The sequence below is a fragment of the Pseudomonas sp. FW305-3-2-15-C-LB1 genome, assembly GCF_058787615.1.
On record NZ_JBYSZX010000020.1, the window covers coordinates 1 to 57,671 of the forward strand.

45 protein-coding genes are annotated in these 57,671 nt (G+C 61.3%); 16 read left to right on the top strand and 29 right to left on the bottom strand.

What is annotated here, in order from left to right; genetic code table 11:
- Nucleotides 1-117: 117 nt before the first annotated feature.
- The 11 genes from AC3WP7_RS26510 to AC3WP7_RS26560 form a co-directional block, all read right to left on the bottom strand.
- The gene (locus tag AC3WP7_RS26510; protein WP_071487964.1) at nt 118-1,821 is read right to left on the bottom strand and encodes an AMP-binding protein; all 1,704 of its coding nucleotides are present in this window, start codon (nt 1,819-1,821) and stop codon (nt 118-120) included.
- 31 nt (nt 1,822-1,852) lie between these two features.
- The gene (locus AC3WP7_RS26515) at nt 1,853-3,151 is read right to left on the bottom strand and encodes an acetyl-CoA C-acetyltransferase (RefSeq protein WP_102592781.1); all 1,299 of its coding nucleotides are present in this window, start codon (nt 3,149-3,151) and stop codon (nt 1,853-1,855) included.
- Nucleotides 3,148-4,038, bottom strand: coding sequence for a MaoC/PaaZ C-terminal domain-containing protein (locus AC3WP7_RS26520; RefSeq protein WP_102592780.1), 891 nt, complete (start codon nt 4,036-4,038; stop codon nt 3,148-3,150). The genes AC3WP7_RS26515 and AC3WP7_RS26520 overlap by 4 nt, the downstream gene beginning before the upstream one ends.
- Before the next feature lie 3 nt (nt 4,039-4,041).
- Nucleotides 4,042-5,385 carry a 3-oxoacyl-ACP reductase gene (locus AC3WP7_RS26525; protein ID WP_102592779.1) on the bottom strand — a complete coding sequence of 448 codons (1,344 nt, stop codon included), beginning with the start codon at nt 5,383-5,385 and terminating at the stop codon, nt 4,042-4,044.
- A gap of 90 nt (nt 5,386-5,475) precedes the next feature.
- Nucleotides 5,476-8,001: an acyl-CoA dehydrogenase gene (locus tag AC3WP7_RS26530; RefSeq protein WP_102592778.1), complete on the bottom strand. Its 2,526-nt coding sequence runs from the start codon at nt 7,999-8,001 to the stop codon at nt 5,476-5,478.
- Nucleotides 8,002-8,264: 263 nt separating this feature from the next.
- On the bottom strand, nt 8,265-9,722 hold the full coding sequence (locus AC3WP7_RS26535) for an outer membrane protein transport protein (RefSeq protein WP_093513384.1): 1,458 nt from the start codon (nt 9,720-9,722) through the stop codon (nt 8,265-8,267).
- 86 nt (nt 9,723-9,808) lie between these two features.
- Entirely contained in the window at nt 9,809-10,324 is a 516-nt protein-coding gene (gene praB / locus AC3WP7_RS26540) for an alkane oxidation protein activator PraB (RefSeq protein WP_092244253.1), read from the bottom strand.
- A gap of 397 nt (nt 10,325-10,721) precedes the next feature.
- Entirely contained in the window at nt 10,722-11,216 is a 495-nt protein-coding gene (gene praB, locus AC3WP7_RS26545) for an alkane oxidation protein activator PraB (protein ID WP_071487970.1), read from the bottom strand.
- Nucleotides 11,217-11,348: 132 nt separating this feature from the next.
- Nucleotides 11,349-11,843, bottom strand: a complete 495-nt coding sequence (praA, locus tag AC3WP7_RS26550; protein WP_102592777.1) for an alkane oxidation protein activator PraA — start codon at nt 11,841-11,843, stop codon at nt 11,349-11,351.
- Between the two features lie 133 nt (nt 11,844-11,976).
- The gene (locus AC3WP7_RS26555) at nt 11,977-13,257 is read right to left on the bottom strand and encodes an alkane 1-monooxygenase (RefSeq protein ID WP_102592776.1); all 1,281 of its coding nucleotides are present in this window, start codon (nt 13,255-13,257) and stop codon (nt 11,977-11,979) included.
- 294 nt (nt 13,258-13,551) lie between these two features.
- Entirely contained in the window at nt 13,552-14,550 is a 999-nt protein-coding gene (locus tag AC3WP7_RS26560; RefSeq protein ID WP_170856066.1) for an alpha/beta fold hydrolase, read from the bottom strand.
- Between the two features lie 266 nt (nt 14,551-14,816).
- Here AC3WP7_RS26560 and AC3WP7_RS26565 point away from each other — a divergent pair, with 266 nt between their 5' ends.
- Genes AC3WP7_RS26565 through AC3WP7_RS26575 form a run of 3 tightly spaced genes read left to right on the top strand, consistent with a single transcriptional unit; the run spans nt 14,817 to nt 18,091 of the window.
- Entirely contained in the window at nt 14,817-16,355 is a 1,539-nt protein-coding gene (locus tag AC3WP7_RS26565; RefSeq protein ID WP_092244262.1) for a flavin-containing monooxygenase, read from the top strand.
- Entirely contained in the window at nt 16,352-17,242 is an 891-nt protein-coding gene (locus AC3WP7_RS26570; RefSeq protein ID WP_071487974.1) for an SDR family NAD(P)-dependent oxidoreductase, read from the top strand. Before AC3WP7_RS26565 ends, AC3WP7_RS26570 begins: the two co-directional genes overlap by 4 nt.
- Nucleotides 17,243-17,257: 15 nt before the next feature.
- Complete coding sequence (locus AC3WP7_RS26575) at nt 17,258-18,091, top strand: metal-dependent hydrolase (protein ID WP_092244265.1); 834 nt, start codon at nt 17,258-17,260, stop codon at nt 18,089-18,091.
- Here the strand turns inward: AC3WP7_RS26575 and AC3WP7_RS26580 are convergent.
- Nucleotides 18,088-20,163: an EAL domain-containing protein gene (locus AC3WP7_RS26580; protein WP_093513389.1), complete on the bottom strand. Its 2,076-nt coding sequence runs from the start codon at nt 20,161-20,163 to the stop codon at nt 18,088-18,090. The two genes, AC3WP7_RS26575 and AC3WP7_RS26580, sit on opposite strands and share 4 nt — an antisense overlap.
- Before the next feature lie 245 nt (nt 20,164-20,408).
- Here AC3WP7_RS26580 and AC3WP7_RS26585 point away from each other — a divergent pair, with 245 nt between their 5' ends.
- Nucleotides 20,409-20,738, top strand: a complete 330-nt coding sequence (locus tag AC3WP7_RS26585) for a DUF6388 family protein (RefSeq protein ID WP_071487977.1) — start codon at nt 20,409-20,411, stop codon at nt 20,736-20,738.
- A gap of 4 nt (nt 20,739-20,742) precedes the next feature.
- On the opposite strand, the gene AC3WP7_RS26590 is transcribed toward AC3WP7_RS26585, so the two are convergent.
- From AC3WP7_RS26590 to tssA, 16 genes are read right to left on the bottom strand one after another with little or no spacing between them, the layout of a single operon-like run.
- Nucleotides 20,743-21,588, bottom strand: a complete 846-nt coding sequence (locus AC3WP7_RS26590) for a serine/threonine-protein kinase (RefSeq protein WP_092244271.1) — start codon at nt 21,586-21,588, stop codon at nt 20,743-20,745.
- Nucleotides 21,585-22,298, bottom strand: coding sequence for a PP2C family protein-serine/threonine phosphatase (locus AC3WP7_RS26595; protein WP_102592775.1), 714 nt, complete (start codon nt 22,296-22,298; stop codon nt 21,585-21,587). The genes AC3WP7_RS26590 and AC3WP7_RS26595 overlap by 4 nt, the downstream gene beginning before the upstream one ends.
- Nucleotides 22,295-25,669, bottom strand: coding sequence for a type VI secretion system membrane subunit TssM (gene tssM / locus AC3WP7_RS26600; protein ID WP_102592774.1), 3,375 nt, complete (start codon nt 25,667-25,669; stop codon nt 22,295-22,297). The genes AC3WP7_RS26595 and tssM overlap by 4 nt, the downstream gene beginning before the upstream one ends.
- A 15-nt stretch (nt 25,670-25,684) precedes the next feature.
- A complete protein-coding gene (gene icmH, locus AC3WP7_RS26605; protein ID WP_102592773.1) occupies nt 25,685-26,548 on the bottom strand; it encodes a type IVB secretion system protein IcmH/DotU in 864 nt (287 codons plus the stop codon).
- 4 nt (nt 26,549-26,552) lie between these two features.
- Nucleotides 26,553-27,881 carry a type VI secretion system baseplate subunit TssK gene (tssK, locus tag AC3WP7_RS26610; protein WP_102592772.1) on the bottom strand — a complete coding sequence of 443 codons (1,329 nt, stop codon included), beginning with the start codon at nt 27,879-27,881 and terminating at the stop codon, nt 26,553-26,555.
- Between the two features lies 1 nt (nt 27,882).
- Nucleotides 27,883-28,377: a type VI secretion system lipoprotein TssJ gene (tssJ, locus tag AC3WP7_RS26615; protein WP_092244286.1), complete on the bottom strand. Its 495-nt coding sequence runs from the start codon at nt 28,375-28,377 to the stop codon at nt 27,883-27,885.
- Nucleotides 28,374-29,546, bottom strand: a complete 1,173-nt coding sequence (gene tagH / locus AC3WP7_RS26620; protein ID WP_102592771.1) for a type VI secretion system-associated FHA domain protein TagH — start codon at nt 29,544-29,546, stop codon at nt 28,374-28,376. Before tagH ends, tssJ begins: the two co-directional genes overlap by 4 nt.
- A 16-nt stretch (nt 29,547-29,562) precedes the next feature.
- Complete coding sequence (locus AC3WP7_RS26625; protein ID WP_081049244.1) at nt 29,563-29,694, bottom strand: type VI secretion protein; 132 nt, start codon at nt 29,692-29,694, stop codon at nt 29,563-29,565.
- A 42-nt stretch (nt 29,695-29,736) separates the two neighbouring features.
- On the bottom strand, nt 29,737-31,272 hold the full coding sequence (locus AC3WP7_RS26630; protein ID WP_093121230.1) for a sigma-54 interaction domain-containing protein: 1,536 nt from the start codon (nt 31,270-31,272) through the stop codon (nt 29,737-29,739).
- Entirely contained in the window at nt 31,269-33,701 is a 2,433-nt protein-coding gene (locus AC3WP7_RS26635) for an AAA family ATPase (RefSeq protein WP_102592770.1), read from the bottom strand. Before AC3WP7_RS26635 ends, AC3WP7_RS26630 begins: the two co-directional genes overlap by 4 nt.
- Nucleotides 33,702-33,713: 12 nt before the next feature.
- Nucleotides 33,714-34,721 carry a type VI secretion system baseplate subunit TssG gene (gene tssG / locus AC3WP7_RS26640; protein ID WP_102592769.1) on the bottom strand — a complete coding sequence of 336 codons (1,008 nt, stop codon included), beginning with the start codon at nt 34,719-34,721 and terminating at the stop codon, nt 33,714-33,716.
- Entirely contained in the window at nt 34,685-36,472 is a 1,788-nt protein-coding gene (tssF, locus tag AC3WP7_RS26645) for a type VI secretion system baseplate subunit TssF (protein WP_102592768.1), read from the bottom strand. The genes tssG and tssF overlap by 37 nt, the downstream gene beginning before the upstream one ends.
- Nucleotides 36,462-36,890 carry a type VI secretion system baseplate subunit TssE gene (tssE, locus tag AC3WP7_RS26650; protein WP_219731823.1) on the bottom strand — a complete coding sequence of 143 codons (429 nt, stop codon included), beginning with the start codon at nt 36,888-36,890 and terminating at the stop codon, nt 36,462-36,464. The genes tssF and tssE overlap by 11 nt, the downstream gene beginning before the upstream one ends.
- Entirely contained in the window at nt 36,887-38,362 is a 1,476-nt protein-coding gene (tssC, locus tag AC3WP7_RS26655) for a type VI secretion system contractile sheath large subunit (RefSeq protein WP_092244303.1), read from the bottom strand. The genes tssE and tssC overlap by 4 nt, the downstream gene beginning before the upstream one ends.
- A 28-nt stretch (nt 38,363-38,390) precedes the next feature.
- The gene (tssB, locus tag AC3WP7_RS26660; protein WP_092244306.1) at nt 38,391-38,888 is read right to left on the bottom strand and encodes a type VI secretion system contractile sheath small subunit; all 498 of its coding nucleotides are present in this window, start codon (nt 38,886-38,888) and stop codon (nt 38,391-38,393) included.
- Between the two features lie 32 nt (nt 38,889-38,920).
- Entirely contained in the window at nt 38,921-40,474 is a 1,554-nt protein-coding gene (gene tssA / locus AC3WP7_RS26665) for a type VI secretion system protein TssA (protein WP_102592767.1), read from the bottom strand.
- A gap of 476 nt (nt 40,475-40,950) precedes the next feature.
- On the opposite strand from tssA, the gene AC3WP7_RS26670 reads away from it, so the two are divergent.
- On the top strand, nt 40,951-41,466 hold the full coding sequence (locus AC3WP7_RS26670) for an Hcp family type VI secretion system effector (protein ID WP_025858362.1): 516 nt from the start codon (nt 40,951-40,953) through the stop codon (nt 41,464-41,466).
- 52 nt (nt 41,467-41,518) lie between these two features.
- Here the strand turns inward: AC3WP7_RS26670 and AC3WP7_RS26675 are convergent, their stop codons facing one another.
- Nucleotides 41,519-42,340: an aldo/keto reductase gene (locus AC3WP7_RS26675; protein WP_102592766.1), complete on the bottom strand. Its 822-nt coding sequence runs from the start codon at nt 42,338-42,340 to the stop codon at nt 41,519-41,521.
- A 106-nt stretch (nt 42,341-42,446) separates the two neighbouring features.
- Between AC3WP7_RS26675 and AC3WP7_RS26680 the strand changes: the two genes are divergently transcribed.
- The 11 genes from AC3WP7_RS26680 to AC3WP7_RS26730 all read left to right on the top strand — a co-directional run bounded on the left by AC3WP7_RS26680 (nt 42,447) and on the right by AC3WP7_RS26730 (nt 57,647).
- Complete coding sequence (locus AC3WP7_RS26680; RefSeq protein WP_071487993.1) at nt 42,447-42,941, top strand: DUF1543 domain-containing protein; 495 nt, start codon at nt 42,447-42,449, stop codon at nt 42,939-42,941.
- Between the two features lie 157 nt (nt 42,942-43,098).
- Nucleotides 43,099-43,380, top strand: coding sequence for a peptidylprolyl isomerase (locus tag AC3WP7_RS26685; protein WP_003174386.1), 282 nt, complete (start codon nt 43,099-43,101; stop codon nt 43,378-43,380).
- A 130-nt stretch (nt 43,381-43,510) separates the two neighbouring features.
- Nucleotides 43,511-45,370, top strand: a complete 1,860-nt coding sequence (locus tag AC3WP7_RS26690; RefSeq protein ID WP_102592765.1) for an extracellular solute-binding protein — start codon at nt 43,511-43,513, stop codon at nt 45,368-45,370.
- Nucleotides 45,370-46,431: a microcin C ABC transporter permease YejB gene (locus AC3WP7_RS26695; RefSeq protein ID WP_102592764.1), complete on the top strand. Its 1,062-nt coding sequence runs from the start codon at nt 45,370-45,372 to the stop codon at nt 46,429-46,431. The genes AC3WP7_RS26690 and AC3WP7_RS26695 overlap by 1 nt, the downstream gene beginning before the upstream one ends.
- The gene (locus AC3WP7_RS26700) at nt 46,431-47,453 is read left to right on the top strand and encodes an ABC transporter permease (protein ID WP_071487996.1); all 1,023 of its coding nucleotides are present in this window, start codon (nt 46,431-46,433) and stop codon (nt 47,451-47,453) included. Before AC3WP7_RS26695 ends, AC3WP7_RS26700 begins: the two co-directional genes overlap by 1 nt.
- 10 nt (nt 47,454-47,463) lie before the next feature.
- Nucleotides 47,464-49,038 (top strand): ABC transporter ATP-binding protein, encoded by a 1,575-nt coding sequence (locus AC3WP7_RS26705; RefSeq protein ID WP_092244322.1) that lies wholly within the window; start codon nt 47,464-47,466, stop codon nt 49,036-49,038.
- The gene (locus AC3WP7_RS26710; RefSeq protein WP_071487998.1) at nt 49,035-50,429 is read left to right on the top strand and encodes a sigma-54 interaction domain-containing protein; all 1,395 of its coding nucleotides are present in this window, start codon (nt 49,035-49,037) and stop codon (nt 50,427-50,429) included. The genes AC3WP7_RS26705 and AC3WP7_RS26710 overlap by 4 nt, the downstream gene beginning before the upstream one ends.
- 295 nt (nt 50,430-50,724) lie before the next feature.
- Nucleotides 50,725-52,116, top strand: a complete 1,392-nt coding sequence (locus tag AC3WP7_RS26715; RefSeq protein WP_092244328.1) for a GntP family permease — start codon at nt 50,725-50,727, stop codon at nt 52,114-52,116.
- Between the two features lie 7 nt (nt 52,117-52,123).
- Entirely contained in the window at nt 52,124-52,897 is a 774-nt protein-coding gene (locus AC3WP7_RS26720) for a 3-hydroxybutyrate dehydrogenase (protein WP_093530028.1), read from the top strand.
- A 160-nt stretch (nt 52,898-53,057) separates the two neighbouring features.
- Nucleotides 53,058-55,016, top strand: a complete 1,959-nt coding sequence (locus AC3WP7_RS26725; protein ID WP_102592763.1) for an acetoacetate--CoA ligase — start codon at nt 53,058-53,060, stop codon at nt 55,014-55,016.
- Nucleotides 55,017-55,151: 135 nt separating this feature from the next.
- Nucleotides 55,152-57,647 carry a PAS domain-containing protein gene (locus AC3WP7_RS26730; protein ID WP_071488002.1) on the top strand — a complete coding sequence of 832 codons (2,496 nt, stop codon included), beginning with the start codon at nt 55,152-55,154 and terminating at the stop codon, nt 57,645-57,647.
- Nucleotides 57,648-57,671 lie beyond the last annotated feature (24 nt).

Consider the following 57,671-nt stretch of genomic DNA (forward strand, 5'->3'; position numbering starts at 1 on the left):
CGCATATCCAAACACCTCAGATTTGGGCGCCATCATAGCGCCCGATTGAAGTGTCCAAAATCATTAGGCCAGTTCAGTTTGCCCCCCTCCCACATTCGGATCATAGACAATTCGAGGTCAGCGCAAGGCCCGGCGCAGTACTTTGCCGACGGTGGTCTTGGGCAGTTCAGTGCTACGGAACTCCACGAACTTGGGCACCTTGTACCCTGTCAGGTACTCCCGGCAATGCGCCAGAATCTGCTCCTGCGTGAGGTTCGGGTCCTTGCGCACCACGATGATTTTCACCCTCTCCCCCGTCACGCCATCTTCCACCCCAATCGCCGCCACTTCGCCCACGCCTGGATGCAGCGCCACCACATCCTCGATTTCATTGGGGTACACGTTGAAGCCCGAGACCAGGATCATGTCCTTCTTGCGGTCCACCAGGCGGATATAGCCGCGCTCGTCCATTACGCCGATATCGCCGGTCGACAGCCAGCCGTCGGCGTCCAGCACCTCGGCGGTCGCCTCAGGGCGTTTCCAATAGCCCTGCATCACCTGCGGCCCGCGCACTTGCAGTTCGCCCTGCTCGCCGATGTCGGCCAGTTCGCCGTCTTCGCGCATGAAGCGCACCCAGGTCGACGGCAAGGGCACGCCGATGCTGCCGGTGAACTCCATCTCACGCATGCGCGCAATGTTGATCGGGCTGATGCTCACCACCGGCGAACACTCGGTCAGGCCGTAGCCTTCGATGATCGGCAGCCCGGTGACTTCTTTCCAGCGCTTGGCCACCGCCGTGTGGGTGGCCATGCCGCCGGCGATCACCATGCGCAGGTCGGAAAAGTCCCGCGCACAGAACTCCTTGTTCTCCAACAAGCCGTTGAACAATGTGTTGACCCCGGCAATGCCGTTGAAACGCTCCTTGCGCAGGATCATCTGCACCCGTTTCACGTCCCGTGGGTTGGCGATCAGGATGTTGCGCCCGCCCAGGCACATGAACATCAGGCAATTCACCGTCAGGGAAAAGATGTGGTACAGCGGCAACAAGGTGACGTTGGTTTCCTGCTTGTCCTGGTCCAGTTGGTCCCCCACCCACGCCTTGGCCTGCAGCAGGTTGGCGATGATATTGCGGTGGCTGAGCATCACGCCCTTGGCGTCGCCGGTGGTGCCGCCGGTGTATTGCAGAAACGCCAGGTCGTCCAGATGCATCCCCACTGGAAAATGGTTGAGTGCCCGCCCCTGTTTCAGCACTTGGTTGAAGCGCACCGAACCGCGCAGGTTGAACGCCGGCACCTGTTTTTGCACACGGCGCAGGATGAAATTCATCGCTGCGCCCTTGAAGGTGCCGAGCAGGTCACCGATGGCCGCGATCACCACGCGCTTGACGCTGCTGCCGGTGATGACTTTTTCCAGGGTGTGGGCGAAGTTCTCGAAGATCACCACGGTTTCTGCGCCGCTGTCCTTGAGCAGATGCTTGAGCTCATGGGCGGTGTACAACGGGTTGACATTGACCACTACCGCACCGGCCAGGATCGTGCCCAACAGGCAGATCGGGTACTGCAAGCAGTTGGGCATCATCAGCGCCACGCGGTCGCCCTGTTTGACCCCCTGCCCCTGCAGCCAGGCCGCAAAAGCGTAGCCTTGCACCTGCCAGTCGGCATAGGTCATTTCGGTGCCGATGCTGACGTACGCGACCCGCTCGCGAAACTTATCCAGATGCTCCAGGAACACCTCGCGCAACGACGGATAGTCCTCGATACCGGCATCGATATCCGCCGGGACGCCAGGCAGGTAAGCGTTCAACCAGACCCGTTCGGTGTGTTCCAGGCTTACAGCGTTCATGGCAGTCTCCTTGTTGTTGTTTTTGATAGAGCTACTTTTCGACGATGGCGGTAATGCCCAGCCCGCCCGCCGCGCAGATGGAAATCAGGCCGCGCCCACCCCCGTTCTCGTGAATGAGCTTGGCCAGCGCCGCCAGTTGGCGGCCACCGGTGGCCGCAAACGGGTGGCCGCAACCGAGTGAGCCACCGTTGACGTTCATTTTTGCGCGGTCAATGGCCCCCAGCGGTGCCTCCAGGCCTAGGCGCTCGCGGCAATAATCGGCGTCTTCCCAGGCCTTGAGCGTGCACAGCACCTGAGCGGCAAAGGCTTCGTGGATCTCGAAGAAATCAAAGTCGTTGAAGCTCAAACCTTCACGCTGGAGCATGCGCGGCACTGCGTAGGCCGGGGCCATCAACAGGCCTTCGGTGCCGTCGACGAAGTTCACCGCGGCGGTTTCGCCGGTACGCAGGTAGGCCAGCACCGGCCAGCCGTGTTCGGCGGCCCACGCCTCGCTGGCCAATAACACCACCGAAGCGCCATCGGTCAGCGGCGTGGAATTGCCCGCCGTGAGCGTGCCGTCCTGGCGGTCGTAGGCCGGGGCCAGGCCGGCGAGTTTCTCCAGGCTGGCGTCGGCGCGCAGGTTGTTGTCCTTTGCCAGCCCGCGATGGGGGCTGATCAGATCGTCGAAGAAGCCGCGCTTGTAGGCCGCTTCCAGGCGCTGATGGCTGGTGAGGGTCAACTCATCCTGGGCCAGTCGCTTGATCTGCCAGCGCTTGGCCATTGCTTCGCAGTGCTCGCCCATGGACAAGCCAGTGCGTGGCTCGCCATTGCGCGGCAGCAATGGTTTGAAGAACATCGACGGCCGAACCTTGAGCAACGTCTTCAACTTGGCGCCCATGCCCTTGGCGCGGTTGGCAGCGAGCAAGGTGTGGCGCAGGGATTCGTTGATGCCGATCGGTGCGTCGGAGGTGGTATCGGAACCGCCAGCAACGCCCACCTCGATCTGGCCCAGGGCGATCTTGTTCGCCACCAGCAAGGCCGCTTCCAGGCCGGTGCCGCAGGCTTGCTGCACGTCGTAGGCCGGCGTGTCCGGGGACAAGGTGGTAGAGAGCAACGACTCACGTGCCAGGTTGAAATCCCGTGAGTGCTTGATCACCGCCCCGGCGGCAAACTCACCGAGGCGCTGGCCGTGCAGGTTGTAACGGTCGACCAGGCCCTGCAAGGCGGCCACCATCAGGTCCTGGTTGCTGTCGTGGGCGTACACCGTGTTGGAGCGGGCAAACGGGATGCGGTTGCCGCCGATAATCGCCACGCGGCGAGCCGGCGGCGGGTTGAAGCTGTAGTCACTCATCGAACGCTCTCATTCCAAATGAATAGGCCACGCATATGGGGCTTGTCGCCAGCGAAGTTGCGCACTTCGAATTCACGGCGCGGGCCGGTCACGGGGCGATTCCACAGCGCTACCTGGCCGGGCAGGAAGACCGGCAGCTTGAAGTCGCAATGAGCCTCGGCCTGGTCCAGCCCGCCGGGCGGTTGCTGGGCGGCGAGCGCCCGGCCCAGGGTCCACATGCCATGGGCGATGGCGCGGCGGAAACCGAAGAGTTTCGCGCCGATCAGCGAGGTGTGAATCGGGTTGAAATCCCCCGACACCCTGGCAAAACGCCGGCCCAGGTCGGCGGGCAACACCCAGCGTTGGGTGCGCAACAGACCCTCCTCCTGCAACGGCAACACGTCGTCCCACGGCTGGCCGACCGGGTCCTTGACGTCCCGGCGCAGGTACAGGCTGTCGCTCTCCCAGACCAGGGTGTCGGCGCCGTAGGCACGGGTGGCGATGCTCAGCGCCTGGCCTTTGGGATGGGCGACCCAGCGCTCGGCGTACACCTCCAGGCGCAACGCCTGGCCCGGGTGCAGGCGCTGGTGCTGGCGAATGCGATTGGCCAGGTGCACCATGCCACTGGCCGGGTACGGGAAGCTTGGGCGCGTGAGCAGCATCAGGTGCAGCGGGAACGCCAGCACATGGGGATAGGACAACGGCACACCCTGCTCGCGACGAAAACCGCAGGCGCGGCCATAGGCCTCAATGCCGGCGCCGGACAACTCTGCGGCCACGCGCACCAGGCGCTCCCTGGGCAGCACCGGCGCGCCGTCGAGTTTGGGTTTGCGCAAGGCGCGCACGCCATCCAGCAGCAAGCGGGTGCGCGATGGCGGCGGGTCGATAATCTGCGTCACATAATCCATGGCTCAGGCCCCCAGCAGGCTTTGCCCGCACACGCGTACAACCTGGCCATTGACCCCGCCGGAAGCCGGGTGTGCCAGCCAGGCGATGGTCTCGGCCACATCAATCGGCTGACCGCCCTGGGACATCGAGTTCATGCGCCGCCCCGCTTCACGGATCATCAGCGGGATTTTTGCGGTCATCTGGGTCTCGATGAACCCGGGCGCCACCGCATTCACCGTGACCTGCTGCGCCGCTGCATGGGGTGCCAGGCCTTGCACCAGGCCAATCACACCGGCCTTGGAGGTGGCGTAATTGCTCTGGCCGAGGTTGCCGGCGATGCCGGAGATCGACGACACGCACACGATGCGCCCGCCGGGATTGAGCCCCTGGTTGTCCAGCAACGCCTGGCTCAGTTGCAACGGTGCGTCGAGGTTGACGGCCAATACGCTGCGCCACGCCGCCTCGGGCATTTTGGCGATGGTTTTATCACGGGTGATCCCGGCGTTGTGCACCACCACATCAAACCCGCCGTATTGGCTGGTGTGGGCCTGCAACAAGCCGGCAGCATCCGGGGCAGTGATGTCCAGCGGCAACGCGGAGCCGCCAACGCTGGTGGCGGCTTGCTGCAATGCGTCTTGCGCCTGGGGCACGTCCACGCACACCACATGCGCGCCCTCCCGGGCTAACACCTGGGCAATCGCCAGGCCGATGCCACGCGAAGCGCCGGTGACCAGGGCGCGGCGGCCGGCGAAGGGTTTGTCCCAGTTGACCGTGACCTGGCCATCTACCGGTTGTTCCAGGCGCACCACTTGCCCGGACACATAGGCCGAGCGGCGCGACAGGAAGAAACGCAGGCTGCTGTCCAGCGCGCCTGCGGCACCAGGCGCCACGTAGATCAACTGCACGGTGATCGCCCGGCGCAGCTCCTTGGCCAGCGAACGCACCAGTCCCTCGAGGGCGCGTTGGGCGATGGCCTGGGGCAAGTCCTGGCAATGTTCCGGCGCAGTGCCGAGCACCACCACACGGCCATGGTGGCCGATGCGTTTGGCGTTGGCGTGGAAGAATTCATACAGCTCGTCCAGCTGCTGCAGACTGGCCACGGCGCTGGCGTCAAACACTGCGCCCTGCACCTTGACCGTGGACGGTGCCTTGGGCGTGGCCGGGGTGGCGGTGACCGTGTCGGTGGCCGCGAACACACGCTGCACTTCAGCGGCCAGGCGCCCTGCCCCAGCGACGATCACCGGGTTGACCAGGCCGTGCTGGCCGCTGCGATGGCGTTGCAGCGGCAGCGGTTGCGGTAAACCCACGGCCTGGGCCAGGCGACGGCCCCAGGGGGAATTGACGAACGAGAGGTAGCTGTCACTCATAGATAGATTCACTCACCACACATACATGCCGTGTAAACCCGGTCTGTGTGGGAGGGGATTGCCCTCCTCCCACACAGATTGGTTTTTTTCCTAATTGACCGAGGCGTTTTCGCTTTGGCTGGCGCGACGTTTCGTCGTCGGCTCCAGCGCTTGCTTGCGCTGTTGCAACGCCTCCAGCAAGCCGAAGTCCTGCGGGAAGTCGTCCACCTGAATGCCGTGGTCGGCGTATTCCACATAACGCCCGAGCAAGGTGTCTTCATCGTCGCTGATCAGGTCCAGTGCCCGCGCCTTGACGCGCCAGGTCGTGAACGCCGTGGCGGAGATCGGCATCGGCTCGATCAGGCCCTGCTTGACGGCGGATTTGAGCCGGGCCTCGATCAGCTCCACTTGCGGCAACAGGCGAAAGCCCAATTCGCCATAGGCCAGCTTGTCGATTTCCGGACGCGGAATGTAGGAATTGGCCAGCAGGCGATCGCGGGTTTCCCCCGGCGTCTGCACCACATCGGCCACCTGGGCCAGCAGGCGGTCCGACGGTTTGCGCAGCGGGATGCCGAAGGGAAACGTCAAGGCCTTCAGCACGGAGGCGGCGGCTTTCGACGGGTAATTGTCGAGCACTTCGGCCAGTGCTTCATGGGCGCGCAGCAAGGCGTCCTGGGCCGCCCAGTGCACCAGCGGCAAATCCGCCTGGGGCCGGCCGTCATCCTCGAAGCGCTTGAGCACGCAGGACAGGATGTACAGCTGCGACAGAATATCCCCCAGGCGCCCGGTGATACTTTCCTTGCGCTTGAGGGCTCCGCCCAGCACGCCCATGGAAATGTCCGAGACCAATGCCAGCACCACCGACAGGCGATTGGCCTGGCGGTAGTAGGACGCCAGCGCGGGGTCGGTCTTGGCGGGAGCAGAAATCAGCCGGCCGCCTGTAAGGGAATGCACCACCGCACGCACGGTGTTGGCCAGCACAAAACTCACATGGCCGAACATGGCATTGTCGAATGCTTCCAGCGCCTTGCGCCGATCAGGGTTGCGCGCCGCTTCCATCTCGCGGAACACATAGGGATGGCAACGGATCAGGCCCTGGCCAAAGATGATCAGGCAGCGCGTCATGATGTTCGCGCCTTCCACCGTAATGGCGATGGGGCTTTGCTGATAGGCGCGGGCCAGGAAGTTATTCGGGCCCATGCAGATGCCTTTGCCGGCGACGATGTCCATGCCGTCATTGACGATGATCCGCGCCCGTTCGGTAACGTGGTACTTGGCAATGGCCGAGATCACCGAAGGTTTTTCACCGGCATCCAGGGATGCTACCGACACCTTACGCACCGCATCACAGGCATACAGGTGCCCGGCCATGCGCGCCAAGGGCGCCTGTACCCCCTCGAACTTGCCGATGGGCAGGCCGAACTGTTTACGCATCGCCGCATACGCGGTTGTGCCGCGTACCGCGACCTTGCCCAGGCCGACGTTGGCCGATGGCAGGGAAATCGCGCGCCCGGCGGCCAGGCATTCCATCAGCATGCGCCAGCCGTTGCCGACTTGTTCGCGCCCGCCGATCACCCATTCCAGCGGGATGAACACATCCTTGCCGGTGGTAGGACCGTTCTGGAACACGGCGTTGAGTGGCCAATGGCGGCGACCGCTGTTGACGCCTGGGTGAGACGTAGGAATCAACGCGCAGGTGATGCCCAGCGAACCCGGCGCCCCCAGCAGCCCGTCCGGGTCTTCTGCGCGAAACGCCAGGCCGAGTACCGTGGCGATCGGACCAAGGGTGATATAGCGCTTGTCCCAGGTCACCCGGAAGCCCAGCACTTCCTCGCCTTCATGCATCCCTTTGCAGACGATGCCCAGATCGGGAATCGCCCCGGCATCGGAGCCGGCATACGGGCTGGTCAGGGCAAAGCACGGGATGTCTTCACCCCGTGCCAGACGCGGCAGGTAGTAATTGCGCTGGGCGTCGGTGCCGTAGTGCAGCAGCAGTTCGGCCGGGCCGAGGGAATTGGGCACCATCACCGAAATCGCCGCCGCCGAGCAGCGCGTCGACAGCTTCATCACCACCTGCGAGTGCGCATAGTGGGAAAAGCCTTTGCCGCCGTACTGCTTGGGAATGATCATGCCGAGGAACCCGGCGTCCTTGGTGTATTGCCAGCCCTCGGGGGACATGTCCTGCCAGACCTGGGTGGTTTCCCAATCGTTGGCGATGTCGCACAGGGTTTCCACTTCATTGTCGAGGAAGGCCTGCTCTTCGGCGCTCAGGCTGGCGGGCGCGGCTTGCAACAGGCGCTGCCAGTGAGGCTTGCCGCTGAACAGCTCGGCGTCCCACCACACGGTGCCAGACTCGATGGCCGCGCGCTCGGTGTCGGACATGGCGGGCATGATTGTACGAAACAGCGCCAGAGCCTTGCTGGTGAGCAAGGTGCGGCGCAGGGGTTTGATGGTCATCAGCACTGCAGGCAGAAGCACCAGGAGCGCCGCGACGGTCATGCCGAAACCGGCGACCACGTTGAACAGATAACCGACTGCCAGCCAGATCAGGCCAGCGCCCAGCCAGTGAATGGCAGCGGCTTGTCGATACGCCAGGGCAATCGCAGCTGCGACACCCACCAATAACCAGATAACCATGGGGATACCTCTACTCGATCAGGGCGTGGCAAACACTATGCAGCTCGAAATGAGCGGCGGCGTAAAGCCACACTACAAACTCGGAAAAGCAAATTCAAATTTTATTTTGAAATTTTTATTTAATTCATTGGCGAAAAAATAGCGGCTGAACCCGTCAGCCTGCTCAAGTGATAGTGAAGAGCTCATCACCCCTGAATAGGAGGACGCTCACAGATAAGGGCAGCAAGATGCGCTTGATGCCCTTCTCCATCATCCTCTTAACGTCAGAACGCGTAGGTTGCCGAGAGACTGACCACATCGCCCGACGATTCTGCTTTACCGTCAAGGCTGGCGCCCCCCAGGCGATCGACGTTCTTGGTCTTCAGCTTGACCTCCTGTACGAACTGGTGGGAGTAGGCCACGTCAAAACTCAAGCCCTTGATCGCTTTCACATCGTACCCGGCTCCGAGTGAGAGGAAGGTGCGGTCGCCGTCCGGAATCCGTGGATCACGGGTCGAATTACGCGTTGGCGTCTGGTCAATAGCGACACCGGCACGCAGGGTCAACTCATCGGTAGCGCGGAAGTCGCCACCGACCGAATACATCCACGTATCTTTGTAGTTGTAAGGAATAGAGACGATATTGATATCGCCAGACTTCAGCGTGAGATCCTTGAACGATGACCATTGCGTCCACACCACACTCGCGCCCAAGGTGAAGCGGTCGTTGAATTGGTGCACCCAGTCAAAGCCAGCCGTGGCCGGAATATCGAGCTGGGTGCTGGCATGGGCACCATCGGGGAACAGTTTTAGGCCTGGGTAAGCCACTTCAACCAATGTTCCGTTGCCACCTATCGGGCTGGGTTGGGTCATCAAGGCATAGTTATACGCGTCCGCCCGAATATTGTACTTGCCCGTCATCTTGTTCTTGATCTTGGCATGATAGTTAAGGCCCAAGGTGTCTTGATCAGTTGGTTTCCAGGTCACACCGGTAAACCAGCCTGTCGAAATATTGTCGACCTTGACCCGCATCAGCGCGCCCCCCACGCCTGAGGGAAATTGGACACCACTCAGCTCAGGGCTGTTGGAAAGGGAAGCCGCGGAAAACAAATCGATGTTCTGGCTCACAAAACCTTTGCTGTGCTGAACAATCAAACCGCCACCAATGGAAAACTGATCATTGACCTTGAATGAAAGAGAGCCTGTCAACCCAACGGTTTCGATCTTTGTATCTACGGCAAAATCACGGAATTTGGAGTCCTCATTCCATGTCGAACGCATGCCTTGGGGCACCACCTGGCTCAAACCGAAAGCGAAGCGGTCGCCAAGTGGCATTACCATGAACCCTGTCGGCAACCACGCCGTAAACCCGCCTTGTCCCCCATCGTTGTTGTTCACCGCAGCCGCCGATATATCGGGAAAACCGTTGTCCCCAATTGGAATATTGGCAATAGGGTCGCCTTTGTAATCATTGGCGCTCCCCTTGTATTTGATCTTGATGCGCGCGTAATCGACCGTAAACTGCGCAACGTTATGTTCTACGAAAGCCATGGCTGCCGGGTTGTTGTACGCAGAACTCGGATCGTTCTTGAACAACGAACCGCCAGCAAATGCCCGACCCCAACCAGGTGCCCCATAAGTAGGCGTAGAGAAACCGCCGGCGTGTACAGGCGCGGCAGCCATCACCCCTCCCATTAATGCCAAGCCCAGCAGAACCTGTACCTGTTGTTTTTTATTATTCATACGGCACTCCTTATTGTTATCTCACTGAGTCGGCCCCAGCCGACTCGTGTTGCTACTTGGTTTTCCTGATTTGCTGTGCATCCCGCTCAGGGAAGCACGGTAATACCTGGGGCCACGGCGCCTAGGCTGACAATGGTGCAGCCACCTGTAAGTGGCTGGTTGCTCGCGCCCACACTCAAGCCGCCAGGTGTATTAGCCAGCGAGACAGAGACGGTGGATGGAGCACAATGAGTCGCAGGCCACGCGGGAGAGGTCGTCGCGTAGGTCAAGGCCATGCCGGTGATTTGACCAGTGGCGATGCTGGTAGGCGTCAACCGCCAGGGTAAATCAGTGGGCTGATACAGGGCACAGATCGCCCCTCCGGAAAGTGACACGGTGTTGATTTTCAGCCCTGCACCCTCTGGCTCCACCACGCCTGTAAATGCGAAGCTGCAGTTGACCGCAGCTCCAAATGTCGACGCGGATTTAATGGTTATAGTCCCGCCCGAACTGGTCGTTAAAATCGCGCCGGGTGGACTGAAAGACGCCGCATTGGCAACCGCTCCCAGGCCAAGACACAACACTATCGAGCCTGCCTTTACGAGTGCTATCAAACTCTTCATTACCTTTTCTTCCCTGTGTGACGGTTGATATGAGCGTGAACTGTTATTCAAGGAATAAAAATAGCGTTGGACACTTCGACACTCATCTATACCACCGTACCGCCGCCAGCCGGCATTTGATGGGTTGCTGAAACATCAAGACCATCGGGGCCATTGCCAATACTCACGTTAATAGGCGGCCATCGGCACTGCCACAGAACTAAATCAAGCAAACAAACACGTGCGATCACAGTCGTCTTTTGCACTTGACGTATTCCTCTCTGAACTAATGACAGCGTTCACTCGGTATAAATGGACACTCCACGTTCAAGGGAACACCTGGCGCCCCTCAACAAGCGCCTCAACAGAGACGCTTGTCTTCTTAAGGGGTGATCAGCCCTTTGTTCTCAAACAACCATCAAGGAACAATGGTCAACGTCGGCGATGGGGTGACGCTCAGGCTCACCACGGTGCAACTGCCACTCAGGGTCTGGTTGGCAGCGGTCAGCACACCACCGCTGTAGCCCACGGTAATAGTTGAAGGGCCGCAATTGGAGGCTGGGTACAGAATCGAGCTGGCGATGGTATAGCCGACGTTTGTCACCGAACCGGCGGCAGGGCCCGTGGCAGTCAGGGTCCAAGGCAAACCGGTGATCTTCGGCAGCGCGCACAGGCCGCCACCGGTGACCGCGACGCCAGTGATCTTGGCCACGCCTGTCGCATCGACATTCCCGGTAAACGTGGCACCACAGTTAACGGTGGCCTGGAAGGACGAAGGCGACTTCACCGAGATGGTGCCTGGCGCGGTGAAGCTCGTGTTTACAGGACTGATGCTGTACGCGTTCGCCATCGAAGCAGCACCCATGCAAACAGCCAAAGCAGACAACGATACGAGGGTTTTCAAGCTTTTCATTGTTTTTCCTCACATGTTATGGCGAAGTCATTTCGCCGGGGGTAATGGCCATGAACGAGAGGTCACGGTGAATCTGCAGAACTTCCCTTTCCAGCCAAATTTCAATTCAATTACCGCTGTAACATCCGACGGTTATTCAACAACTTTGAAGTTCGGCGGCATCTTGATCGACACCGTCTTGATCTTGCAGTCTTCGCCAATGGGTACATTGGCGGCTTCCAACTTGCCGGTGGCGTTATCCCAAGTGCCATCAGCCGTCGAAGGTCCGCACTTTCCGCCCAGACCGAATGCATGCACGTCGACGCTGATCTTCGACATGGAACCACTCTTGGTGTCTTTGGCGACTAACACCCACGGCAAGTTGATGGCTTCCACGCGGCTGCACTTGAGGCCGCCGTCGAATTCCACTTTGTCGACATTCACCGAAAAACCATCGGCCGCGACCTTGCCGGCCACCTTGATGGTGCAGTCGGCGCTGATCAGCGCACCCTTGGAGAAGCTGATGGGGCCTTGGGCGGTAAAGGCGCTGCCCGCCGGCTCGATGCGCGCAGCCTGGGCCTGGTGATAGGCAATCAGGCCCAGCGCGGCCAATACGATGTGAGTGGTGAACTTGGCAGGTGATTGCATGGTGTACGTCCTTCCCTTTAATTATTTTTGTTCGGGTCAAACCACTGTATTGCAACTCGTTTTGTAAACCTTGGGCAAAAGCAGCCTGCGCGGCACGCAGGCCCCGAGTACGCCAACAACCGGTTACTTGAACTTAGAACGGCTTGGCGCTGTTACTGTACTTCTCCAGGTACTTCAACCGCTGTGAGGGCTGAAGGTTGGTCAGGGTGATATCCCCGGCGTAATGATTGAGTACGCGATGATCCATGCGCCGCCGCCACAAGTACGGTACATAGGCCCAGACAATCATGCTCGCGTAGCCATAAGGGAGTTGAGGTGACTCATCAAAGTGGCGCAACGACTGATAACTACGGGTCGGGTTGGCATGGTGATCAGAGTGCCGTTGAAGTTGGAACAGAAAGATATTGGTGACAATACGGTTACTGTTCCATGAATGCCGTGGCGAGCAACGTTCATAACGACCATTGGGCAACTTCTGGCGCTTGAGGCCGTAGTGCTCCACATAATTCACTACTTCCAGCAGCGAGAAGCCGTAGATACCCTGGATGATCAGGAACGGAATCACCGCCGCGCCCAACCAGGCGATCATCGCGCCCCATAAGACCACGCTGTACATCCAGGCGCTGAGTACGCCGTTCTGCCAGTGCCAGGCCGGCAGACCAAGCTTGCGCAGGCGTTCGCGCTCCAGGTTCCACGCCGAGCGGGCGCTGAACCACACCGAGCGTGGCAGGAAGGCCCAGAAGCTCTCGCCCAACCGCGAGCTGGCCGGATCTTCCGGCGTCGCGACACGCACGTGATGGCCACGGTTGTGCTCGGTGTAGAAGTGCCCGTAGAAGGTCGGTGCCAGGGTGACCTTGGCCAGGAACACTTCCAGTGGGTTGGGCTTGTGCCCCAATTCATGGGCCGTGTTGATCGCGATGCCAGTGGCGGCGCCGGTCGACATGGCCATGCCCAGGTAGGTGAACCAGCCCGGTTCGCCATGCAGTTGAGTACGTGCGGTGATGTAACTGGCGGCGTGGGACAGCCAGCTGGACGGCTCCAGGTTCGCGGCAGCCTGCAACAGGCCACCCTGGATGATCCAGTCGATTCCGCCCGCGGCGAGCCAGCCGGTGATCACCACCGAGGAGATGACAAACACCACGCCGGTGTAGACGATCCATCGATAGTAGCTTTGTGATTCGAGGTGGCCGACAGCGGATTCGGGCGGGTTGCTCACGTCTTCACCGAGCAAGCCATCGATCAATGGGATCAGGCCGAAGATGACCAGTACACCGACCCACCAGAGTTGCTGGGTACCGGTGCTGATGGCCAGTGTGCCGGAGAGCAACGGAGTGGCCAGGGGCAGGATGCCCAGCCACCACAGGTGACGCTTGCCGTCGGTCCAGATGCTTGGGGCTGCCAGGGCCTGATTCATGGCAGCCTCCGTGTCATGGGGGCAGGAAACAGGTTCAGGGAGCGCTGAGTGCTCCAGGAAATCAACCATGCGATAAAAGACGTTTTTTTCATTTTTATTCGCTCTTAGGCATTTCAAAAATCATTTCAAAATAAACATTGAAATATTTTTTTAAAGAAATAGCGCGGAATCGTTAGGTCGTCAACTACTTTTTCGAAGCCTTTTTTACGTGACCGGGCAGTCTCTTTTTCAGCTGTTTGGTCAGGTCTCTAGGGCAAGCATTTCGGACGGTCCAACCCGCAACGAGGGCCACGATTATTTGTTCGCCAAGGCAAACGGCGGGTGCAGGATCGCGGCGGTTTGTGCTGGCCGCGCACGCTTGGCCAGCTGCTGCACCGCTTCCGCCACCCGTTCGGTGGCGGTGATCGGCAGCATATGCCCGCGCCCCTCCACCACTTGCAGCTTCAGGCCGGGCACCTTGTCGGCCAGGGCCTGGCCGTGTTTGCGAAAGTCCAGCACCTTGTCCCGTGCGCCGTAGATCAGGCTGATGGGCAGCGTCAGCTGCGGGTAGCGCTTGACCATGTCCGGCAGGTGGTCGTTGACCAGGGCGATCTCGCTGGAGGCCGCATAGAAGTTGTCAGGACGCATGCCCAACAGGCCGCCGCCACGGGTGGCGAAGTCCTGCGGGGCACTGTCCGGTGCGAACACGCCCTTGACCACCGAGCGTCTTGTCAACAGGCCCATGGGAACCGTCAGGGTGCGCGACACCCAGCGCCTGAGCCAGGCAGGCCGCACGGCCAGTGACCAGAACACCAGTGGCAAGGTCGGTTGCGGGTGCGTCAGGGGCGCCACCAGTATCAGCCCCGACACCGCATGGGGATGGTCGAGGGCCAGCGCCAGGGAAATCGCCCCACCGAGGGAATGCCCCAGCACCAGCGGTTTATCCAGGCCCAACGTATTGATAAAAGCCGCCACCTGACGCGCCTGGGCCGGCAAGTCTGCGGCAGTGCCTTTATGGCGCGTGGAATAGCCCGACCCCGGTCGGTCGAGGCTGATCACGCGAAAGTGCTCGCGCAACTGACCGGACAAGGCATAGGTCAGGTTGCGACTGCTGCCCATCAGGCCGTGAATCATCACCAGCGGCGGCCCCTTGCCTTCCTCGTAATAATGAAAGCGCTCGCCGTTCACCTCCAGAAAGCGTCCGTTGATCGGAACGGCGGCTTCGATACGCCGCGTCATCCACGTACTGAATCCCCACAACACGGCGCTCGCGCCTACCAACACAGCCGCAGCGATAACCCATTCAACAGCCATAGCTCGGTCCTCTGCATCCCTGCTGCCGGCGACCTGACCGGAATTGATCAAGGCCTCGGCCATCGTCCACACCCTGGACCCGAACGGCGTGCCTGTCCGTCGGACAAATGGCACATGAGGAACCTGGGACTAGCGTAGGCGATATTTTCAGGTAGATTATTTAAAATCTTTTTTAAAATAAGTAATTCAATTTTTCTTTGCAATGGTGTTCTATCTAAAAGACAAAACAAGAAAGGAGCACATCCGATGCCCACGAGGGACTGCTTATGAATGCCCAGAGTGATTCAATCGACATCGCCATCATCGGTTCCGGCTTTGCCGGCCTGTGCATGGCGATCAAGCTCAAGGAAGCCGGGTTCACCGACTTCTTTATCGCCGAACAGGCCGACACCCTCGGCGGCACCTGGCGGGACAATCATTACCCGGGCTGCGCCTGTGATGTGCAGTCCCATGTGTATTCGTTTTCCTTTGCACCCAACCCGGCCTGGACGCGGCAGTTCGCGCCGCAGGCGGAGATCCGTGCGTACCTGGAGCAATGCGCCACGCGCTTTGGATTGGCGCCCTATCTGCGCTTCGGCATGGGCCTGGAGCGAGCGGTGTTCGACGAGCACCTGCAACGCTGGCAATTGAGCTTCAGCGGTGGCCGCCAGGTCAGTGCGCGGGTGCTGGTGTCGGGCATGGGCGGCCTGTCGCGTCCGGCGTTACCGGATATTCCGGGGCTCGATCATTTCAAGGGCAAGCGCTTCCACTCCCAGCAGTGGGACCATGAATACTCCTTGAAAGGCAAGCGCGTCGCGGTGATCGGCACCGGCGCCAGTGCCATTCAGTTCGTACCGCAGATCGCGCCGCAAGTGGCCCACCTGGACCTGTTCCAGCGCACGCCACCGTGGATCATGCCCAAGCCTGACCGGGCGATTACGCCTTTCGAGCGCTGGCTGTTCAAGCACCTGCCCTTCACTCAGCGCTTGGTGCGCGGTGCTTTCTACTGGGCGCTGGAAGGCCGCGTGGTGGGCTTTGCCCTGCACCCAAGACTGATGAAAATGGTGCAGAAAATCGCCCTGCGTCATCTGCACAAACAAGTAGCCCGCCCATCCCTGCGCAAGACTCTGACCCCGGACTACACCATCGGCTGCAAACGCGTGCTGATCTCCAACGACTACTACCCCGCCTTGTCGCGCAGCAATGTCGAGGTGGTCACCGATCGCGTGCTGCGCATCGAAGCCGACGGCGTGATCACCGCCGACGGCATCAAGCACCCGGCCGATTGCCTGATCTTCGGCACCGGTTTCCAGGCCAGCGATCCCCTGCCCCGCGACTGCATCATCGGGCGCGGCGGTGTGGACCTGATGGACACCTGGCAAGACGGCGCCCATGCCTACAAGGGCACCACGGTGCCTGGCTATCCCAACCTGTTCCTGATCGTCGGGCCCAATACTGGCTTGGGGCATAACTCGATGATCCTGATGATCGAAGCCCAGGTGACTTACATCATGGGTGCCCTCCAGCACATGCAGCGGCACCGCATCGCCACGGTGGACGTCAAGGCGGCCGTGGAAAGCGCCTACAACCAACAGTTGCAAGCCAAGCTCAAGCGCACCATCTGGAACACCGGCGGTTGCCAGAGCTGGTACCTCGACCCTCGCACCGGCAGGAACACCACCTTGTGGCCCGGCTCGACCTGGCGCTTCAAGCAGGTCACCCGCCAGTTTGCGCTCAAGGATTACGTGGTCGACCAGTTGCCGGTCAACCTGCCCAGCCGCCCCGTGCCGGCCCCCCACTCCACCCCGGAAGGCAGCCTGTCATGAAGTCATTCAATGGCCGCGTAGCGGCAATTACCGGCGCCGCATCCGGCATGGGCCGCGCCCTGGCATTGGCCCTGGCGCGTGAAGGTTGCCACCTGGCGCTGGCAGATAAAAACAGCCAGGGGCTGGAGCAGACCCTGGCGCTGATCAAGACCTCGACCCTGGCCCCCGTGTCGGTCACCACCCAGGTACTGGATGTGTCCGATCGCCAGGCCATGGAGGAGTGGGCCGCACGCTGCGTGGCCGATCACGGCCAGGTCAACCTGGTGTTCAACAATGCCGGGGTGGCTCTGTCGAGCACGGTTGAAGGCGTGGACTATGCCGACCTGGAATGGATCGTCGGTATCAACTTCTGGGGCGTGGTGCATGGCACCAAAGCATTTCTGCCATACCTGAAAGCCTCGGGCGAAGGCCATGTGATCAATACGTCCAGCGTATTCGGTCTGTTCGCCCAGCCCGGCATGAGCGGCTATAACGCCACCAAGTTTGCGGTGCGCGGTTTCACCGAATCCCTGCGCCAGGAACTGGACCTGCAACGCTGCGGCGTGTCGGCCACCTGCGTGCACCCCGGTGGCATCCGCACCGATATCTGCCGCAGCAGCCGTATCGACGCGAACATGACGGGCTTCCTGATCCACAGCGAACAGCAGGCCCGCGCCGATTTCGAAAAGCTGTTCATCACCGACGCCGACCAGGCCGCCAAAGTGATCCTGCACGGCGTGCGCAAAAACAAGCGCCGCGTGCTGATCGGCCGCGACGCGTATTTCCTCGACCTGCTCGCCCGTTGCCTGCCCTCGGCCTATCAAGCCCTGGTGGTGTTCGCCAGCAAGCGCATGGCGCCCAAGCCGCGCACGCCGGTATTTGAAACCAACGACGAGCCCCACCTCTGAACAGGAGCACGCACTATGTTGCCGATCCGCCGTGACATCCATTTCGCCCTGCCCGCCGAGCGCATCAAGGACTGGCATGAACAGGGCCCGTTCATCACGCATTTCTTCAATGCCCTGTCGCTGCTGTTTCCCCAGGGCGAGCTGTTTTTCATGGACAGCGTGCGCCACTATCGCCAGGACATCGACGACCCAGCTCTTAAAAAAGAGATCCAGGGGTTCATCGGCCAGGAGGCCATGCACAGCCGCGAACACGTGGCCTACAACGACTTGCTGCAAGCCGCCGGGTTGCCGGCACATACGCTGGACCGGCGCTTGAAGTTCATCCTCGACTGGCAGAAAAAACACCTGCCTGCGTCCTTCAACCTGGCGGTGACCATTGCCCTTGAACACTACACGGCGATGCTGGCCGAAATCCTGTTGAGCGACCCGTCGCGCTTCGGCAATTCGCTCAAGGGCTATCAGCAGATGTGGTATTGGCACGCCCTGGAAGAAACCGAACACAAGGCCGTGGCGTTCGATGTATGGAACCGCGTGATCAAGCCCGGCCCCAAGCGCTATCTGCTGCGCACCGGCACCATGCTGACCACCACGGTGTTCTTCTGGCTGGTGGTGTTCGACTTTCACCTGCGCCTGCTGATTGCCGACCGCAAGTCGGGTGGGCACCTCAAGGGTTTCTGGCGCATGTTGAAGTTTCTGTATGGGCCGAAGGGTGTTTTCCCACGAATGCTGGTGCCGTGGCTGCACTACTTCAAACCCGGCTTTCACCCCTGGGACCACGACAATCGGGCGCGCCTGGCCGGGATCGATGGCCTGGTCGAGGAGATCGAGCAGACCCAGCGCGGGTATTAAGCCTGCGCCAAGGCGGCGCGTTCGCGTACGAACCCTTCCAACTGATCGCCCGGCAGCGCCTTGCTGAAATACCAGCCCTGGATAATCAATTCGGCGCCGGTATTCAGGAAGGCCAACTGCTCGGCAGTCTCCACCCCTTCCACCACCACGCCCAGGTTCAGCGCCTCACAGAAGCGCAGCATGCCGGTCATCACCTGCGCACCCTTGGGGTCGTGCTGGGCCACCACGAAGCTGCGGTCGATCTTGATGAAGTCCACCGGGAACTGGTGCAGGTAACTCAGGGCCGAAAAGCCGGTGCCGAAGTCGTCGATATACACCTTGGCACCAATGGCCTGCAGCTTCTGGATAGTCTGGCGCGTGACCTGGATATCACTGACCAGGGCGTCCTCAGTGATCTCGACCGATACGTGCCCATGGGCCTGGGCCAGGATCTCCACCAGGCGTTCGCCGAAGGCGGCGTCGGTCAGGGTCGCGCTGGAAATATTGATGGTCATCGGCAGGGCAAAACCGAGTTTCTGCCACTTCTGGTACTGGCGAACCGCCTGGGATGCTACCCACACATCCACATCCGGCATCAACCGCGCCTGGGCCAGCCATTGCAGGAATTCCCACGGCGAATGCACCGTGCCCTGGGCGTCGCGGGCCCGCATCAGCGCTTCACACCCGGTGCACAGGCCTGTGCGGGTCGAGACCTGCGGCTGGAATTCGAGGTAGAACTCATAGTCGCTGATCTGCTGGATGCGGCTCAGTTCCACGGCCTGGCGCGCCAGGGTCTTGTGGGAGGCGAGTACCGGGTCCAGCTCGCGCAGCCGGCCCTTTTCTTCAAGGCCACGGAAGGTCATGTCCAGGGACTTGAGGTACACCGTGCCCCCTTCACTGGCCTGGCGATGGATCGCGCGCACATACGGCGCGTACACCAGGGTGCCCAGGCCCAGCAGCGCCACTTGCAGCGCCACCGCCGCCAGGTCGCCGTGGGTACTCAGATAGGCATTGAGCAGCACCGGCGCGGTGAACGGCACGCTGACCACCGCCGGCGACACCCAGCCCATCTGCACCACCGTCAACGCCAGCATGGCATTCAACGCCGGGACGATCAGAAACGGTATGAACAAACGCGGGTTGAGGATGATCGGCAAGCCGAACAGCAGCACCTCGCTGACGTTGAACAGTGACAGCGGCAGGCTCGCCACCGCCAACAAGCGCATGGACTGGCTCCTGGAGAACAGCAGGATGGCCAGCAACAGGCACAATGCACCGCCCGAGCCACCGATAAACGCAAAGCTGCCCAACAGGCCACTGTTCAACACATATTTGACCGGCTCGCCCGCCGCCAGGGCCGTGCTGTTCAGCACCACGACCTGGTCCAGTACATCGAACAGCGGTTGCATGGCGTACACGCCGTGGATGCCGAAAAACCACAGCAGCGAATTCATCAGGGTCACGAACAGGCCGCTGCCGTAGGGCGACTCCAGCGCGTCCAGCACCTGGGGGCCTTGCAACTGCGCCACATACGGAATCTGCAGCAACAAGGACAGCACCACCACCAATGCCAGGGCGGTGATAGCGCCTGGCAGCACCATATTGATCGTGCCCCGCAGGTTGTGCCCCACCAGGTCTTCGTTGACCAGACGGGTCCAGCGGTAGCGGTGCAGCCAGGCAATTGCGGGAACGTTCAACAGCGGCGAGGCAATGGCGATAAACAGCACAAAGGTGGCCGAGGCCCTGGGGTAGTCCCGCAGGATGAATGTCGCCACCACCACATGGGCCAGGCACAGGAATGCCACGGGCAATTGGGGCAGGCGATGCTGGATCGCCAGCATGTAACCGATGGACGCGGCCACCAGCAGCGGGATCACGGAACTGATCTGGTTGTGCAGGCCGGCGAGGAACGCCACCACCTGAGCGTGGAAGCCAAGGACGCGAGCACATTCCGACAGAATCAGAAAGCCCGCCGAGACCAGCAGGCAAGGCAGGATCCACAACAGCCCTTCGCGGATCGCCCGCAGCGATTCAGTGCTGGCCAACGCAGCCAGGCGTTGGGTGAAGAAAAGCTTGAACAGCGTTTGCGCCATGACCCATCCCTCTGCCCATCGCCCACTGTCCCTGCAAGGCAGGGCTGGAAGCACCGGCTAACGCTACACGTCCTGGCCCAATGAGCGAAAGCCTTTTGCCATTCATCTGGGTGAATTTCCGAATCGGATAACAGGCCAGGCCCTGTTTTTTCCAAACAGTTGAGTTTTATGATCCAGGCCAATCGCTCAATCTGCTTCAATGACGCCTATCCGCCCTCCCCCTGACCTGTGTTTGGAGTAAGCCTTTGTCACAACCCGGTGATAACCACCAGCGCGCGCTGGACAGATTCCTCGATGAACACCCCGATGTCGCCGCCGAACTGGATACCCTGAATCCGCTGGCTGCCCAGGCCAGGGGCGAAACCCTGGCCCAGTACCGTGCCGAACGCTTGCATGAAGCCTTTGAAGCGCAAGCTGAACGCCAGGGCCTGTTTGCCTGGGAGCTGACCCTCAAACTGACCGCCGATTCCTGTGAGGCCTTTGAAGCCCAGCGTCGTGAGGTACACAAGGAGGTGGCACAGATGGCGGGCCTGAGCTGGGTCGAGTACTGCCAACTGCACGACCTGCCCGGCTAACGCACTACCCCAGGAACCAGAGACGGCGCCCGCAGCCCAGCACTTCGCGCAACTCGGCGACCGACACCGTGCGTTGTTCAGGATCCATCGCCAGAGCCGAAGACACTGCAGGCCAGCAATGCCTGGGCAACTGCCTCGGCCTCGGCAGCGGCTGATGCTGCTGACGTTCGCCGGGGCGCCGTCCTTCGGCCAACTCATAGAGCACACTGGCAACCCCGTACAGATCGGCACGGGGTGAGGGAAGCCCTCCGGCCATCAGCTCCGGCGCTGCATACGCAGGGGTCCAGGCATTCAGGCGACTGCGGCTCAGGCCGGGCAATCCGGCCCTTGCCTGCGCTTCAGCATGCCCCAGGCCAAAATCGAACAGCCGTATCCCCTGCTCCCCCAGCATGATGTTCGCCGGTTTCACATCGCCATGCAGCACTCCTTGTCGGTGGGTGTAGGCCAGCGCATCCAGCAGTTGCAGGGCGATGGGTTGCAGCGCCTGCCACGCCATCCCTTGCGGGCATTCCGGGAGCAGGCGGTCCAGGGTCAGGCCGGGCATCACTTCCATGGTGAAGAATGCCAGCTGGTGCGCCGTGTCGACCTCGAACGAAAAGGCCCGGACCACATGTTCATGTCGCAGGCTCCGGGTCAGGGCGAACTCGCTGTACAGCAACACGTGGGCGTCGGTGGACGCACAGAGCGTCTCACCCAACAGCTTCAGCGCCACGCGCGCGTCCGGTTCGCCAAACGCCTCATGCAGCAGATCCCGGGCACGATAGACCACCCCCATGCCCCCTGAACCGAGAATTCGCTCCAGCTGGTAGCGTCCCGCAAGCAGGTTCGGCGGACCGGCTGCGGCGTTCATGGCTGCACCACCACCGCAGTGAGGTCATCCAGCGCAGGTCCACGCAACACGTCGCTGAACAACCGCTCCACTACCTGCCCGGGCGTGCCGGCATTCATCGCACGCCCCAGTTGCCGGTGGCTGAGCCCCTGGTACAAGCCATCACTGCACAGCAAGAACACATCGCCTGGATGGGGACGCAGTTCCAGTATCTCCAGACTCAGCGGTTTTCCGACGCCAATGGCACGAGTCAAGGCACGGGCGTCTGGATGAGCGCGGGCCAGTTCCAGGCTAACATGCTGCTTGTCCATCAGTTGCTGTTGCAGGGAGTGGTCCCTGGACAGCTGATACAAACGCTGCCCTCGCCAGAGATAACATCGGCTGTCCCCTGCCCAGATACACGCCGCGCGGTCACGCTCAAGCAACAGGACAACCACCGTACTGCCCATGACGCGTGCCAGGCCATCGGCCGCCTGCAACTGGCTGTCGAGCCCCCGCAGGCAGCGTTGTACGGCCTCGACCCGCTGGTCGAAGCTGCCTTGGCCTGGCAGCGCCGCGAGGCTGCTGACCACCCGTTGACTGGCCACATTCCCAGCATGGTGCCCTCCCATTCCATCGGCGACCGCCCAGCAACCGCGTTGCGGGCAATCGAGGAACCCATCCTCGTTACGCGCACGACGCTTGCCTTGCGCCGTGCGGCCAGCACTTCGCCAAGGGTGCGCGCGGTTCACAACTGCTCCGGCAGGCGGAAGCCGCGCCATGTGGCCATCTGAAACGGGCTGGGGCTGCGTTGGCTGGTGAGCAGGTAGTTGGCACGCAGGCCGGCCAGGTCGGCCTTGAGTATCTGTGCATCCCTGCCGCTGGCCGGCTCGTTTTGCATCAGTTCGAAAAGCCGGAACAACGACCAGGCTCCCCGGTCTTTTTCAATGCCCAGCGGTCGCTCGGTACCGCGCTCCAGTACCAGGCTGCTGCGCCCATTGTCCGCATCACTCGGCCAATGGAACGCCATCGGCACGATGGGACCGTGACGGTATTCCAATTGCTGATCGCCCACCCGCAGCGTCGCACGGTTGACGGCCTGGTCCAGGCTGTAGGGCGCCAGCGTGAACAGAACGGCCCAATTCCCCTGGTCTGCGCTGAAGAACCCCTGGCGAATGACCTGCGCGCGTGTCAACTGGTCGAGCAACGAACGTGAAACAGGCAAGCTGCGACCCTCAAGGCCACGCAAACGATAGCGGCTCCCCTCGACACTGACGAACGGCCGCAGGTAGCTGTCATAGAAGTGCTCCATCACCCCCCGTGGTTTGAAGAACGACTGGAAATCACCCAGGGCAACATCGCTGCCGGCGTCGGCATTGAAGGGGTAGCGGTGCCGGATGGCTTTCACATAAAAGCCATACACCTCACTCTGATAACGCTGGTTCACATACCCATAGGCGTCATCAAGGAGATGGCGCCAGGTTTGCTCGGCAATCCCGTCCAACCAGCCCTTGAGCGGCTGCGGCAAGCGAGCAGCAGCGTCACGCAGGTTACCCAACAGCGGCTGCTGTCCATCCATGCGTTGCCGGGCCATCTTGAATGCCGCGTGCTCGGGCGAACTGTCACGGTTCAGTGTCGAGACTTGCAAGTGCAACTCATCCAACAGGCGCAAGGCCTGGGTCAACTCGGCGGTCGGGTTCAGCTCTTCATCCAGCAATTGGTGCAAGGGCTCGAAACGACGCAGCAATGCGCGCCGGGCAGTATCCGGCAATGTTTGGCGCGGCAAGGCTCGGGTGAGCAAGCCGGACACCGGCGTGCCCAGCTCAGCGACCTGCTGGCTCACCGCTCCAAACCGCTCATGGGTCGGCAGCAGTCGCGTGTGTTCCCGCACTTGCCGCAACAGCAACACCAGCGCCGACTGGGCGGAAGTCAAGTTCGCGAGCTGCTGCGCATCGTGCCTCAGGTCGTCGCTTTCCAGCAGCCTGACTCGACCCAGCGCATCACTCCAGATGTCGGCGTATTCGCTGAAGTAACGCTGTTCCAGCTCCAGCATCAGCTTGCGCAAGTCCACGACGCTGAGGTCTGCGGCCTCCCCAAGCACCCAATTATCCTGGGCGATGGCATTGACCAACTGTGGCCCCTGGCTTTCGAAAAACTGCAGGTATTTACGGGTATAGAAACCCGGGATGGGGGGCTCAACCCTCGAAAACGCCGGGCTTTCAGCGAGGCGAAAGGGCTCCAGGTGCCGAGCTTGCTCGCGCAGTGTCCGGTAGACCACCTCTACCATTGGCTCACCGCGCAGCACCAGGCGGGCCTGGGCGACCAACTCATCATTCAGCGGGGCCGAAAAACCCTGTTCAACGAGCCGTGCAACGTGTTCGTGCAGGCGTTTGTGTGTCGATGCATCCTCGATGTACCCAACAGTCCGCAGCCCCGCCACATGCTCGGCCAACCAGGCCTTATCACGTCGCTCGGGCAGGTTGAGCATCAAGTAGGCGCGAAGGCTGTCCAGTAACTGCTCGCGATCACCCAGGCTGTCACGTACCTGTTGTTCGAGCCGCAGGGTCACGTAGGGGAGCAATTGCTGATGCAGGGCTTGCTCGTAGGCGCTGTTCAATGATGGCCGACTCAACTCGCCCTGATACAAGCCGCCCCGCTCAACCCAAGGTACCTGCGCCGCCGGTGGAAACACTCCCGTGGCCGCCAGGCGACTGTCCAACAGCGCGAGCAACGCCAGGCTGGCGTCCGCTTCGGGTTGGCCTACAGGCTTGGGGTTGATCAGCTCCCGCAGTTGCACCAGCCGCTGATAGTTGAATGCGTAACTGTGCGCCCACAGCGCCCCGGCCGTACCCACAACCAATGAGGCGGCCAGCGCCATCAACCCGTGGCGTCGACGTATGCGCTGTCGCTCCGGGGTACGCAGCCCGGCAAGACCGGCCTCGGCAAAAATCACCCGATTGAACAGGCCCTGGGCAAAATGGGCACGCACATCACCTGTCTTCGCACAGGTCAGGTAGAACCCGCGCAAGCCGTTGATTCGCTGGTAGCGATGGGCGGCAAACGTACTCTCGATAAACAGGCAGACGAACTCGCCCAGGCGAGCGAGATGCTGAGGAAAGCCTAGCATGCGGCCTCGGCGCTCAAGGTTGCGTTCCTGATGCAAGCGCGGGATCAGCTCGGCACCCACACGTTGCAACAAGGCGTCGAATGTTTCGCGCACCTCGGCGGTATCAGTGCCTGCCATGCCTGACACCAGGCACCCACCCAGGCAGCCTTCCGCGGCATCGCCCTGCCGCGCATCAAAGAACTCGGCAAACCCGGCCAACCGATCAAGCTGCGTCAGCACCAGATAAACCGGCACATCTACCTGCAGTGACTGCTGGATGTCCTGCAAGCGGTTACGCACATGGCGCGCGTGAAGCTCCAGGTCGTGTTCGTTGCTGCGTAACAGCGTATCGACTGACAGCGTCACCACCACGCCATCGAGCGGCCGTGCCCTGCGCCATGACTTAAGCATGTCCAGCATTGTCGACCATCCCGCTGCATCGACACTGTGGTCGGGCTGGCTCAGGTATCGACCTGCCATCTCGACCACCACCGCGTCGTCGGCAAAATACCAGTCACAGGAAGAGGTGGCGCCTGGCGGCATCGCGTGCGTCCGGTCGAGCCCCGCCGGCAACCCGGCAGCGGCCAGCAAGTCGGTCTTGCCGCTGCCCTGCTCGCCAATCAACAGGAACCAGGGCAGTTCCTGGCGCGAACGCTCACTGCGCTCGCCGTAGCGGTGTGAGGTTTTCAACGTCTGCAGCGCTTCCTTGAAGCGCCTGCGCACCTGCACCACTTCGTCATTGATCAACCCCTGCTGCTGAAGATGTTCCAGCTGCCCAGGCTGATCCAAACGCGCGGAGCGACGTGCCCCCACAACCACCATCGCCAACCCCCATGACAGCAGCATTGCGCTGATGGTCAACAAACGGGCCGTCGAACCCTGCCAGAAACGGTAGTCGTCTACCGCCAGCAACGGCCCGACAAACCACACCAGCAGCGCACCGGCCAGCACCAGCAACAGGCTCCATACCCAACTCTCGCGCAGCACCTTGCCCACGCGTCTGAAGAATGCGTTCATTCATTGCTCCCAGCGTTACAAGGGCGTCCGAGACGGCTCTGCCAGCGAAGATTGGAAAGCGTGCAACGTCGCCCTGCGCTCCTGGCCCAGCATCCAGGCGAACCCCGAATACACCACCAGCAGACACGCCAGCACGCAGGCTGCGGCCCAGGTAGCCGAGACAATGCGTATCCGTGCCTGAGAGGTCCCGCCGGCGCCGGATACAAGGGTTAACGGCGGCTGATCACCGCGCACGTGCCTGATCTGGCGATACACCGCGTCGTGCACAGTTTCGAGCTGCGCCCTTCCCCGCTCCATGACACGGTATTGGCCTTCGAACCCCAGGGACAGGCACAGGTACATCAATTCCAGCAGGGCCACATGCTTGACGGGGTCACGGGACAAACGCTCAAGCAACTGGAAAAATTTTTCACCGCCAAAAGTTTCGTTGTGGAAACGGCTGAGCAGGCTGGTCTTCGACCAGTCGCTACGGCCGCCCCACGGCGTAGTGACCACGGCTTCATCAATGACGCTGCACAGCACGTAACGCGCCGACATCACCTGACTATTATCGGCCCCCAGATACAAGGCATAGGCCTCGAACGCGGTGATGCCCGAGGAAAACTCCTCATTGAGTGCCGGCAGGCTTTCCCGGCCGGGGCTGGCCTTGAGTTGGACCACTTGCAGCAAGAGTTCCCAGGCCGCGGTCAACAGCACGTTGGGGCCACTCTTGAAGTGCCGTATGCCTTGCATCTGGGCGCAATAGATCATGCGGTCTTCCAGTTGCTCGAAGCGTGGCGGCGACGGGAAGTCCGTAACGGTTGCGTGCGCCGGTCCGAGACCCTCACGGTCAAGCAACACGGTTTTTTCGTCTTGCGGGTATTCACTGTCCATAGTCATGACGTCAGTTCCTGATAGCCCAAAAGTTGAGTTCCAGCTCGGCAAACTCGCCGCTGGCGTGGAAGGCGAAACCACCTGATTGCTCCAACTGCGCAATGTCACGGGGGCTGAGTTCGAGCATGAAATAGGTCTTGCCGGCGTGGAACGGAATCTGCCGCGGCGCTACCGGCAACGGCTTGACCTTGATCCCGGCCAGGTGCAGGTTGACCAGTTCGCGGATGCGCTCCACCGGTCCGATCTTGAGATGGGCCGGCAGTCGATGACGCAGTTCCTCCGTATCGCACTGGGCAGTGGCCGCCAGGATGAAGGTGGCTGTACCGAGTAACTTGAGGTCGCTCACCGGGCATACCAGCACCCCGTACTGCCGTGGTTGCAGCGTTAACTCGACCGCCTGCTGTTCCAACACCAGCGACAGCGCCGCACGAAGGCCTTCCATCAATCCACGAAAGCTCGCGCCCTGATCGCCATGCCGGTATTGCGCCGGAAATTGCGCCCGTTTGCTGTCGTTGGAAAAGGTGCACAGCTCACCGAAAATCGACAGCAACTCCCGATACACCACCTCCGGCCGCACCTGGGTCTGGCTCAGGTAGTGACGCAATCTCAATTCCGCACGATTGATCAACTGCAGCATCAAAAAGTCGCCGACCTGTGCGCTGGCGCTAGCGCCGTTTCCCTGGATGCGCGCTGCAATCGCATCGCCACGGGTCGCCAGCAGGCTGGTGACTTCGTTGATGCAAGACGCCACATACCCCGAACCCTGAAGGTAGATAAACGTTGGTACAAAATCCGCATCCAGCCTCACGCCGCCGTCCTGGGTCGAATCCACCACCCGGGCAACCTGGAGTTTCACGTAGAACGCGTCACCGGGCGGCTCGCCCAGCATCAGGCGCAAGTCCGGGCGCGCGCATTTGATCTGGCAACGGGAGTCGACCCCGGCAGTGGAGTCACCGATTTCTGTATCACAGGCAACATAGCGCGCCAGGACATCGCGTTGCTCCTTCGAACGCACCTCGACCTGATTGTCAGTCGCCAGCGGCAGCGCCAGGTACACAGCCTGTCTGCCTGCATTGGCAGGCACCTGCAACATCAGGGGTTCCAGGGTGCCGCTCAGCTCGAACAGGCTGCCGTCCGGTAGCACTCCGGTGGCCTGGTTCACCACAATCTTGCCCAGGTTCAGGTACTGCACATCGACTTCCAGGCTCAGGAAACCCCAGGCATCACTGCTCAGCAGCCGGGTGTGGTTGAGTTGCCGATGGTAGTAGCGGTCGCTGTGCTGCAAGTGTTGGGGCCTCAGCAGCATGCCCTCTTGCCAGATAACGTTATGGATCTGCATCTCAGTCCTCCGTCCTGTCAGGTTGAGGTGCCGCCATCCGGATACCGGTCTGGTCCAGCACGATGTCGGCACGGGTCAACTGTCCGGGAGCCACAGGCAGCACCCATCGCCATTGCACATGGGGCAAGTCACGATAGGCCGCCAGCACGCCGACATAGCGACTGCGCGGCTCGACACTCAGCTTGAGCGCCAGCCGTTCGCCGGGACGCAGTTCCAGTTCCTCGCCGCTGACCCAATCCTTGGGCAGTGCCTGCTCGGCCCGGCCGTAGAGGCTGAAGAAGTCGGCGTTTTCAAAGGCCACCGGATGCCGCAGCTCCAGCAATTGCACCACCACGGGCGAGGGGCGACCGTGAAGGTCGGGGTTGACCTCGTCGCTGGCCGTCAAAGTCAGGTCCAGCTTGGTCAGGGTGGAAAAAGGTGAAAGGGTGCTGCATCCCGCCAGCAACCCCAGCAGTAGCAGCGTGAATGAAACCGCGACCCGAGACCGGCCAATCATTCTGCGTACCCCGCGTGAAGGGTGGAGACCAGGCGTACCTGCTCCTCGTAGGCTTTGCAAAATTCATGACGCAGCACCTGCTCATCCAGGGGCTCGTCCTCAGTCAGTCGCCGATAATGACGTTGGTAGGCCCGCCAATGGGCGCCATCGCTGAAGAACCTGGGTGACTTGCCGTCACGTTCGAAGCGCAGCAGCAAGTGCCCAGGCGCAAAGGCTGCCAATGCACCGCGTATGGCAGCCCGACAGGCCACGACCAGAGCCAGTTGATGAACCTGCAAGTCTCGGTACGCCTGGTCGACCGCTTGCTCGGCAGAGAACTGACGGGATTCATCGGCGCCGAGCAAAAAAGTCAGGGCGGCATGGCTGTCGGCACAGTCTTTCAACGGATTGCGGGTATTGAGCAGCGGAACCGCCAGTAAGCCGTGGACCTCGCTGTTGAGTTCATCGCGGGTTCGCACGCTTTGCTGCAACCCTGCGAGGGTTTGTCTGAACAGGCCCGCCACCTTGATCGCCAGGGCTTCGCGCCCCGGCGTATCAAGCGCGTCCACCTGCATGCCCAATGCGTGGGCGAACTGCGCCCAGAATGCTTCCGAGGTTGCAGGTGGTGGTGTGACAGGGCCAGGTGACACGACGTCTCTGGCCGGCTCAGCCCATTGCGGCACGACCAGGTGATCGTGCTCCACCGTGCCCTGACGCAAGGTTTCGAAAGGTGCCTGTGGCGTTGTGTCCAACGCGTCCAGCTCTGCTGAGGAATTGCCGAGCCGTACCTCGCGATCCAATGCGTCGACAGGATCCAGCCCCAGGAACGCGTCGTCTGGGATCGTGTCTTGCCGAGCAAAACCCTGCCCTGCCTGCAACACCAGGCGGGCACGGATATCCAGCAACCCCAGTTGGTACACATCGCCGTCACTGATGAGCCGTGCCTGTCCTTTGCACAAGCGCTCCATACTGCCCGACACACCGATACCGTTGCTGCTGATATCCGTCAGGAAATAGCGGCCCTCTCTAAAACTGACCAGAGCGTGGTGACTGGAAATCAGACGGTTGGCATCCGGGAGCACCCAGTCACAACCCGACCCACGTCCGATCACGCCACCGACACCGTCAAATGTCTTGCGCTCAGGCGGCTCCCCGTTTGCGGTGCTACAGAGTTCAAACATCAATTGCATGACAGCAGCCCCCTGTTCAGTGCCCACGACGAGTCGCGTGGGGGTCACCCAACGGACGGTAGTCGGCGTCATCAAAGACATAATTGGCGTTACAGCCACTCAACAAACACAGCGCAAGCACCAGGGCTTGCCACGGATGAAAAGGCATCAGGTATCTCCCATGAAAATAAGCGGCCCGCACGTTCCCTGCTCAACACTCCTCGCGGACATCCCCCACGGGGATTTTCAAGCGTGCCAGGCGGTAAAGCAGCGTGCGCCGCGCAACGCCCAACTCACGTGCGGTACGGGTGCGATTGCCACGGTTCTTGTGCAGGCAATCGATCAGGAATACCCGCTCTACCCGCTCCAGGCGCTGGCGCAGCGTCGCATCGACTGCCCCGGTGGCAGCCGGCACCGGCAAGGACAGGTGTGCCGGCAGGATCACACCGTCGTCACAGAGCAGCACCGCACGTTCCACCAGGCACTTGAGTTCGCGGACATTGCCGGGGAAGGCGTGACCCGAGAGTTGATCAAGGGCTGCACTCGACCATTGCACCGGCACACGCCCGAGGTCGGCAGAGGCTTGATGCGCGAACTCCCGCGCCAACAGCAACACATCGCCGTCGCGCTCACGCAGGGGCGGCAGTTCGATGGGAAACTGCGCAAGCCGGTAGTAAAGGTCCTCGCGAAAACTGCCTTGGGCGACCATGGTGGCGAGGTCACGGTGGGTGGCGGCGATGATGCGTACATCCACCTTGTGGGCCGTACTGGCGCCCAACGGACGCACTTCGCCCTCCTGCAAGACCCGCAGCAATTTAGCCTGCAGCGACAGCGGCATATCACCGATTTCGTCGAGGAGCAGCGTGCCGCCGTCCGCGCTGTCAAACAGCCCGGCGTGGTTACGCTCGGCCCCCGTGAAAGCACCTTTGCGGTAACCGAACAGCTCACTCTCCAGCAGCCCTTCGGGAAACGCCGCACAGTTTTGCACCACAAATGCTTTGCTCCTGCGCGGCCCCGCAGAATGGATCGCCCGCGCCACGACCTCCTTGCCCGTACCGGTCTCGCCACGCAGTAACACGGTGTAGGGGGTATGCAGGACCTTGCCGATCAAACGATACGTCTCGTCCATAGCCATGCTGCTGCCGATCAACCCGTACGCTGAACGTGGCGCCGGCATGTAAGCCTGAGGCTGGGCAACACATCCAGTGGCACACTGACACTGCAGTAAAGCGCGCTGCATCAAGGCAAGGCTGCCCAACTGGCTCAAGGCGGCGGTGTAGCCCTGCAGGTTTTTCCGATGCTGGCTGGCACACAGCAGTACCCCCTTGATGCCCTTGCCTCGGTCAAACAACGGCACACATGACAACGCTTGCCAGGGGGCCCCCATGACCGGCAGGAAACCGTACTCGTACATGCTGCCTGAGTGTTCTTCCAGGCTAAGGGCAGTTTGCTGGTTGAGCACGTAGTGCAGCACCTGTTCATGCTGGAAATCCTTGGTACAGGCCGGATCGCCAGGGCAAGGCATGCCGTGCAAATGCTGGGCGATCAACTCAAGCCGGCCAGTGGATTCGTTGCGCCAGTACCATTGGCTGAGGTCACACTCGCTCAGTCGCGCCGCTGCGGCGACACACAAACCGGGGAGAGTGGCTGCGTCGTCCGCGCTGCCCAGGCGGATGAACCCGTCAAGCAGCGCATCGGCACAGACCGCCGAACGGGGCAGCAGGGTGAGCAGCCGATCCTCTCTCATTGGCTGAACTCACAGGTTGGAACGCCGTTAGCCGCCAGCCGGGCATGGACCTGTGACACAGGCTCACCTCGGGCCATGGCTTGCAACCGCCGATCGACCACCTGTGGCAACAAATGCAGCTCGATCCATTGATCGACGTAACGCGCGCCACTGTCATCATGGGCGCACCGCTCGGCCATGTGTTCAACCAGCTCCGACGTGTAACTGAATGCCAGACTGCGCAGACTCAAGCGTTGCCCCAGGCGTTCGAGCTTGAGCCTTGCCAGGTCATGCAGGACGTCACCCGTGACCGGGTAGTACGGCACGACACGCATCCTGGCCAATAACGCGGCTTTGAAGTGGTTCCGCAATTGCGGCAGGATCGCCTCATGCAGCGTTCGCACGTCAGGTCGCCCGCCACCTGCGCACAATTGCCCGATGCGCTCACTGCCCAGGTTGGACGTCATCAGGATCAGCGTGTTGCGAAAATCGATTTCCCGCCCTTCTCCATCATTGGCCAGGCCCTTGTCGAAAATCTGGTAGAACAGGTTCAACACTTCTGGGTCGGCCTTCTCGACCTCATCGAGCAGCACTACCGAATACGGGCGTTGGCGCACAGCTTCCGTCAACACGCCGCCCTCGCCAAAACCGACATAACCGGGCGGTGCGCCAATCAACCGAGACAGGGAATGTTTTTCCTGGAACTCCGACATGTTGAGGGTGGTGACGAAGCGCTCACCGCCATACAGCAGGTCGCCAATGGCCAGCGCCGTCTCAGTCTTGCCCACGCCACTGGGGCCGACCAGCAGGAATACGCCGACCGGCGCATCAGCCTTGTTGAGCCCCGCAGCAACGGCACGCAGGTTGCGGTCCAGGGCCTGCACCGCTTGCTCCTGGCCGAGAATGCGCAGGCGCAGCGCATCGGCAAAACCCAGTACCTGTTCACTGTGCTCAAGTGCCAGTTGTTCAACCGGGATCCCCGTCCATGCACTGATGACCTGAGCCACCAGGCGGGGGCACACCTGCTGCGTGGTTTGCTGCTGTGCAAGCCAGCGTTGCTCAAGGTCCAGGCGCTCGCCGTCCAGCGCCTCCATCCGCAGGTTCAACGCGTACAAGGTCTGTTCGTCCACGGGAAAGCCTTCGTCCCGGTCTCGGCTCAATGCCTGACGCTGCCGCGCCCCTGCCGCCTGTTCTGCATAAAGGTGTTGCAACGCCTCAGGCGCGGTCTCCCGGCAAGTGCTCAAACGAGCGCAAGCGGTATCCAGCACATCTACCGCCTTGTCGGGCAACTGACGCCCGGCCAAGTAACGGGCGCTCATCTGCGCCGCCGCGACCACCGCATCGTCGCGCACGTAAACACCATGACTGCGCTCATACACCGGGACTAATCCGCGCAGGATCGAGATCGCTTGCTCGACGCTGGGTTCTCCGACCCGAACAGGCTGGAAACGCCGCGCCAATGCCGGGTCTTTTTCAAAGTATTTCTTGTATTCCGTCCAGGTCGTTGCAGCGATGGTGCGCAACTCGCCGCGAGCCAGCGCCGGCTTGAGCAGATTGGCGGCATCGGACGCACCCGCCTGCCCACCCGCCCCCACCAGCGTGTGTGCTTCATCGATAAACAGGATCACCGGTTTCACCGCGGCGTTGACCTCATCGATCACACCCTTCAGGCGTCGCTCGAACTCGCCTTTGATACTGGCACCGGCCTGGAGCAGGCCTATGTCCAAGGTCAGTAGCCGCACCTCCCTGAGAGACTCGGGCACCTGTGCAGTGGCCACACGCAACGCGAGGCCTTCGACAACGGCTGTCTTGCCCACTCCGGCTTCACCGACCAGGATTGGGTTGTTCTTGCGTCGACGCATGAGTATGTCGATCAACTGACCGATCTCAACGTCACGACATAACACCGGGTCAATACGCCCTTCATGGGCCTGGCGTGTCAGGTCGTGAGTGAAGCGCTCCAGCAGTGATTCGCCCTGCGGCGCAGGGTCTGTACGAGGCGCCTGACTCGACACGAACGCCTGCACACGCTGTGCATCCAGCCGGCTCAGAAAAACCTGATAGGCGCTGCCCGCGTGCTGCAGCGGATGGCGCAAGAGCGCCAGCAACAGGGCGCCGTGATCGATTTCAATGTGTCGCAGTTCCAAATGAGCAACCATCGAAGCCTGTTGCAGCCATTGCACCAGTGCCTGGGCAAACACTGGATTGCGTGACGCACTGGCCTCCCCCTTGGGTTGCAGCGTGGCTTGCAGTTCTGCGGTTTCAATACCGGCATCCTTCAGCGCCCGCACCAGCAGGCCATCGCGATGCTCCAGCAGGGTCAACAGCAGGTCTTCCACCAGCACTTCCCTGCCGCCGCGCATGACGCAGCGCTCGGCGGAACGCTCCAGGTCTTTGCGGGCCTGGGGGGTCAATGCCTGGATAAGTTGTTGCAGGTCCACATTCATCATCCTGATTCATCCCTAATAAGCGTTGCCTGGCACAATGACCACACCGTCGGCGCACTCATGCGCCAGCCAACTGGTCCAGCCGAGGCGGCAGACATTGTGTTCGCCGATGTGCAGCGGCCGGATCTCTTCCTTGGCCATGACCAGACGCACGTCATAGTCCAAAGGGTCCCGCGCCGTCAGGCGCACCAACGAACACAGCAGCGGGTAGTCCGCGCCGGTCGGCAAAAAACCATGGAATCGGTCCCACCCCACCCCCTGCAGATGCACCCTGAACTTGCCATTGCGATCAGCCACCTGGCTGCCCAGCACGTGGTCATGGCCAAGGGTGCTGTTGGCGGCGCCAAGCCGATTTCGCTGTGATTCGGCGATGACCACGCTGCGCAGGACCCATTGCTCGACGAACAAACGGCGGTGTTTGAAGTAGTAACGCAGCACCGTCTCGATCAAGGCCGCAGAATGCACCCGCAGGCTGAGCAACCCCAGGTAGGGCAACAGTCGCTTGCCGTTCAGTTGCGTGGCGCTGCGGACCTGCGGCCCTCTTAACCCGATCAACGCAAACATCTGCTCGGAGAAGGCATCACGGGCGCCTGCCTGGAAACACGCCCGATAGCGATATTTGCGCCAGATCGGCAGCATCAGCCGTTGCAGACGGTGATGGAACACGTCGAGGAAATCCCGGGTTGCGTTGCCACCCAATTCATCGACGCACGCCTGCTCAGCGTAAAACGCTGGCAATGGCGAACCCGCACCACACAGGCCCAGTACGTTAAGACGCAAACGCGCACGCAACTGGCCGTGCTCGATAAAAAACGCCACCCGGTCGATATCGTGACCGGGAAAACCCAGGCCCGGGTTGGCCTGGAACTCAAGCAAGTCGTACAGCGTGTCGTCATCCAGCAACGGATGGGCATCGCGCAGACGCTTGATGACCCGCAGGACCGCCTGAAACAGCGAGTACTCACGGATGACCCGGGTCAGTTGTGTCAAAGCGGGGGCTGCTGGCCCATCCGTGGTGACCATAGGTACACGTCTCCTTGTGTGCTGATGACTCTAAGTTCGTGGTAAGCGTTGAGGCTGGCGTACAGCGCGAAGAATTCGTTGAGCACCGAGGCGAACACAAACACCTCGCCCTCCCCCAGGAAGCCCTGGGGATCGATGGTCAAGTCAATGCGTAACCCTCGAATCGGCAAGCCGTGGAACAATTGGTCGACTGCTGTGTGGCTGACCGAGCGCATCGCGCCCAATCGCCGCTCGCTGACCTTCTGCGCCTGGCGATCGTGGTAGCGCGGCAAATCGTAGGTTTCGAGGATCACTTTCAAGGCATGGATGTCGGTCAGCGACAGGTAGTTGAGCGACATGTTGCTGATCAGCCGCCAGAGAAAGTCCCGGTCCAGAGGCGGAATAAAACTGGCTGTCGGTGCGCAGATATTCCGAAACGACAGCCCTTGCGGCGTCTGCTCGCAAGGCTGGTTGATGTCGCCGATCTGCAACTGTCGAGGCAGGTTGTGATTGGTGCACGTCAGCTCGATCGACAGTGTCTGCTGATCCAGCTCCAGACCGCTGCCCAACCCGAGCCAGGTATCCAGCCCGGTGTGCTGCGCCGATGGCCGCTGGCGAATGCTGTAACTCGCCGGTCCCTGGGAACGCGCGGTATCCCCCTCATGCTCGAAGGATTCAAAGGGCACGTAGGCCTGATACCCCAGCCCTCCGGGGTGCCAACCCGTGACGCTGTCTACGGAAAATACACTGGCGTTACCACGTGAGTACTCACCAGGGATCAGCAGGTATTCGTCCTGTTTTCCGTCCAGGCGGATGGGTACCGCGTCATGCTTGAACAGGTTGACGATGGGGGTGCAGTACAGCTTCACGTTATCCAGGGTGGGCTGCCCGGGTTCTCGCCATGGCCTGCCCAATCGGAAGCGCAACACTACGCCGCACACCTGCTTGAGCAGTTCGCCAGGTAATCGGTGCAGTACCCCCAACCCTCCCACATCGACAAACAGGTACTTGTCGGGAAAGGCAAAGTACTCCTGCAGATGGCGATAGCCGCCAAAAGTATTCGGCGGATACGGAATCAGTGCCTGCTCCTCGCTGAACCCCACCGGCTGAACCTGATCGGCGTCCAGAAGCAGCGATATCGCCTGCCCATCCTCCCCACTGACCGGCAAGCCATCCCGACCGAAAGGCAGCAACTCGATACCCTCCAGATGACGCAACAGACTCAGGTACAACGCCTGGCTGATGTAGCGATCTCCCGCCAGATGCAGACGTAGCTGATCGAAGTTCCACTCACTGAAGTTGCCTTCTGCACTCATCTCCAGGCGCAGGCTCAAACTGCCCCGCTCAGCCTGGGCGCTGTAGTCCAACGCACTCAGTTGCAACGGTAGAACCTGAGTGGCGTAGCAGGTACGAAAGCGGCATCGTTCGTCATTGACTGCGACACTTTCAACCGGTGTATCGCGCGCGACCCACACACCAGGGCCTGAGTGTTTCAGCGGATCAAACTGCAGCATGCTGAACGCCGGCAATGGACGCATGTAGTTGGGCCAGAGCAACTGCATCAGCGAATGCGTCAGCTCTGGAAGCTCGTCATCCAGTTTCTGGCGCAAGCGCCCGGTGAGAAACGCAAAGCCTTCCAGTAACCGCTCTACGTCCGGGTCCTGACCCGCCTCCGCAAGAAAGGGAGCAAGCGCCGGATTGCGCTCGGAGAAGCGTCGACCGAGCTGTCGCAGTGCACTGAGTTCGCTCTGGTAGTAACGGTTAAAGGTCATCAGGCATGACCTCTACCCGGCCGGAATCAGAGAGCCGCGCGGTAAACACCACCGGTTGAGCGACACCCTTGACCACTAGGGTGGCTTCGATAGCGAACGCAAGCGCCAGTGGGTCATGACCCCGTGGCAACATCATCACTTTTACCTGCTTCAAGCGCGGCTCGTACGCTCGGATAAAGCGCTCGATCAACAGACGTGACTGACTCAGTGATTCATGCAGGCTCTGATTCATATCATTGAGGTCGGGCATACCGTAGTCCGGCAATGTCTGAACGCTGCCGGCACGGATACTGAGCATTTTCCCCAGGTGGTTCGCGACAGATGTCACGCTACTGGCGGAGGTTGCCGCCGGACGCTCGAGGCGCTCGAGGCGCTCGAACAGGCTTCGATAACCGCGCACTTCCTGGTCCCTGCTCATTCTTTGTCGAGCTTGCCGACGAGGGATAGCGTGAAATCAGCGCCCATGTACTTGAAATGCGGTCGCACACTCAGGTTGACGCGGTACCAGCCGGGCTCACCCTCGACATCACTGACGACGATGCGTGCCGCCCGCAAGGGACGTCGCCCACGGACTTCAGCGCTGGGGTTTTCCTGGTCGGCGACGTACTGGCGAATCCATTTATTGAGTTCCAGCTCCAGGTCGGTGCGCTCCTTCCATGAACCCAATTGCTCACGCTGAAGGACCTTGAGGTAATGGGCCAGGCGATTGACCACCATCATGTATGGCAACTGGGTGCCCAGGCGGTAATTCAGCTCGGCTTCCTTGCCCTCGGGGCTGAGCCCGAAGTGTTTCGGCTTTTGCACCGAGCTGGCGGAAAAAAACGCCGCGTTGTCACTGCCCTTGCGCATCGTCAAGGCGATGAAGCCTTCTTGCGCCAGTTCGTATTCACGACGGTCGGACACCAGTACTTCGGTGGGGATCTTGGTTTCGATTTCCCCCATGCTCTGGAAGTGATGCAACGGCAAGTCTTCCACCGCTCCACCGCTTTGCGGGCCAATGATGTTCGGGCACCAGCGGAACCGCGCGAAACTGTCAGTCAGGCGCGTGGCGAAGGCGTAGGACGTGTTGCCCCACAGGTAGTGCTCGTGGCTGTTGACCACGTTTTCCTGGTAGGCAAAGGTCTTGACTGGACACTCAAGCGGATCATAGGGCGTGCGCAGCAGGAATCGCGGCACGGTCAAGCCGATGTAGCGCGCATCTTCGCTTTGGCGAAAGCTTTGCCACTTGGCAAATTGCGGGCCTTCGAAGTGATCCTTCAGGTCCTTGAGGTCGGGTAAACCGGTGAAACTTTCCAAGCCGAAGAACGCCGGCCCGGCGGCTGCGATAAATGGCGCATGGGCCATGCAGGCTACACTGGCGGCGTACTGCATCAGTTTTACATCAGGGGCGCTGGGGGATAGGAAGTAGTTGGCGATAATCGCGCCCACCGGCTGACCACCAAACTGCCCGTATTCCGCACTGTAGATGTGCTTGTACAAACCGGACTGGGTCACTTCCGGCGAGTCTTCAAAATCTTCCAGCAGGTCTTGCCGGGAGACGTTCAGCAGTTCGATCTTGATGTTCTCGCGAAAGTTGGTGCGATCGACCAGCAGTTGCAACCCCTTCCAGGACGCTTCCAGCGCCTGGAAGTCGGGATGGTGCAGTATCTCGTCCATCTGCAGGCTGAGCTTGGTGTCGATCTCGGCGATCATCCGGTCGACGAGGCGTTTCTTGACGGGCTCGCCACGGTTCTGGGGCTTGATCAACTCTTCGATGAACGCCGATACACCGCGCTTGGCAATGTCATAGGCGTCGTCGTCGGCGCTCAACAATGTCTGGGCAACGATGTTATCGAGGATGCTGTACTGATCAGCAAGTTGTGCCGGCAGCGAATGCGGTTGTGTCGTCATGGGGTCAGTGTCCTTTTACTGGAAAATGTCAGGCGTCGGGGCTGTCCAGCCCTAGTTCCGCCAGTACCCGTGCGCGGGACTCGTCATCGGCCAGGGCTTGCTCGATAGCCTTGCGAAAGCTCGGGGTGTTGCCCAATGGCCCCTTCAACGCCACAAGTGCCTCACGTAGGGCCATCAGCTTGTGCAACTCGGGTACCTGCTCCACCAGGTTCGCAGGGTTGAAATCCTTCATGCCGTTGATGCGTACCTGAATGGCCAACTCGTCGACGCCCGCCTCCTCCTGCAAACGGTTGGGCACGCTCAACGTCAAGCTCAATGCCTGCTTGGCCAACACGTCATCCAGGGTGTTCTTGTCGATTGCGATGGGCTTGCGATCTTCAAGCTTGCGCACATCCTCACGCTGGGTGAAATCGCCCAGTACCAACAGTTTCAATGGCAGCTCGACTTCTTCCTGCGCCCCGCCGATGGCGGGTTTGAACGTGATGTTGATACGTTCCTTGGGGGCTACCGAACCTTCTTTGGCCATGGTGTCTCTCCTTTTTCAAGTGGCTCGAAAGCCTATTCAAGTACCGCTTCCAGATCGAAGAGGCACAGCCTGCGATGGGTGTCTTCCTTGCGTTCGCGCACGGCATGGTTTTGTGGCAGCAGGTCGCAACAGCGGTGCAGGAGCTGCGTCACTTCCAGGGCCAGCTCCGGCTCCCAGCGCTCCAGGCCCATGCGTTGCAGTTCATGGTCAAGCTGTTCGAGCTGGATCTTCGCCAGCTCATGCTTGCCCGCCTGTATGCACAGACGCGCTTGGGCGAGCCGCCAATGAAAACGTGCGCGATCACTGCGCGCGGCCTGCATGCCTTGCTTGAGTTCTCGAATGGCAGACTTGAGTCCGTCCTGACGCAGCCGCGGTGTCAACGCCTGCAACGCGGTCGCCCAGGGCTCGGCGTTCGTATCGATCACTGCTGCGGGTAATTCGGACCGGTGCAGGTGACGGACAACCTGCTGGGAGATCCAGTCGCGAGTGGCTGCGTCGGCAAAGGGTGCGCCGTCGTGAAAGCGAAACTCCGGCAGGTCCGGCAAGCGTTGCAGCAACAGCGCGAAGGTCACTTCCAGCTCGGTCATGGCCAGGTCGGCCTGCAGGACCTCCAGGCATTCCCAGAGCATGCGCAGACCATCGAACCAGAACATCGCCCCGGCAAGACTGGCCTCAAGCTCAAGCACCAGGTCTGCGTGATGGCCTTGTGCAAAGCGCTCCTGATAACGTTTGAGCTTGTCGGGAGCTGGCCCGCGCAACGCGGTCACCTGCTCGTTATTGGCATTCGGGTAGCTGGCAAGTGCCAGCCATGCCAGTGTCCGACTCAAACGCAACGCGCGCAGGTCGGTGGCGTTCTGGCGCAGCCACCAGGCACAGAGCGGGCGGGCCTGCTCCTGCAAGGCACGGAGCACCTTGTGGGCGTCCTTTTCGCTCTCCACCGCCGCTTCGGACTTGCGCAATTGGCTGGAGGCCTGCTTGACTTGCTCGATAACTCCGCTCAATCCCGCCACCGGGGTATCGTCCTGCACTGCCCGCTCCAATCGCTGCGCCAATTGCCTGCGAACCGGCAACAGCAGCGGCGCATCATCCCCGAGGTGCTCGGCCCAAAGCTCATCCAGATGCACCAGGTGCTCCAGCAAAGCGCGGAACAAAGGCTGCTGGTTCTGGAGCGCCAGGCCCTGCGTGAACAGCGGCTCGAGGCGCAACACCAGCCATCCGAATGCAGCACCGCGGGTGCGCGGTTTTTCCGGGTAGAGCACCGACCACTGATGCTCACAGAGGTAGCGCAACAACCCGAGCCCCGCCAGCAGCCCCGGGTAGGATTCACGCTGGTGCAATGCCCAGGTCAACCACACAGCCACCCGCAGATCCTTGGACTGATGGCGCAGCAGGTTCTCGCTGGTTTCCAGCACCTTGTGCCAGTCGGGCTGGCTGCCGGCATGAATCGATTGTGCCTTGACCAGCTCGGACTCCAGCACTTCATATTCACTCGAAAAGCGCATATCGCTGCCCGCAAAACTTGTTTGCGTACAGGGTGCTCGCGCAAGTTCAAGGTAATAATCATACCGACCATCCGAATAAGGCATTTGCCACCACACCAACTAAACATTCAAACAACAACAACTAGCCACACAAGTATCGCGTGTCTACCAGCCATCTTGATTTCGCAAAAAACTTGCGACGTCTTCGAACCTTAGTCATGCCCAAAACATTCAGCAAGCGATGGAACCGCACTTAGTCCTTTTCCTACAAAGCCAGTTGCCACAGGGTGCGCGCAAGATTTTGCGCACCTAACACTGCATAGCCACTCAGCTAATCGTCAAACTTCAGCATTTATCAACATTTCAATATGAGCAACTAAATGCGCACCCATGCGCAATCGAATACGCGCAATTAAGCCCAGTAGCAGCCTATCGCGCTGGATATTCGACCTTATACAACAGCATCACCCTGATTTCATTGGCGCCTGCACTTTCAGGCACGCTTCTTGTTATAGGTATTTGCCCAGCCGAAAAAACTTATCGGCTGGAACTACCTCATCAATCAGACAAGGAACCCCGTCATGCCAACACCCGCGTATCTCTCCATTACCGGTGTAAAACAAGGTTTGATCACGGCAGGCACGTTTACCCAGGACTCGGTAGGTAACATTTACCAGGAAGGCCATGAAGACCAGATCCTGGTCCAGGCTTTTTCTCATCAGGTGATCATTCCCCGCGACCCACAGTCAGGCCAGCCAACAGGTCAGCGCGTCCATAAACCCCTGATGATCAGCAAAGTGTTCGATAAGTCCTCGCCCTTGCTCTTCAGTGCATTGACCAGCGGCGAAGAGGTCAAGTGCCGGCTGGAGTGGCTGCGCACTTCGTCGGCCGGCACCCAGGAGCATTACTTCACCATCGAACTGGAGGGGGCGACCATCGTGGATATCCAGTCACGCATGCCCAACTGCCAGGACCCCGACAACGCCCACTTCACTCACCTGGAAGATGTGTATTTCACCTATCGCAAGATCGTGTGGACCCACGAAGTGTCCGGTACTTCGGGGTCGGATGACTGGCGCAGCCCGGTTGCAGGTTAAACCGGCTTGACACAGGCACGGCGCCAGGGAAGGCGCCATGCCTGTACGGCAACTACACCATCGCCAAAGGATGCTTGCGTTTCGGCGCGCCGAATACCCGATCGATCGCGTCCAGGTCGTGCTCATCCAACACCAGCTTGGCTGCAGCTGCGTTGAGTCGCACGTGCTCGGGTGTAACGGCCTTGGGGATGGCGATCACACCGTCCTGGCGCAACACCCAGGCCAGGGAAACCTGGGCGGGTGTGACCTCGTGGCGGCGGGCGATCTGCTTGAGGGTGGGGCTGGACAACAGTTCGCCGCCCTGGGCGATCGGGCAGTACGCCATCAAGGGCAAGTGGTGCTGTTGCCACCAGGGCAGGAGGTCGAATTCGATGCCGCGTTCTTCAATGTTGTACAACACCTGGTTGGTGGCGCAGGCCGGGGAGGCAAGTTCCTGCAGGTCGGCCACGTCGAAGTTGGAAACGCCCCAGCGTCCGATCTTGCCGGCTTCGCGCAGGCGTTCGAAGGCTTCGACCGTTTCTTCCAGCGGGTACTGGCCGCGCCAGTGCAGCAGATACAGATCAATGTAGTCGGTGCCCAGGCGCTGTAGGCTGGCCTCACAGGCACGGGGCACGCCCTTGTGGCTGGCGTTGTGCGGGTAGACTTTGCTCACCAGGAACACCTGGTCACGGCGGCCACGAATGGCCTCGCCGACGACCGTTTCAGCACCGCCCTCCCCGTACATTTCGGCGGTATCGATGAGGGTCATGCCCTCGTCGATGCCCAGTTGCAACGCCGCCACTTCGGCGCGGTGCTGGTCGGGATTTTCGCCCATGCGCCAGGTGCCCTGGCCGATGACAGGGACGGGAACGCCCGCCAGATCAATGGTACGCATGACAACCTCCTGATGAGTTCGCGGATTAACAGTGTGGCATTGGTCGGACAAAAGGGTTCAATCGAAGTATGGTTAGCCTCTGCCAAGTCGCCAGGAAGTCTCTGCAATGCTGTTTGTCGTCATGCTCGGGGGTAAGCACCCGCGGGCGAAAATTGAAGTTCACGATGTGGTGTTTGCCGTGGCGGACACGCTGGAAGCAGCCTACCCGCAACTGCGTGCCGACTGGTTCGGCAGCCCCAAGGGCATGCATATCGACTCGTGGATGGCGGTGGATGGCGTCGACGGCTGGAAAGTCGAACTCAGCCCCCTGGCCCCTGCCGCCGGCGCACATCACCTGTACTTCATCAACCTGGGCGGTTACGAAGCCAACAGCTTTGGCGAGGCCCACCACTACCTCCTGGTGGCCGCCCGCAATAAGCAGGAGGCCACGAACAAGGGCAAGCAACAGATGCTGCGTCACTGGTCCCAGGCCCACACCGATGGGGTACTGGACATCGACGACTGCCTGCCCATCGACCTGGTGGACGGTCGTTACATCCACCTGGTGCAGGGACCGCACCGACCGGTTATCCAGCAGAACGACTACATCGTCCTGACCTGAACCCTACCTGACAGTGCATGCGCAACTCATCGAATGGCTCCCCGTAGCGGCGCCATGGCCTGTACCTGAGCCACTCGGTTAATCGAGTGGAACTTTGCCAGGAAATAACCGCCTGAATCCGGTAGGCTCACCTTTTTTATTCAAGGAGTTACTTCCCATGGCCAAAGCCACCGCCCGTCACATCCTCGTTTCCACTGAAGACAAGTGCAACGAACTCAAGGCCCAAATCGAAGGCGGCGCCGATTTCGCAGAAGTCGCCAAAGCCAACTCCAGCTGCCCATCCAGCCGCCAAGGTGGTGACCTGGGTTCGTTCGGTCCAGGCCAGATGGTCAAGGAATTCGACACCGTCGTGTTCAGCGCCCCGGTCAACACCGTGCAAGGTCCGGTGAAGACCCAGTTCGGCTATCACCTGCTCGAAGTCACCAGCCGCCAGGACTGATCCCGTCTGTGCTGATGCAATAAACAACGGCCCGCCTTTTGGTGGGCCGTTGTGCATGTGATGACTGGCGACGCTGATGCCGTTAGCGTACAAATCCCTTTCCTTCTTCATACGGCGTTCAAGGCTGACAATGCGATTGGCTTTTTCTTACTTCTTGAGCTCGTCCCTGGCACTGCTGCTGACCAGCACTGCCGTAATCGCGGCGCCTCAACCGTACCTGACGGTGTATGGCGAACCGGCCAAGTACCCCGCCGGCTTTACCCATTTCGACTACGCCAACCCTGACGCCCCCAAGGGTGGCAGCCTGCGCCGCTCGGCCATCGAGATCGGACGCTTCGACCATGTATTGCCATATATCGACAAAGGCATCGGCGTGTCCCAGGTCGACGGCTGGCTCTACGCGCCCCTGGCCCAGCGTTCCCTGGACGAGCCCTACACGGTCTACGGCCTGGTCGCCGAAAAAATGGAGCGCGCCGACGACGGCCTGTCGCTACGCTTTTTCCTCAACCCCAAGGCGCGCTTTGCCGATGGCAAGCCGATCACCGCCGAAGACGTGCGCTACAGCTTCGACCTGCTGATGACCCAGGGCAGCCTGCGCTTTCGCACCCTGTTCGCCGACGTCAAGCACGTCGAAGTCGAAGGCGAGCGCCAGGTGCGTTTCGACTTCTCCAGCAATGAAAACCGTACCCTGCCCCTGGACATCGCTACCCTGCCCGTCTTCCCCGAGCACTGGTGGAAGACCCGCGACTTTGCCAACGGCGGTGGCTATGAAGCCCCACTGGGCAGCGGTCCGTACAAAGTCAGCAAGATCGATTCCGGCAGTACCATCACCTTCACCCGTGATCCGAACTGGTGGGGCAAGGACTTGCCTGTCAGCCGTGGCCTGTACAACTTCGATCACCTGAGCCTGGAGTATTTCGGCGACACCGAAGTGGCCCGCCAGGTATTGCGCGGCGGTGCCTACGATTTCAACCGTGAGTTTTCCGCCACCGGGTATTCCATCGGCTACAACGGCCCGGCCTTGGATGACGGGCGCCTGCAACGTGCGCACCTGGCCAAGGAAATGCCGCAACCGGCCCAGGGTTATGTGTTCAACGTGCAAAAACCGATATTCAAGGACCGCCGCGTGCGCCAGGCCCTGGCGATGATGTGGGATTTTGAATGGGCCAACCGGCAGATGATGCGCAATATGTACATCCGCCAGCAGAGTTACTTCTCCAACAGCCCGCTGGCCGCCAGCCAGCCGCCAACAAAAGAAGAGCTGGCGATTCTTGAACCCTTGCGTGGCCAGGTCCCCGACGAGGTGTTCAGCCAGGTGTTCAAGGCACCGGTCACCGATGGTAGCGGCATGATCCGCGACAAGCAGTTGCAAGCCCTGGGCCTGTTGGAAGAAGCAGGCTGGAAGCCAGAGGGTGACAAATTGGTAAACGCCGAAGGCGAGCCGCTGGAATTCACGTTCCTTAACACTCAGAACGGCCTCGAACGTCTGTTGTTACCGTACAAACGTAACCTCGCGCAGATCGGTATTACCCTCAATATCCGCCGTATCGACTCCTCGCAATATGTGAATCGCATCATGGCCAGGGATTACGACATGATCGTCATTGGTTTCCCCGTCACCACGTCACCGGGCATGGAGCTGTACAACTATTTCGGCTCGGCCGCCGCCTACGATCCAGGCGCCAACAACTACGCCGTACTCAAGGACCCCGCCGTCGACAGCCTGATCAAGGGCCTGGTCAAGGCCGACACCCAGGCGCAGATGCTCACCTACGCCCACGCGCTGGACCGGGTGCTGCAATGGAATTACCTGTGGATCCCCAATTACTACCCGCCCGGCACGTCCGCTGCATGGTGGAACCGTTTCGGCCGCCCGGCCATCGAGGCAAAGAACGACGAAGCCCTGGAAACCTGGTGGGAAATCAGCCCCACGCCGCTGACGAATGAGCAAATGAACGCTGAGCTGAAAAAACGCGGAGGTGCGCGCTGATGTTTGCCTATATCGTGCGGCGCCTGCTGCTGATCATCCCGACGCTGGTGATCATCCTGCTGGTGAATTTCGTGATCGTGCAGGCCGCTCCCGGCGGCCCGGTGGAACAAGCCATCGCCCATCTGCAAGGGATCGGCGGCGGCGGCGTCGGCGGTTCCTCCGGCGAAGGCATCAGCAGCGGCTCCCGCGCCAGCCGTGGCCTGGACCCGAAGCTGATCGCTGACATCGAGAAACAGTATGGCTTCGACAAACCCGCGCCGGAACGCCTGTGGCTGATGCTCAAGAGCTATGCCCAGTTGGACTTCGGCAACAGCTTCTTTCGCGGCAAGACGGTGATCGAGCTGATCCTGGAAAAAATGCCCGTGACCATCTCCCTCGGCCTGTGGGCCACGTTGATCACCTACCTGGTGTCGATTCCCCTGGGGATTCGCAAGGCGGTGCGCCACGGCAGTAGCTTCGACGTGTGGAGCAGCACCGCGATTGTCGTCGGCTATGCGATGCCGGCATTCCTGTTCGCGATGTTCCTGATCGTAGTGTTTGCCGGTGGCACATCGTTGAACTGGTTCCCGGTGCGCGGTCTGGTGTCGGAAAACTTCGAAGAGCTGAGCACCGTGGGCAAGGTCGCCGATTACTTCTGGCATCTGGTATTGCCGGTCACCTCGCTGGTGATCGGCGGGTTTGCCACGCTGACCATCCTCACCAAGAACTCGTTCCTCAATGAAATCACGCGCCAGTACGTGGTGACCGCCCGCGCCAAGGGTTTGAGCGAACGACGCGTGCTCTACGGGCATGTGTTCCGCAATGCGATGTTGCTGGTGATCTCCGGAATTCCCCAGGCCTTTATTGCCGTGTTCTTTGCCGGTTCGCTGCTGATCGAGGTGATCTTCTCCCTCGACGGCCTGGGCCGCATGAGCTACGAGGCGGCTGTGTCCCGGGACTACCCTGTGGTATTCGGTTCGCTGTTCATCTTCACCTTGTTCGGCCTCTTGATAAAACTCATCGGTGACCTCTGCTACACCATGGTGGACCCGCGTATCGACTTCGCCGCGAGGAACGCTTGATGCTTAACCTGTCTCCCGTGGCCCGTCGGCGTTTCGAGCGTTTCAAGAAAAACCGCCGCGGCTGGTGGTCGCTGTGGCTGTTTATCGGCCTGTTTATCCTGACCCTGGGCGGCGAGTTGATCGCCAATGACAAACCCTTGGTGCTGAGTTTCAAGAACGAGCTGTATTTTCCGGTGTTCAAGCGCTACACCGAGCAACAGTTCGGCGGCCAGTTGCCGTTCCAGGCTGACTATCGCAGTGACTACGTGCAAAAGCTGATCGAGCAGGACGGCGGCTGGATGCTGTTCCCGCCGATTCCGTTCAGCGACGACACGCCCAACTACGAGCTGACCCGCCCTGCCCCCAGCCCGCCTTCGACGGTGAACTGGCTGGGCACCGATGACCAGTCGCGGGATGTGCTGGCGCGGGTGATCTTTGGCGCCCGGGTCTCGATCCTGTTTGCGCTGGCGCTCACCGCGATCAGCGCAGCCATCGGCATTGCCGCCGGCGCATTGCAGGGCTATTACGGCGGTTGGGTGGACCTGATCGGCCAGCGCGTGCTGGAGGTGTGGTCCGGATTGCCGGTGCTGTACCTGCTGATCATCCTGTCGGGCTTTGTGGAGCCGAACTTCTGGTGGCTGCTGGGGATCATGGCGCTGTTTTCCTGGCTGGCCCTGGTGGACGTGGTGCGCGCCGAGTTCCTGCGCGGGCGCAACCTGGAATACGTCAAGGCCGCACGGGCGCTGGGCCTGGGCGATGGCAAAATCATCCGTCGGCATATCCTGCCCAACGCCATGACGGCGACCTTGAGTTACCTGCCGTTTATCCTGACCGGTGCGATTTCGACGCTGAGCGCGCTGGACTTCCTCGGTTTCGGCATGCCGGCAGGCAGCGCGTCCCTGGGTGAGCTGATCGCCCAGGGCAAGCAGAACCTGCAAGCGCCCTGGCTGGGCCTGACAGCGTTTTTCACCTTGGCGCTGATCCTGTCGCTGCTGGTCTTTATCGGCGAGGCATTGCGTGATGCCTTCGACCCACGCTCATGAGTGACTGCCTATGAACCTGATCGAAATCCGCGACCTCAGCGTCGCGTTCAGTGGCCAGACCGTGGTGCGCAACCTGTGCCTGGACGTACGCCCCGGCGAGTGTTTGGCACTGGTGGGCGAGTCGGGCTCGGGCAAGTCGGTGACGGCCCACTCGATCCTGCAACTGCTGCCCGAGGCCGGTACTCAAACCACCGGTTCCATCAAGTACCGTGGCCAGGAACTGGTCGGCGCTTCAGCCGCCACCTTGCAGAAGCTACGTGGCAACCGCATTGCCATGATCTTCCAGGAGCCGATGACCTCGCTCAACCCCTTGCACAGCATCGAAAAGCAGATCGGCGAAACCCTGCTGCTGCACAAGGGCCTGGGCGGCAAGGCGGCGCAGGCGCGCATCCTCGAATTGCTCGAACTGGTGGGCATCCAGAAGCCCCAGGAACGCCTCAAGGCCTATCCGCACCAGCTCTCCGGTGGTCAGCGCCAACGGGTGATGATCGCCATGGCCCTGGCCTGCGAACCGGAACTGCTGATCGCCGACGAACCCACCACCGCCCTGGACGTGACGGTACAGCGCAAGATCCTGCTGCTGCTCAAGTCACTGCAACAACGCCTGGGCATGTCCCTGCTGCTGATCAGCCACGACCTCAACCTGGTGCGCAGCATTGCCCAGCGCGTGTGTGTGATGCGTGCCGGCGAGATCGTCGAGCAGGCCGACTGCCAGACACTGTTCAGCGCGCCGCAGCACCCCTACAGCCGCCTGCTGCTGGATGCTGAACCGGCCGGTAATGCCCTGTGCAGTGACGAGCGCGAGACGGTATTGCAGGTGGATGACCTGACCGTGCAATTCCCCCTCGGCGGTGGTTTGTTCCGGCGCAAGACTTACTTGCGGGCGGTGGATGGCATCAGCCTGAGCGTGCAGCGCGGCAAGACCCTGGGGATTGTCGGCGAGTCCGGCTCGGGCAAGTCCACCCTGGGCCAGGCGATTTTGCGGCTTCTTGATTCCACGGGCAGCATCCGCTTCCAGGGTGAAGCCCTCGACCCGCTGAACCATAAGCAGATGCGCCCATGGCGCAAGCAGATGCAGGTGGTGTTCCAGGACCCCTACGGCAGCCTCAGCCCGCGCATGACCGTGGAGCAGATCATCAGCGAAGGCCTGGAGGTTCACGCACCGTGCAGCCTGGCCGACCGCGATGCACAGGTGGTGCAGGTGCTCAAGGACGTGGGCCTCGATCCCGCCAGCCGCCACCGCTACCCCCATGAGTTCTCCGGTGGTCAGCGCCAACGCATCGCCATCGCCCGCGCCCTGGTGCTCAAGCCGGCGCTGATGTTGCTCGACGAACCGACCTCGGCCCTCGACCGGACCGTGCAGAAACAAGTGGTGGCGCTACTGCGTGAGTTGCAGGAGAAATACGGCCTGACCTACCTGTTTATCAGCCACGACCTGGCCGTGGTGCGTGCCATGGCCCATGACATGATCGTGATCAAGGATGGCAAGGTGGTGGAGGCCGGCGCGAGCCACCAGGTGTTTGATGCACCGCAGCATCCTTACACCCAAGAGCTGCTGGCGGCGGCGTGCGGGCTGTCGTCATGAGTACCAGCCTCACGGATTACCAACAGGTTCGCGGCCTGGCTATCCAGTCGCTGTTCGAGATCATCGAGCAGTCCAGCGAAGGCACGGTGATTGTCGACCGCGACGCCAATATCGTGTGGATGAACGAGCGCTACGCCAAGCGCTTTGGCCTCAAGAGCGCCGACGAGGCCATCGGCCAGCCGTGCGAGCAGGTGATCTCCAATAGCCTGCTGCGCCAGGTGGTACGCAATGACCAGCCCATATTGCTGGACATCCAGGACACGCCCAAGGGCCCGTTGGTGGTGATGCGCTTGCCGATCCACAACGACGCCGGTGCGGTGATCGGTGCGATCGGCTTTGCCTTGTTTGATGAACTGCGCAACCTGTCGCCACTGATTGAGCGCTACCTGAGCATGCAGCAAGAACTGGCGTCGACGCGCTCCTTGCTGCGCTCGCGGCAGAGCAAATACAACTTCGCGCATTTTATCGGCACCAGCGCCGCCAGCCTCGAAGTGAAACGCCGGGCGCGGCGCAGTGCCAGCGCCGAATCGCCCGTGCTGCTGCTGGGTGAAACCGGTACCGGCAAGGAGCTGCTGGCCCAGGCGATTCATGGCGCGTCCAGCCGTGCGCACAAGGCCTTTGTCAGCATCAACAGCGCGGCGATTCCCGCTGACCTGCTGGAAGCCGAGTTCTTCGGCACCGCACCGGGAGCGTTTACCGGCGCTGACCGCAAGGGCCGCCCCGGCAAGTTCCAGATCGCCCAGGGCGGCACGCTGTTCCTCGACGAAATCGGTGACATGCCCCTGCCCTTGCAAAGCAAACTGCTGCGCGTGTTGCAGGAAAAGGAATTCGAGCCGGTGGGTTCCAACGAGATGCTGCACAGCGATGTGCGGGTGATCGCCGCCACCTCCATGGACCTGGAGGCGGCGATCAAGCGCGGCGAGTTCCGCGCGGATTTGTATTACCGGCTGAATGTGCTGCCGATCCAGGTGCCGCCGTTGCGTGAGCGGCTGGAGGATATTCCGGCGTTGAGCGAGGCGATTCTGGAGGAACTGCGCAGCCAGCATGAACTGGACCGCGAGGCCCTGGCACTGCTGGCGCAGCATGCGTGGCCGGGGAACATCCGTGAGTTGCGCAATGTGCTGGAGCGGGCGGCGTTGCTCAGTGATGACCTGGTGTTGAATGCCGGGGAGATTCGGGCGGCGATTGGCACCTTTACCCCCGTGGAGCGTGGCAGTGCCGTCGCGACGGTCGAGGGCGAAAGCTTCAGTGCGGCGCGGGAGCGGTTTGATCGGCAGATCATCGCGGCGGCATTGAGCGCGTGCGAGGGAAATGTGGTGGAAGCGGCCAAGCGGTTAGGGCTTGGGCGGTCGACGCTGTACAAGAAGATGGTGGCGTTGGGTATCAACTGATCTCCAAAAAGAGACACAAATTTCAATACAGAGACTAGCTAATGTGGGAGGGGGCTTGCCCCCGATGGCGGTGCTTCAGTTGGCTATTAGTTGGCTGACACACTGCCATCGGGGGCAAGCCCCCTCCCACACTTGTTTGTCACTTGTCTCAAGTTAGAGACCACATTCAAAGAAGCAAGTCAAAAAAAGAAAATTACTGTTTAATTTCAACAAGTTAAGAACATGGCACACATCTCGCTATAGCCCTTTCCTAAAGCAACACCCCACAACAATAACAATCCGATGGAGACACACCATGAGTGTGATCATTGCCCTGGCAGCCCTGGCGCTGCTGATGCTGGCGGCCTACCGTGGCTATAGCGTTATCCTGTTTGCCCCCATCGCCGCCCTCGGCGCTGTCCTGCTCACCGACCCGTCCGCCGTCGCCCCTGCCTTTACCGGCGTGTTCATGGAGAAGATGGTCGGCTTTATCAAGCTGTATTTCCCGGTGTTCCTGCTCGGTGCAGTGTTCGGCAAGCTGATCGAGCTGTCGGGCTTCTCGCGCTCGATTGTGGCGGCAGCCATTCGTTTGCTCGGCACGCGCCAGGCGATGCTGGTGATCGTGCTGGTCTGCGCCCTGCTCACCTACGGCGGCGTATCGCTGTTCGTGGTGGTGTTTGCGGTGTATCCGTTTGCAGCGGAGATGTTCCGCCAAAGCAATATTCCCAAGCGCCTGATCCCGGCCACCATCGCCCTCGGTGCGTTTTCGTTCACCATGGACGCTCTGCCCGGCACCCCGCAGATCCAGAACATCATCCCCAGCACCTTCTTCAACACCACCGCCTGGGCCGCGCCGTGGCTGGGTTTGATCGGTACGATCTTCGTGTTCTGCGCCGGCATGCTCTACCTGGCACGCCAGCGCAACAAGGCGCAGCGTGCCGGTGAAGGCTATGGCACGGAGCTGCGCAACGAGCCGGAAACCGCCGAGAACCTGACCCTGCCCAATCCCTGGATCGCGCTGTCGCCACTGATCCTGGTCGGCGTGATGAACCTGTTGTTCACCCACTGGATCCCGCAGTGGTACGGCAAGACCCACAGCCTCAGCCTGCCCGGCATGAGTGCGCCGGTGACCACCGAAATCGCCAAGCTCACCGCGATCTGGGCGGTACAGGCGGCGTTGCTGGTAGGGATCATCGTGGTGCTGGTGTTCGGCTTCTCGGCGATCAAGAGCAAGCTGGCCGAAGGCAGCAAAAGCGCGGTCAGCGGTGCGCTGCTGGCGGCGATGAACACCGCCTCTGAATATGGCTTTGGCGCGGTGATCGCGTCGCTGCCGGGCTTCCTGGTGCTGGCCGACTGGCTCAAGGGCATTCCCAACCCGCTGGTCAATGAAGCGATCACCGTGACCCTGCTGGCCGGTATCACCGGTTCCGCGTCGGGCGGCATGAGCATCGCCCTGGCGGCGATGTCCGAGAGCTTTATTTCGGCGGCCCATGCGGCCAATATCCCCCTTGAAGTGCTGCACCGCGTCGCGGCCATGGCCAGCGGCGGCATGGACACCCTGCCCCACAACGGCGCGGTGATCACGCTGCTGGCGGTCACCGGCCTGACCCACCGCGAAGCCTACAAGGACATTTTCGGCATCACGCTCATCAAGACCCTCGCGGTGTTCGTGGTGATCGGTACTTTCTACGCCACCGGCATTGTGTGAGGTTTCCATGACGACATTGAACGGCAAGACCGCCCTGGTCACCGGCTCCACCAGCGGCATCGGCCTGGGCATCGCCTTGAGCCTGGCCAAGGCCGGCGCCAACCTGATCCTCAATGGCTTCGGTGACGCCAGCGCGGTGATCGCCCAGGTGCGGGTGTTCGGCGGTAAGGTCGGCCATCATCCGGCCGACGTCAGCGACCCGGCGCAGATCGCCGACATGATCGCCTACGCCGAGCGTGAATTCGGCGGCGTCGACATCCTGGTCAACAACGCCGGCATCCAGCATGTGGCTGCGGTGGAAGACTTCCCGGCCGAACGCTGGGACTCGATCATCGCGATCAACCTGTCCTCGGTGTTCCACAGCACACGTTTGAGCCTGCCGGGGATGAAGGCCAAGGGCTGGGGGCGTATTGTCAATATTGCCTCGGTGCATGGCCTGGTCGGGTCGGTGGGCAAGGCCGCGTATGTGGCGGCCAAGCATGGCGTGATCGGGTTGACCAAGGTGGTTGGCCTGGAGACCGCCACCAGCAATGTCACCTGCAACGCCATCTGCCCCGGCTGGGTGCTGACGCCACTGGTGCAGAAGCAGATCGATGATCGCGCCGCCAGTGGTATCGACCCGCAGCAGGCGCAGCACGACCTGTTGGCGGAGAAGCAACCGTCGCTGGAGTTTGTGACACCGCCGCAGTTGGGTGAACTGGTGCTGTTTTTGTGCAGCGAAGCCGGTGCCCAGGTGCGCGGTGCGGCGTGGAATATCGACGGCGGCTGGCTGGCCCAGTAACAGCGGACACTGGCGTTCAAATGAGGGAGGGGGCTTGCCCCCGATAGCGGTGGGTCAGTCACCCCATGTATCAACTGGCACTCCCTCATCGGGGGCAAGCTCCCTCCCACATTTGAACTGTATTGTCTGGATGAATGAATACATAAAAAGAGACGTGCCTATGTCCGACATCCTCTGGCAACCCTCCCCGGAACGCATCGCCAACACGCGCATGGACCAGTTCCGGCGCTACATCAACCAGCGCTACAGCCTGCAGCTTGGCGACTACCCGGCGCTGCACCAGTGGAGCATCGACCAGCGCGCGGATTTCTGGCGGGCGATCGTGGACTATTTCGACGTGCAATTTCGCAGCCCGCCCACCGCGGTGCTGATCGAAGACGCCGAGATGCCCAGCGCCCGTTGGTTTCCCGGTGCGACGCTGAATTTTGCCGAACACCTGCTGCGCCGACGTGACGCTCACACCGCCGTCGTGGCTGTCGCAGAAGACGGCCAACGCGAACAACTGACCTACGCCGAACTGGCCGCCCACGTCGCCGGCCTGCAACGCAGCCTGCGCGCTGCCGGCGTGACCCAGGGTGACCGCGTCGCGGCGTGTATGCCTAACACCTGGCAAACCCTGGTGGGCATGCTCGCCACCACCAGCCTGGGGGCGATCTGGTCCTGCTCGTCGCCGGACTTCGGCACCCAGGGCGTGATCGACCGTTTTGGCCAGATCGAGCCCAAGGTACTGATCACCTGCGCCGGCTACCGCTATGCCGGCAAGGATATCGACCAGACCGCCAAGCTCAATGAAATCCTCGCGCGCCTGCCGTCCCTGGAGCAGTTGATCATCGTGCCTTACGCAAAGCCCCAGGCGCGGATCGAGGACTATCAGACCCAGGCACGCGTCGCGCTGTGGCAAGACTTCTACCAACCCGGCGGCGAGCCTGACTTCGTCGCGGTGCCGTTCGACCATCCGCTGTACATCCTCTACTCCAGCGGCACCACCGGCGTGCCCAAGTGCATCATCCATGGCACCGGCGGCGTATTGCTCACCCACCTCAAGGAACACGGCCTGCATGCCGACCTGTCCCGCGAGGACTGCCTGTTCTACTACACCACCTGCGGCTGGATGATGTGGAACTGGCTGGTGTCGGTGCTGGCCATCGGCGCCACGGCGGTGCTGTATGACGGCTCACCATTTCACCCCGGCCCCGAGCGTTTGATCGACCTGATCGATGCGGAACACATCAGCGTGTTCGGCACCAGCCCCAAGTTTCTCGCCACCCTGGAAAAAGCCGGCCTGCAACCGCGCCTCAGCCATGACCTGGGCAGCCTCAAAGCGCTGATCTCGACCGGCTCGCCGCTGTCGCCGCAGAGCTATGACTACGTGTACCGCGAAATCAAGGCCGAGCTGTGCCTGTCGTCCATGTCCGGCGGCACCGATATCGTCTCCTGCTTTGTGATCGGCAACCCGGTGCTGCCGGTGCGGCACGGTGAAATGCAGTGCAAGAGCCTGGCGATGGCCATCGAAGTGTGGGACGACCAGGGCCGGCCGCTGGTCGGTGAAAAAGGCGAGCTGGTGTGCACCCGGCATTTCCCGGCCATGCCCATCGGGCTATGGAAGGATCCGGAGCGCAAGAAACTGCTCGCTTCGTATTTCAGCCAGTTTCCCGGCGTCTGGGCCCAAGGGGACTACGCCGAACAGCGCCCCAACGGCAGCCTGCTGATCCACGGACGTTCCGACGCGGTACTTAACCCGGGCGGCGTGCGGATCGGCACCGCAGAGATCTATCGCCAGGTGGAAAAAATCCCCCAGGTGCTGGAAAGCCTGGCCATCGGCCAACGCTGGCAGGACGACGTGCGCGTGGTGCTGTTCGTGCGCCTCAATGACGGTATCGAACTGGACGAGGCCCTGGAACAGCAGATCCGCCAGGTGATCCGCACCAACACCACACCGCGCCATGTGCCGGCCAAGATCCTCGCTGTCACCGATATCCCCCGCACCATCAGCGGCAAGATCGTCGAATTGGCAGTGCGTAATGTGGTGCACGGCGAGCCGGTGAAGAACACCGACGCCCTGGCCAACCCGCAGGCGCTTGATCAGTTCCGCGATCGCCCGGAACTGGCGCAAGGATGAAAGGTTTCAGCGCTGACGCACTCATTTGAAGACAAACCCCCAATGCATGCTATTTTTCGGGGGTAGTCACTCATTGCCGTCTGACGGGATAATGGGTGTTGTCATTTTTCAAAGCGTTACGCTCAGGGCTTTTTCATGATTGGAACATCCACCGGCAGCGAAGCCGCCGCATTGATTGCGCGGCTGGACTGGGCGCAAAGCCCTCTCGGTGAGGCCGGTGATTGGCCGCAAAGCCTGCGCACGGCGGTCGATATCGTGGTGCACTCGCCGATGCCGATGCTCCTGCTGTGGGGCAACCAGCTCACGCAGCTCTACAACGACGGGTTCGCCCAACTCGCGGGCAATAAACACCCTGGGGCCATGGGCCAGCCGGCGCACCAGACCTGGCCGGAGCTGGAAGGCTTTACCGGGCCGATCTACGACGCCGTGCTCAGCGGCCAGGTGCGTACCTTCAGCGAGCAGCGCTTCGTACTGCAACGCCACAATCGCGATACTGAAATCTGGCTGGACCTCACCTACAGCCCGGTCCGCGATGAAAGCGGCAGCGTTGCCGGCATCCTGGTCACCGCCATCGAAACCAATGAACGGCGCAAGGCCCAGCACAACACCGAACAGCGCCTGCAACTGGCATTGGCGGCCACCGACGCGGTCGGCACCTGGGACTGGGATATCGGCGAAGACCGTTTTATCGCTGACACGCACTTCGCCTACCTGCATGGTGTCGATCCCGACGATGCAAGCCGTTTGCCGATCAGCGACTACCTGCAAGGCGTGCACCCGGAAGACCGTGGCATGGTGGCGCGCAGCATCAAGCACTGCATCACCTTCGGCACCGAGTACGCCGAGGAATACCGCCTGCTGCAAGCCGATGGCCAAGTGCGCTGGGTATTCGCCCGCGGGCGCTGCTACAAGGATCATCAAGGCCGCCCCGCGCGTTTCCTGGGTGCTGCGCTGGACCTGACCGAGCGCAAACACACCGAGCAGGCCTTGCGCCAAAGCCAGAGCGAGTTGCAGCTGATCATCAACGCCATGCCGGTGTTGATCGGTTATGTCGACCACGAGCAGCGGTTCCGCCTGAACAACAGCGCTTACCTGGACTGGTACGGCATGACGCCCCAGGAGCTGTACGGCAAGACCATCCGCGAAGTGCTCGGCGACGAGGTGTATGCCGGGCGTGTAGACAAGATCGAGGCCGCACTCAAGGGCAAAGCCTGCAGCTTCATGACCATCACGCCACACCAGGACGGTCGACCACGCCACGCCCTGATGAAGTACCTGCCACGCTTCAGCAATGACGGTTCGGTGAAGGGTTTCTACATCTTTGTGATCGATGAAACCGAACGCAAGCTCACCGAAGAAGCCCTGCGCCACCTCAATGAAAACCTCGAGGAACGCGTGGCCCAGCGCACCCAGGCGCTGGCCGAGGCCAACCAGCGCCTGCAAAACGAAATGTTCGAACGCGAACGCGCCGAAGATGCGCTGCGCCACGCCCAGAAGATGGAAGCGGTGGGCCAGCTCACCGGCGGTATCGCCCACGACTTCAACAATATGCTCACCGGCATCATCGGCAGCCTGGACCTGATGCAGCGCTACATCGCTGCCGGGCGCAGTGACGAGATCGGCCGTTTTACCGATGCCGCCGTATCCTCCGCCCACCGTGCGGCCGCCCTCACCCACCGCTTGCTGGCGTTCTCGCGGCGCCAGTCCCTGGACCGTCGCCCGCTGGACCCGAACCAGTTGGTGGCGTCCCTGGAAGAGTTGTTCCGCCGCACCAAGGGCGCGCACATCAGCCTCAAGGTGCAGCTCGGCCATGACATCTGGCCGGTGAACACCGACGCCAGCCAACTGGAAAACGCCCTGCTCAATCTGGTGATCAACGCCCGCGACGCGATGCCCGACGGCGGTGAACTGCTGATCGAAACCGCCAACAGTTACCTGGACGGCACCGACATCACTACCCTGGAACCGGTCAAGGCCGGCGACTACGTGATGCTTGGCGTGTGCGATAACGGCACCGGCATGGCGCCGAAGATTCTGGCCAAGGCGTTCGACCCGTTCTTCACCACCAAACCCATCGGCCAGGGCACAGGCCTGGGGCTGTCGATGATCTACGGCTTTGCCCAGCAGTCCGGCGGGCATGTGACGATCCAGAGCGCGCCGGGCCAGGGCACCTGCGTGCGCCTGTATCTGCCGCGCCTGCATGGCACCTCCCTGGAAAGCGACCTGCCTGCCAGCCTCGGTGAAGCCCCGGTAGCCCTGGCCGGTGAAGCCGTGGTCGTGGTCGAAGATGACCCGGCAGTGCGCATGCTGGTGGTCAATGTGCTCGACGAACTGGGCTACACGGCGCACCAGGCGGGCGACGCCCGGGCTGCACTGCCGCTGCTGGAATCGGATCTGCGTGTGGATCTGCTGGTGACTGACGTCGGCCTGCCGGGCATGAATGGCCGGCAGCTTGCGGAAATCGCCCGCCAGCACCGGCCGGGGTTGAAGGTACTGTTCATGACCGGTTACGCGGAAAAAGCCGCCGAGCGCCAGGGCTTCCTCGAAGACGGCATGGACATGGTGGCCAAGCCGTTTTCCATCGACCTGCTGGCGACAAAAATCCGCAGCATGATCAACGCCGACGAATGAGTTCAGGCATAATCGCGCGCCGAC

What these genes read in the sequence shown, in the direction of transcription:
- tssJ (WP_092244286.1), bottom strand. Translation starts at nt 28,377, where the DNA reads ATGATTGGCCGGTCTCGGGTCGCGGTTTCATTCACGCTGCTACTGCTG.
- AC3WP7_RS26690 (WP_102592765.1), top strand. Translation starts at nt 43,511, where the DNA reads ATGCGATTGGCTTTTTCTTACTTCTTGAGCTCGTCCCTGGCACTGCTG.
- AC3WP7_RS26590 (WP_092244271.1), bottom strand. Translation starts at nt 21,588, where the DNA reads ATGAACGCCGCAGCCGGTCCGCCGAACCTGCTTGCGGGACGCTACCAG.
- praA (WP_102592777.1), bottom strand. Translation starts at nt 11,843, where the DNA reads ATGCAATCACCTGCCAAGTTCACCACTCACATCGTATTGGCCGCGCTG.
- AC3WP7_RS26575 (WP_092244265.1), top strand. Translation starts at nt 17,258, where the DNA reads ATGTTGCCGATCCGCCGTGACATCCATTTCGCCCTGCCCGCCGAGCGC.
- AC3WP7_RS26515 (WP_102592781.1), bottom strand. Translation starts at nt 3,151, where the DNA reads ATGAGTGACTACAGCTTCAACCCGCCGCCGGCTCGCCGCGTGGCGATT.
- AC3WP7_RS26570 (WP_071487974.1), top strand. Translation starts at nt 16,352, where the DNA reads ATGAAGTCATTCAATGGCCGCGTAGCGGCAATTACCGGCGCCGCATCC.
- tssM (WP_102592774.1), bottom strand. Translation starts at nt 25,669, where the DNA reads ATGAACGCATTCTTCAGACGCGTGGGCAAGGTGCTGCGCGAGAGTTGG.
- AC3WP7_RS26510 (WP_071487964.1), bottom strand. Translation starts at nt 1,821, where the DNA reads ATGAACGCTGTAAGCCTGGAACACACCGAACGGGTCTGGTTGAACGCT.
- AC3WP7_RS26630 (WP_093121230.1), bottom strand. Translation starts at nt 31,272, where the DNA reads ATGAGAGAGGATCGGCTGCTCACCCTGCTGCCCCGTTCGGCGGTCTGT.
- AC3WP7_RS26565 (WP_092244262.1), top strand. Translation starts at nt 14,817, where the DNA reads ATGAATGCCCAGAGTGATTCAATCGACATCGCCATCATCGGTTCCGGC.
- AC3WP7_RS26680 (WP_071487993.1), top strand. Translation starts at nt 42,447, where the DNA reads ATGCTGTTTGTCGTCATGCTCGGGGGTAAGCACCCGCGGGCGAAAATT.
- AC3WP7_RS26520 (WP_102592780.1), bottom strand. Translation starts at nt 4,038, where the DNA reads ATGGATTATGTGACGCAGATTATCGACCCGCCGCCATCGCGCACCCGC.
- AC3WP7_RS26730 (WP_071488002.1), top strand. Translation starts at nt 55,152, where the DNA reads ATGATTGGAACATCCACCGGCAGCGAAGCCGCCGCATTGATTGCGCGG.
- AC3WP7_RS26635 (WP_102592770.1), bottom strand. Translation starts at nt 33,701, where the DNA reads ATGATGAATGTGGACCTGCAACAACTTATCCAGGCATTGACCCCCCAG.
- AC3WP7_RS26555 (WP_102592776.1), bottom strand. Translation starts at nt 13,257, where the DNA reads ATGAATCAGGCCCTGGCAGCCCCAAGCATCTGGACCGACGGCAAGCGT.
- icmH (WP_102592773.1), bottom strand. Translation starts at nt 26,548, where the DNA reads ATGACTATGGACAGTGAATACCCGCAAGACGAAAAAACCGTGTTGCTT.
- AC3WP7_RS26710 (WP_071487998.1), top strand. Translation starts at nt 49,035, where the DNA reads ATGAGTACCAGCCTCACGGATTACCAACAGGTTCGCGGCCTGGCTATC.
- AC3WP7_RS26695 (WP_102592764.1), top strand. Translation starts at nt 45,370, where the DNA reads ATGTTTGCCTATATCGTGCGGCGCCTGCTGCTGATCATCCCGACGCTG.
- tssA (WP_102592767.1), bottom strand. Translation starts at nt 40,474, where the DNA reads ATGCCTTATTCGGATGGTCGGTATGATTATTACCTTGAACTTGCGCGA.
- AC3WP7_RS26675 (WP_102592766.1), bottom strand. Translation starts at nt 42,340, where the DNA reads ATGCGTACCATTGATCTGGCGGGCGTTCCCGTCCCTGTCATCGGCCAG.
- AC3WP7_RS26560 (WP_170856066.1), bottom strand. Translation starts at nt 14,550, where the DNA reads ATGGCTGTTGAATGGGTTATCGCTGCGGCTGTGTTGGTAGGCGCGAGC.
- tssK (WP_102592772.1), bottom strand. Translation starts at nt 27,881, where the DNA reads ATGCAGATCCATAACGTTATCTGGCAAGAGGGCATGCTGCTGAGGCCC.
- tssG (WP_102592769.1), bottom strand. Translation starts at nt 34,721, where the DNA reads ATGGTCACCACGGATGGGCCAGCAGCCCCCGCTTTGACACAACTGACC.
- AC3WP7_RS26525 (WP_102592779.1), bottom strand. Translation starts at nt 5,385, where the DNA reads ATGAGTGACAGCTACCTCTCGTTCGTCAATTCCCCCTGGGGCCGTCGC.
- tssE (WP_219731823.1), bottom strand. Translation starts at nt 36,890, where the DNA reads ATGAGCAGGGACCAGGAAGTGCGCGGTTATCGAAGCCTGTTCGAGCGC.
- AC3WP7_RS26700 (WP_071487996.1), top strand. Translation starts at nt 46,431, where the DNA reads ATGCTTAACCTGTCTCCCGTGGCCCGTCGGCGTTTCGAGCGTTTCAAG.
- AC3WP7_RS26720 (WP_093530028.1), top strand. Translation starts at nt 52,124, where the DNA reads ATGACGACATTGAACGGCAAGACCGCCCTGGTCACCGGCTCCACCAGC.
- AC3WP7_RS26580 (WP_093513389.1), bottom strand. Translation starts at nt 20,163, where the DNA reads ATGGCGCAAACGCTGTTCAAGCTTTTCTTCACCCAACGCCTGGCTGCG.
- AC3WP7_RS26530 (WP_102592778.1), bottom strand. Translation starts at nt 8,001, where the DNA reads ATGGTTATCTGGTTATTGGTGGGTGTCGCAGCTGCGATTGCCCTGGCG.
- AC3WP7_RS26705 (WP_092244322.1), top strand. Translation starts at nt 47,464, where the DNA reads ATGAACCTGATCGAAATCCGCGACCTCAGCGTCGCGTTCAGTGGCCAG.
- AC3WP7_RS26715 (WP_092244328.1), top strand. Translation starts at nt 50,725, where the DNA reads ATGAGTGTGATCATTGCCCTGGCAGCCCTGGCGCTGCTGATGCTGGCG.
- praB (WP_092244253.1), bottom strand. Translation starts at nt 10,324, where the DNA reads ATGAAGAGTTTGATAGCACTCGTAAAGGCAGGCTCGATAGTGTTGTGT.
- tssB (WP_092244306.1), bottom strand. Translation starts at nt 38,888, where the DNA reads ATGGCCAAAGAAGGTTCGGTAGCCCCCAAGGAACGTATCAACATCACG.
- AC3WP7_RS26535 (WP_093513384.1), bottom strand. Translation starts at nt 9,722, where the DNA reads ATGAATAATAAAAAACAACAGGTACAGGTTCTGCTGGGCTTGGCATTA.
- AC3WP7_RS26625 (WP_081049244.1), bottom strand. Translation starts at nt 29,694, where the DNA reads ATGCCTTTTCATCCGTGGCAAGCCCTGGTGCTTGCGCTGTGTTTGTTG.
- AC3WP7_RS26725 (WP_102592763.1), top strand. Translation starts at nt 53,058, where the DNA reads ATGTCCGACATCCTCTGGCAACCCTCCCCGGAACGCATCGCCAACACG.
- tssC (WP_092244303.1), bottom strand. Translation starts at nt 38,362, where the DNA reads ATGACGACACAACCGCATTCGCTGCCGGCACAACTTGCTGATCAGTAC.
- AC3WP7_RS26670 (WP_025858362.1), top strand. Translation starts at nt 40,951, where the DNA reads ATGCCAACACCCGCGTATCTCTCCATTACCGGTGTAAAACAAGGTTTG.
- tssF (WP_102592768.1), bottom strand. Translation starts at nt 36,472, where the DNA reads ATGACCTTTAACCGTTACTACCAGAGCGAACTCAGTGCACTGCGACAG.
- tagH (WP_102592771.1), bottom strand. Translation starts at nt 29,546, where the DNA reads ATGCAATTGATGTTTGAACTCTGTAGCACCGCAAACGGGGAGCCGCCT.
- praB (WP_071487970.1), bottom strand. Translation starts at nt 11,216, where the DNA reads ATGAAAAGCTTGAAAACCCTCGTATCGTTGTCTGCTTTGGCTGTTTGC.
- AC3WP7_RS26685 (WP_003174386.1), top strand. Translation starts at nt 43,099, where the DNA reads ATGGCCAAAGCCACCGCCCGTCACATCCTCGTTTCCACTGAAGACAAG.